Consider the following 43,489-nt stretch of genomic DNA (forward strand, 5'->3'; position numbering starts at 1 on the left):
GTCTTTCATTTTTTTATCTAATTGTTTATACTTCATATGGGAGCTCCTTTTAGTCGGGTGGGCTCCTTTTATTATACAAAAACAACCGCACCTTGGGTGGTGCGGTTGAGATTTGAATTTAGGAAATCCACTGAATCGTGGACTTTCGTTTTTTAATTTATCTTGAGTATTACTACTCCCACTCAATTGTTGCTGGTGGTTTTGAAGTACAATCATAGACGATGCGGTTAATTCCTTGAACCTCATTTACGATACGAACTGAGATTTTTTGGAGAATATCCCATGGGATACGTGCAAAGTCTGCACTCATTCCATCAATTGATGTTACGGCACGGATTGCAAGTGTGTAATCATAAGTACGTTGATCACCCATGACACCTACACTTCTTAAGTTTGTTAGTACGGTAAAGTATTGCCAGATTTCACGGTCAAGACCGGCTTTCGCAATTTCTTCACGGAGAATGTAATCACTCTCTTGTACAATTTTAATTTTTTCTTCATCGACAGCACCAAGAATACGGATTGCGATTCCAGGTCCTGGGAATGGTTGACGGTGAACGATATGTTCTGGTAAACCAAGAACAAGTCCTAATTTACGCACTTCATCTTTGAAGAGTGTATCAAGTGGCTCAATCAATTTGAAGTCCATATCTTCGGGTAATCCACCAACGTTATGGTGTGACTTAATTGTTTGAGCGGTCTTTGTTCCTGATTCAATAACATCAGTATATAAAGTTCCTTGTGCTAACCATTTCGCATCGCGAAGTTTTTTAGTTTCATCTTCGAATACGTAAATAAATTCGTTACCGATAATTTTACGTTTTTTCTCAGGGTCATCAACGCCTGCAAGTTTGTCTAAGAAACGACGTTGTGCATCAACTTTGATTAAATTCATCTTAAAGTGATCTTGGAATACTTCCACTACACTGTCAGCTTCCCCTTTACGGAGTAGACCATGGTCTACAAAGATACATGTGAGTTGATCGCCGATTGCATGGTGTAGAAGTGCTGCAACAACAGCAGAGTCAACACCACCTGAAAGCGCACAGATAACATGTTCTTTACCTACTTTTTCACGGATGATTGCAGTTTGTTCTTCAACAAAATGCTCCATATCCCATCCTGCTTCAGCTTTACATACGTTGAATACAAAGTTTTCTAACATTTCAATACCGTTTTCAGTATTGCGTACTTCAGTATGGAATTGGATTCCATATTGTTTCTTTTCATCATTCCCCATCATAACGATGTCTGTATTTTCTGATGAAGCATATACGTCAAATCCAGCAGGAACTGCTTTAACTTGATCGCCATGGCTCATCCAAACATTATATGATGCTGGTAATCCTTGAGTAATTGGGTTGTCTTGTTTTACTTCAATCGGTGCTAAGCCGTATTCACGTTTTGAATGTGATTCAACTTTACCACCATTTTGATGTGCCATAAGTTGCATACCATAGCATACACCTAAAATTGGTAATCCAAGTTCAAAAATTTCTTGATCAATGTGATATGCATTATCTGCATACACAGAGTTGGGTCCACCGGATAAAACGATACCTGCGATATCTTTATCTGCGCGGATTTCTTCAGCTGTAATCTCATTATCTAATAATTCACTGTATACGCCTAAATCACGAATACGACGAACAATTAACTGATTATACTGTGACCCAAAGTCTAAAACAATAATCTTATTTGCCATGATAATTTGGTGCCTCCTTCACGTTGTCAACATCGTGAGGGTGACTTTCACGAAGTCCTGCGCCTGTGATTTTCACAAACTGCGCTTTTTGGTGCATTTCTTCAATCGTTCCGCAACCACAGTAACCCATTCCAGAACGTAATCCACCAAGCATTTGATAAATAACATCACGAATTGATCCTTTAAAAGGAACCGTCGCTTCAATACCTTCTGGTACAAGCTTCTTCAATTCAGAAACGCCACCTTGGAAATAACGATCACTTGAACCACGTTGCATCGCACTTAATGATCCCATTCCAACATAACCTTTAACCTTTTTACCAAATACTTCCATTACTTCTCCAGGTGTTTCTTCAGTACCCGCAAGTAACCCACCTAGCATAACACAACTTCCACCGGCTGCAAGTGCCTTTGCAATATCTCCGGATAGTTTAATACCACCGTCGGCAATAACACCCACACCATATTGGCGTGCTACAGAGTAAACATCGTTTACAGCAGTTAATTGGGGAACCCCAACACCTGCTACAACACGTGTTGTACAGATTGATCCAGGACCAACACCAACTTTAATAACGTTAGCACCCGCATAGATTAGATCTGTTGCTCCCTGTGCAGTAACTATATTACCACCAACAATATCTAATTCTGGGAATTCGGCACGAATCATACGCACAGTGTCAATAACACCTTGTGAGTGTCCATGAGCACTATCAACCGCAACGATATCCACACCTGCTTCAACAAGTGCACGTACACGTTCTAATGATGATTCGCCAACGCCAACTGCAGCACCTACACGTAGGCGTCCTTGTGGGTCGATGTTTGCATCCTCGAATGATGATTCAACTTCAGTTTCTTTAACGGCTTTAATCATTGCCGCTTGCGCTTCAATTGGCATGTTTTTATGCACAAATCCCATACCGCCCAATTTCGCAAGCATGATTGCCATGGCATCTTCAGTAACAGTGTCCATTGCAGCTGAAACAATAGGGATGTTCAGTGTAATTTTATCCGTTAGACGCGTTTGTAATTTAACTTGAGCTGGCACAACTTCTGACTTTGCAGGAACTAAAAGCAAGTCATCGAATGTGTAAGCTTCTTTAATTACTTTACCATTCATCATATTCATCTACCTCCATAAACTTATGGTATATTATACATAAAAGAACGCTAATATGAAAGAGAAATGTGTTAAAATAATGAATATGGAAACTAAAAAAATAAAACTCGCGATTTTTGACATTGATGATACCCTCATCAAACGCGGAAAAGTCAAAATAGAATCAACAGCAGTTCAAGCAATTAACGATCTTAAAGCGAAAGGAATCGAAGTAATGATTGCAACCGGACGTGCTTTTTACTTCATTCATGATGATATCCACGAAACCATTAATCCGGATTACTATGTCACCATTAATGGTGCATGTGTTTATGATCATAATAAGGATGTAATTTTTAATGTGCCAATGGTGCGCAGTGAAGTCAATGCAATCATTGACTACTGCAATCACCACGATATTGGCCTTGCTATGAAAATGCAACATGATATGCGTGTCTACCGTAATCTTGAAATATTTCAAACGGTATATATGCAAGGCAGTGAAAAACAAGACATTCTTGTGGACTACACACACGCTCAGTCAATTGAAGAAGGTGATGAAGTCCCTATGGGTCTCTTTTTAATGGGTGATGAATCCCTTATTGAAGCTTCAAAAGCATTATGTCCGGATGGACATTATGCGAAAGCGTATGCTGATGCCTATGATATTTATTCAATCCGTGCGGGTAAAATCGCGGGAATTGGAATTGTTTTAGATCGTCTCGGTTTAACATGGGATGAGGTGATCGCATTTGGCGATGCCGCCAATGATCTAACCATGCTTGAAATGGCTGCAATTGGGGTTGCCATGGGTAATGCCCCTGAACATGTTAAAGAAGCAGCGGACTATGTCACAACCGATATTTTAGATAACGGTATTTATAACGCAATTCATACATTATTTTAAAACGCCGTACCAGGCGTTTTATTGCTTTCAAGGGGGATCTATGAAACCAACACTTTTTACACTTTGCTTACTCCTTTTATTAAGTGGTTGCCACAAAGAAACAAAACAGTATTCAAAAACCGAAGCATCGATTGGATCGGATGTCTTAGAAGTTGAGCACCTTGAAAACGTGGTCGTACCCGAACTTTTACGGCGCTACCAAAACATCAGTGTCGTTGACACTCGCTCTGTTGAAGAAGACGTCCTTGAGGAAACGGATTCGGGCGAAGATTCTGATTCAAATTCCAATCCAAATTTAGAGTACGAAGATATTTCATCCTATGGCATCAATTATAATTACCATGGCGACATGCCCGATTTATCTCATCCTATGATTGCGGGCATGCCAACCAAACTACGCCAATATTTCTATGCGTTTCGTCGTGGTTACCATGAAGTTCCAGAAGGGTCCTATGCTTATGTAATGCCACATGAACCTTATATATATTTGCTTCAAGATTGGATGATTATGGATACAGAAAGCATGTATCATGAGATGGCTCATTTATACGGATTTGCCACCGGGGCGCATGACACAACAGAATGGGAACAGATTTATTTGAATGAATGGCAAGATGGCACCTATGGCTCCACAAATACTTACGAAGCCTTTGCGGAATCGGTTGCCGGTTATTTTATCACCCCTGATCTTTTGGAGGGAAAACCACAGTCAAGAGCGTACGTGCATCAAATCTTTAAAGATTCTAAAAAACCAATCATCCCTCAAGGGGCTCATTAATACATTTTGAAAGACACAGTTGTTTTTAAATCAACGCGAGGACGCATAATAGCCTCATTGTTAAGTGATAACGAACATTGAAGGCGCGAACATGCTTTCGTATCTTTGAATGCATGGCAGTCCTTTATGGACACGAAAAGGAAAGTGAAATGATGGTTTGGGTAAAACAACTGTGTCCATTCATAAATGAACGCTAACCAAGATTCACCCTAAAAATACTTTTAAATCATACCTTAACTTTAAGTTGAAATAAATCAGGGGCCTACCAGAAATGAAAAACCCTTATCCAAGAAACATGGATAAGGGTTTTTCATTTGTATACATCGAAACGTACCGTAATTAAATTTCAGTACCAATTCCTAGTTCGCGTGCTTTTTCATAAATCTTATGTGCCACAACAACATCAAGAACTGCAGTCCCCACAGATTTAAAGAATGTAATTTGATCATCACGTTGACGTCCTTTTGAACCGTCAAGTGCTAAAGTCCCCATCTCCACAAAATCTTCTTTTGTTTTAAGATTTTGTTCCAAGGCACTCAAAACATCCCCAGCTTCTGCAAAGACACCATCAAAGGTATCAACCACAACAACATCTGCTTTCGCAATCGCTTCAACAGGAACTTCTTTCATTTCTGAAGTATACGCACCCACACCATTAACGTGAGCGCCTGGTTTCACAAGGGAACCATCAAATACAGGACGTTTTGATGTTGTAACTGCAGTAATAATATCCGCATTTGAAATGGCTGCATCAACATCTTCAACTAAATAAATTTCAGTATTGTATGACGCAAATTTTTCATTCATGCGTGCTACAAATTTTTCCGCAAATTCACGGTTAAGATCCACAACACCCACACGGTCTAAATCACGAACAACAAGCATTGCTTCAAGTTGAGATTCCGCTTGTCCACCTGCTCCAATTAAAACCGCTTCTTTCGCATCAGCACATGCAAGGTAATCCGTTGCAGCACCTTGAACAGCACCCGTTCTTAATTGTGTTAAATAAGTACCATCCAACATGGCACAAACTTCTCCCGTTTCCCCATCAAGTAGCACCATTTGTGCAGGTACTGCTGGTTTTCCAAGACTTGGATTATTTGGGAATACAGAAACAATTTTAATTCCTGTAGTATTCAACTCTGAAACATAAGCAGGCATAAATAAGTTTTGCCCATTTTTCGCATCAATATTTGTACGAAGGGGTACTGTGGTACCACCTTCTGTATACATGCGTAACGCTTCTTTATCCGCTTCAATGGCTTCTTTCATTGAAAATACATTTTCGATATCACTCTTACTAATAACTAACATCATAGCCTCCTAGTTTGCTTCTACCATTTTTTTTGATTTAAAGAACTCTTCATAAATCATGCTTGCTCCACTATAGAGAAGAATTCCCGCTACAAGCCATTGTAACATACTTACATCTAACGACTTCACAAGGAAAACTGCTATAAGAACCCCTAAAACACCAAGTGTTGACGTGAATAATGTAATCTTACGGCTGTATTCACCAAATTTAATAAATTGCATGCTTCCAACAGGAACTGAGAATGTCGCAGCACCCATCATAATTGGGAATGCAACCCCTGGGTTCAGACCCATTCCATAAACCGTAACCATTGTTAGTGCATAAGAACCAATACCAATATTATTTAAAGCGCCAAAGATAAAGATTAAAATTGCAGTCACAACAAGTTTCACGCCATAAAGTCCCGTAGCCGTTCCACCTGATGGAATAATATTCATTTTACCTGCAACAATTAAGGTTGATGCAATCACAAGACCAATACCGATAAATTTACGAATCAATTCAACGGGTAGTTTCACAACAAAGCGTGGTCCGACATAAGCACCTAAAATTTGTGCTCCAATACATACAAGTAATGTAGTAAGATCGACTTGAATTCCAGAGATGTATGATAATGCCATAACTGCTACGGGTAACACACATTGTGTATTTAATGTACCAGGTAAGCGTTTATCATCCACCCACTTTAATTTACGATACAAGACCGTTGAAATCGCAAAGTCTGAAATTCCAAATGTTGATAAAAAGAACATAATAAACGATGAAATAGCGAGACCAACAGTTGGTGCGGGTTCTGCTTTTGTTTCTTCACGGTGTGCTAATAAGTCCATAACAAATTTCACTAAGAAGGTCCCGTTAATTAAAACGATGGCTCCTAAAATTATTCCTAACATAATGTTTTCTCCCTTAGAATAGTGTTTTTATTTTGAGTAAGTCGGGTCCAAATTCTTTCTTCGCTTCTTCATCTAACGCATCAATCAATCTTAAGCAATACGCATCATGACGTACATTCTCTTTGGCTAAAAACACCATGCTGGGTGCTTTTGTCCACAAGACCTCTACATTTTGTGGCTCTATATGACCAAAGATGAGTGCTTCATCATCCACAACAAGATTAATCCATCGACAACCACGGTTTTCCGCTAACATCGCTTCCTCAAAACCATGAGCGTAAACGTGTTTTAAATCGACCTCATAGTTCTTATCCTTGCTGTAAAGAATCACAACAAGATTTCCAGATCGTGCCTCGAATTGTTTAAGTTCATCATAGATTAGCGGTAAATCCTCTTTCCAAACTTGTAACAAAACGGTTGATTTTGCTTCATGAATCAAACGACGACAGCGATTAAAGACATTTTCATAACCTTTTAAACTCCATAACTCCGTTGATTCAATTTTATGACTAAAACGTTGTAATTCATCCGAAACATCACCAAGACGATCATTCATTTGATATTTAAAATTATCAATGACCTCTTGAATATCCACAGCACTGTAATGCACCGGATCTGTTTGTTTAGAAACCAATACAGCACCCTTATCTCTAAGGCTCTCGAGTATGTTATACACCTTAGAACGGGCTACCCCTGATAATTTACTGGCTTCATATCCTGTCATTGGATTGTTTTGTAAAAGCGTCAAATAGACTTTTGACTCTGATTCTGAAAAGTTTAAACTCTTCAACAATGAAACAGCTTTTTCCATTGAATCACCTCATTTATTGTAGTAGCTACTTACAGGTACTATTATAATCATCATCCTATTTTCTTGACGAGTGTTTCAAAGTACAAAACCGCAGAATAATACAAATTAAAGCATAAAACAACCAAAAAGAACCTTACTTTGTGAAAATCATAGCAAAGTTCAACAATAAGCTTCATAATCCATTCACACAAAAAGCAAAAAAAAACTGGTCTCCCAGTTTTCCAATCGTCCTAAATTATGATTTGCGACGTTTTCCAAGATATTTAAGAACAAGCGATACCAAGACACAAGCCATCGCAATGTATAAATACCATTGTTGCTTCGTGAATACTCCAATAAACACAAAAATTAATGAAGCAATGCTTAATGCAAGCGAAGCAATTTCTGACTTTTCATTTGCTTGAGCTTCTTTAACACTTGCCTGTTTTAACTGTTTCTTACTCACATGTTCCCCCGGAACACGGTTTTTCTTCTCACGTGATTTACGACCCATGATCAGTCCTCCTTATTTTCCATAATCTGCACCATCGTTTGCATTGGTGATGTACACGATACATATTATACGTTAAATCGTTTCATTTCAATTCATGATGACATAAGAAAAACTACACAGGGTGTAGTTTAGTCAGTCATTGCCCATTCCGGTAACACATTGCCACGTCGAACTAAAATCCCTTTTTGATAATCCGTTTGGTTAATAAAACGAATGGTTTCAAGTTCTTCCGCTTCAGTACAACCCCATAAAAGTTTCACTTCTAAATCTCTCTTTAAAATATCCGCGACAATCATCACAGCGTCTGCACTTGAACGTTTTAAACTTCCTTTGAATACCTTGATTTGATCTGTGTCTTCAAGATACCCATAATCAACAGGATACACCATATTCATATACTTAGGATGGTGAGACCCTTTGACTTGAGAAATTACTACATTTGTTGATAAAACGAGTGAATCGATTTTCTGCCAAAAATAACCATTGTTTAATAATTCCTGCATGTACATCATCCTTATCTCTCTACTGGTGATATTATAACCTTTGTTTCATAAAATGTAAATATATGATATTTTTCATGAAAAATGCTTACAATTAATCACACCGCTACGCAAACGGTGATTTAAAATCCAAACTTTATCTTTATATTTTTCGTAAAAAAAACATGAATGCTTTGATTCATGTTTTTTGGTTTTGACTAACGTTTAACGTGCATAATGCGCATTGCATTCAGAACTGCAAGAATGCTTACACCCACATCCGCAATAACTGCCATCCACATTTTCGCAAGCCCTAAACTTCCAAGGACTAATACTAATATTTTGATAACCATAATGAGAATAATATTCATATACGTAATGCGTTGCGTTTTCTTTGCAATATCAATCGTTTCTAGAATTTGATGAGGGTTGTCATTGACCAACACAACATCAGAATATTCAATCGCAAGATCATTTCCAACCGCACCCATTGAAAATCCGACATCACTCAATCCCAACACCGCAGCATCATTCATACCATCACCTGCATACGCTAAAGTTGCATTGCGTTGTGCTTTTATTTTTGAAAATTGAGAAACTTTATCTTCTGGAAGTAATTCCCCATATGCAACATCAATCCCCATCTCTTTCGCAACGCGATCCACAACGCTTTGACGGTCTCCACTTAACATGACGCTGAAAATATGACGTTTGTGTAAATCTTCAATTAACTGCTTACTGTCATCACGAAGTGTATCATCCAATTCTATGCCACCAATTAATACATCATTTAAAACAACCAGAACGGATGTCATATCAGTTTCATAAAGACTGACATCATACCCTTCTTCTTTGACATTTTTAAGCGATCCTACAAAGACCGGATCACCATCCCAAAGGCCTCGAATCCCCTTACCAAAAACTTCCTTAACATCCGTAACACGATCTAAATTCACCGGTTTGTCGTATGCACCCACAATCGCTTTCCCAATCGGGTGGTTTGAATACGATTCTAAATGTGCTGCAATTTCTAAAACATCATCACGACCTTGAACGTCTGTAACTACAAGTTCCCCTTTTGTAAGAGTTCCGGTCTTATCAAAGACCACACCATCGACGGCTGCAAGAGCTTCAATCGATTCGCCACCTTTAATTAAGATACCTGATTTACTTGCTCGTCCGATACCCGCAAAATAACCAAGTGGAATGGACAAGACTAAGGCACAAGGACAACTAATGACTAAGAATACAAGACCCCGATAAATCCCATCATATGCAACGCCAGTTGTAATCCCCACATAAAGCATAATCACAAGGGCAAGTACAAATACAATTGGAGTATAAATACGCGAGAATTTCGTCATAAAGATTTCTGTTTTCGCTTTATTATCGGAAGATGCTTCAATCAGTGTCAACATCTTCGAGATTGTGGAATTTGAATATTCTTTCGTTACTTCCACTTCAATTGGAGATGAAAGGTTAATGGACCCCGAGAGAATCGTATCCCCTTCAAAAATATTTTCGGGCATCGATTCACCCGTGAGTGACGACATATCAAATGTTGTATTTCCTGCAACGACACGACCGTCTAGAGGAACCTGATCTGAAGGATTAATGCGAATGCGATCCCCAATCTGAACCATTTCACACGCGACGATTTCCTCAACACCATCTACAAGTTTACGTGCAAACTGAGGACGTTTATTCAATAATGCTTTAATGGAAGCACGGGAATCATCAACGGCTTTATGTTGGAAATATTCCCCAACACTATAGAAAACCATAACACCCAAGGCTTCTCCGTATTCCCCAATGGCCAATGCACCAAGTGTCGCTACCGACATTAAGACATTTTCATCAAAAAATTGTTTTCGTGATAAACCACTTACAAATGCTTTGAGTACTGGCCATCCAACGACAAAATACACCGCAATGGTTAAAACGTTTAACCAACTTGCATCGATAAAGAGACGTAAAAGAATTATGAGTCCTCCCAGCCAAATAAATGGTGACATGCCCGCATCCTCATGATCGTGATTATGGCCTTTATGGTCATCGTGGGGATGTTCTTGAAGGCCCCCTTCTAAGGTGACACCGATGTTCTCAATACTCTGGATGGAATTGGTTACATTCTTTACAAACGCATCATCCACGTCAATACCTTCTTTAATTTTGAGCTTTGCTTTTCCCAAAACTACATCAACACGAGCATCTTCGATATAGTCTTGCTTTTGAAGTTCGCGTTCAATTTTACCGGCACAATCCGCACAATGTAACCCTTCCAATTCAAATTTAACTTCTTTAATTGTTTTCATGATTTACTCCTTTACGTGATCCAGTGCTTGACTGAAGATTTGCATTACGTGACTATCCGCCAAGTGATAGTATGCATTTTTCCCAACTTTTGAACTTCTTACAAGATTCATCTTTCGAAGTGAAGCCAACTGATGTGATACTGCAGATTGGGTCATCCCCAAGATTGCCGCTAAGTCATCAACACAAACCGTTTCTTGAGACAAGATGGTAAAGATACGCAAACGTGTCGGGTCTGCAAACATTTTAAACAACATCGATAAATCTGTATATTCTTCTTCCGCTAAGAGTGTTTCTTGAAGTGCTTTAATTTCGTGGTGTTCCAATTCTTTTTGATCCATAAGTGTTATCCTTTCATATGAGCAGTTGTTCATGTATTCATATTATACGTTACGATTGATCAAACCACAACCCCAAAACGTCAAAAAGTGGCGATGCCATTCTTTTGCATCGCCACTTTTTGATTAAACTGTTTCTAAGTCACCTAAGCGCTTAATAATATCCAAATCATGAATGCGTTTCTTACGTGTCGCATAATGTTTGATTACGCCTAAATCTTTCCCATTTAATAATTGAACGTGATGCGTTTCCGCAAGATCTCGTGCTTCTGGAGTATAGTCCGCATTGGAAAGAATTACCCGGGCATCAACGCGATCCCAGTAGGGTGATGACAAGCCATCCATAATGGATTGTTGGTCCACTCGAGAGGTCATGTATAAAATGCGAACATAGTAGGTAAACCCATCCGCTCGGTAAAGAACCATCTCGGATGGATTCACTTCCTGGTCACGTCCCAATACGGTATAACAAAACTTACTTAACAAATCTTTGGTATACTGATAAAACTGTAAATCCGTTTTAATATGAGCACATGCAAGATTTAAAGATTGATCGCGTTCCTTTTCTTCTTCGAAGGCTTGAAACGTATCTGCATATTTTAATTGATAATCGTTAAAGTACGCTTCATAGTTTCCCAGTTGTCTTAAAATCCAAATAATATCTCTTGATTTAGTGCTTTCGATTCCTACCCCTCTTCGAATGCATGCATGCATAATCGGACGCGTAATGCTTTGGTGTGCCTGCTCAGGATGTTTTGCATAGTGTTCCAACCAATAACAAATGGTGTCGTGAAGGCTCTTATCTGGATCTACAACCACATCATTAAAAATTGAACGGCCGTCTTGATCATATTTACTATGGTAAAAATCATTCACGAGATACCGGTATTCAAATCGATCACGAATCCCAGGCAAGGGATCCAGTGCATACGTTTCAACCGTCTCCTGATACACCCCGACAACGGAATCCGTTTTAAAACATGCTTCTGAAAGCATTTTATACAATGGATGACGTGTGTCTAAGCTTACTGCAATGCGCTCAAAGAATAAAAGTTTTGAAATCGCAACGGCACTTGCAATTGTCACAAAGACAGTATTAACCCGTGTTGTACGGAAAAAATTCGGTGCTCCTTCTGGCAATTCAATCGTTTCATTGAGTAAATAATCACTTAAACGATGAATTTCTAAGAAACGGTTATCAAACATACTCTTTGGACCGTTAAAGTTATAACGATCATTTTCGATCTCCTTGTTTAATCGATTCCAATCTGAAGGATCTAACATCCATTGGGTCAAGGTAATTAAATAGCGAACATCCAACCCTTTTAAAAAATGTTCATACGAATCAAAGTTTAAACTGTGACCAAAAACATGTTGAATGCATGTATCCATACGCAAGGGCTTCACAAGCTTTGCTTGGTCCTCAACCCCCCGTTGCACATCAAGAATTTTTGAAATCTGACACATCGTTTGATATGACTGGGTTTCAAGGGCATTACGAAATGCTTGTTCTTCAGTAAAATGTGTTTGTTGTTTAACAGGTCGTTTAGGACGAACACACTTTCCTGGCCAACGCCACCAACTTAAAATCCCCAGTCCAATACTCCAGACAATAAGCAGTCCCATATAGATGTAATAGAGATCAAAAACACGCAAAACAGGATAGGATAAAATCCACATAATTACGGATAAAGACGCTAACGCAAGTAAAATTTGTCCTGGAATGCACATACAAATTTCATATTTTTGACCAAGTTTGGTTAATTCACCGCTGATCATAAATCCTAAGATCATCACCATCAGTCCCAATCCATGCATTTGAATTGATATTTCAAGTTTTCCTGGTGCGAGGAAATAAAAACATGCACCTAAAGCTAGAATTGCTCCGGCCAAAAACACAATAAAGCCAAGAAGCATCTGAAACCTCTTATAAATCTTCATAGAATTCCCCTCTTCGTCCTTTATAATAACAGTTTTTATCGCTTTAAACATAGAAAAAACAAGCAATCATGCTTGTTTCGCTATTTTTTATTAAAAAGTGTGGAGAGTGCGTCACCAACGCTAGAATAATGTGCTACACCCATTTCTTTTACCAAGGCTTCTCCCGTAGAAATTACAAACCCCTGAAATGCTTTAAGCATTGGAACATCATTATAACTATCCCCCATCGTGTAGATGGGCCCTTTGTAGTCATAGTAATCGATTATCTTTTGAAGTCCGGTTGCTTTTGAAATCCCGTGAGCTCCAATATCCACAGCACAAACATTCTGACTCGCCTCAACATGCAACGCACCATAATGTTGATTAATATGATTGGTAAGTGCTAAGGCTTGCCTTGGTGATGATGTCACAACATACAATGCCTGAACACCACGTTCTTGTTTTAAAACATCTAAATCGGTAAGCGGGATATTTGGGACCATAGAATGGGCGGATGCATCCAACACAACGCGACTTAACCGGTACCCATCATTGACACCATAGAAAGAAACCTCAAAGGCTTTCAAATCCTCAATCATGGCATCCACCACAGATTGATCTAAATCACTGATAAAAATTTCTTGGTGATCATGGGTTAACACGACACCCCCATTAATCCCGACAATAAAATCAACCGGAATATTATAGGCTTCAATCTCAGACTGAATGGAATGAATCGTACGGCCTGTGACAATTCCAAACTTATTTCCCAATGCTCGAAATGTCCTAATGGCCTCAAGGTCGTCGTGACTTACCGTTGAATTTCGAAAGAGGGTGCCGTCATAATCCGATGCGAAAATCTGAATCACGCCGTCAAACCCCGTTTAATCCCACGGATATAACTGATCATGTTCATCCCGGCAATACAACCATCCCCTACAGCTTTCGCAATTTGTTGGACCCCAAACGTACAATCTCCTGCGGCATACAACCCTGGCATATTCGTTTCCATATTCTCATTAACAAGAATCCGACCATTTTCAACACCTAGACCTAATTTATTTGCGAGATCGGTGCTGGTAGCAGAACCAATGGCAACAAAGATACCATCCAATTCTAAGATACCTGATTCCATTTCCACGCCCGAAACCTTTTCCTCACCAACCACGGTCTTTACTTTTTCTTCGAGGATAATACAACGGTCATCAAAAGTTCCTGTGATTGGCTCACCATTGGTCAATACATAGACTTTCGATGCTACCTCTACAAGTTCCGCTGCTTCATGAGCTGCATACTCAGCACTTCCAACCACGGCAACCGTTTTACCGCGATAGAAAAATGCATCGCATACTGCACAATATGAAACACCACGTCCATTATAATTACGGATCTTACGAATTCTTGGAATGTTTCGATGAGACCCCGTCGCTAACAACACACTGATGGCTTTATACGTCTCATGAATCGTTTCAACAACATAAGTTACTCCATCAAAACCAATGGACAACACTTCATCCGTCACAACTTCAATGCCCAACTCAATGGCTTGATCAATCCCACGTTGAACCAATTCAACACCACCAATTGAGGTGAATCCGTAGAAATTATCCACATCCCGTGCCGTTTCACTTGCGCCTAAATCTTTACCAATAACCGTTGTGTTTACATTCCCACGTTTAAGATATACGGCAGCTTGAATCCCCGCAGGTCCCTTGCCAATTATTAATGCATCCGTTTCTTTCATAGATATCTCCTTCAAACTCTTTCAATTATATGATATATGATTTTCGCATTCAAGTTTGATGTTTTTGAAAAAAATTAAAGTTTTTATTGAATTTAAAAATCATAGCGTTATAATATAAAGGCAAACGCTCCGTTAGCTCAGTCGGTAGAGCAACTGACTCTTAATCAGTGGGTCCACGGTTCGAGCCCGTGACGGAGCACCATTGAGTTTATTACACCACTTTCGAGTGGTTTTTTTATGTTCAAGCAAAAACAGTTGGCGGTTCCAAACGAAACACCAACTGTTTATTTTTTAAAGATTCAATTCAATTTCCAAGACGTCATCTTCATGAATTTCATGCTTTTGAATCGTACCATCAACATGCGTCAAAACATACGCTTTACAGTGATTATGTTCTTTAAGAATATGTGCTTTCGATCCTTCGTAAATCATCGCAACCCCATTCTCCAACGCAATCCCTGGTACAGATGGATACGCTTTATAAAATGCATCAAATGTCTCACGACCTGGTTCATTATAGTGTGGTACATGAACTGCTTGAATAAAACCAAGACCTGATGTCATGATGAATTTCCAATCTTCCTTATTATCAAAGGACTCTGAATCACTATGACTGTATTGGTACCAGCAATTGGACCCTGCACTAAGACCTGCGAGGATAATTCCACGGTGATACGCATCTTTTAACACATGATCAACACCCCGTTGACGCCATACTTTAATCATCATACGAGTATCCCCACCACCAACATAAATTAAATCGGTATTTAATAATTTATACTGAATGACAGCTTGAGATGGAGACTCCGACACAAGTTTTAAAACGTCTACAACACACCCAAGCGCTTCAAATCGTTGCGTGAGCGCCTCGATATATTCAACACGATCTGAGCTCGCAGTCGGTAACACAAGCACGCGTGGCTCCTTCTTTCCGGTCATTGCGATTAATTCCTTTTCGATCGCGGGTGCACTTCCAAATACATCGGTGCCCCCACCGATTGTTACGATTGTTCCCATAAAATCACCTCTTTGATATATGAGATTAACACAAGATTGCTTAAAACACAAGAAATTTAAAATGCCACTCAACCCACAACGCTATTTGTGATCTTTATCTTTTAGACCCAATAACCCATAAAGAAAGTGTTCATTCAACATTATAAATACAAATAAAATTACAACGATTCCCGTAATCTTTACTTCCAAGTCGAAAATCATAAAAAAGATTGCACATACGATAATTTCTACCGACCAAATCATGATTTTTTTTGAATCTTTCATAGCGATCACACTCCTCCATATATTATAACACTCGCATCTCAAAACCAAAAATAATAATTGAAGGTCTGCTTTATGTAGCGTATGATAATCTCAAGAGATTGGAGATGGAACGTATGTTGAAGGTTGTTGAGTTGGAAAATGAAATTGTACATCATTCCTTAAAATTAATTGGCAAACGCTATACAGAAGCAGATCAGGAAAATGGTATGTATCAAAATCAATGGAAGACATGGTTTGAAGCTGATTTATTTGAGGATGTTATGAAAGAGTGTGCACCACATTATGCCTCACCCATTGGTCTTATTGCGGAAGATGATGCATATTGGATTGGACAAATTTTTAAACGTGATGCACCGGTACCAAAATCTTATGAGTGTTATGATTTACCGAATGGCGTCCTTGTGAACGTCTTTATTGAGGGGTCAACACGCAATGGTGAACTCTTTGAAACACCACTTGTTGATTTCGCTTGGAATCATTTAAAACAAGCAAATGTCATTGAAGCAGAACGTCAACCTAAAGTTGTTTTGGAACGGTATGAATATTTTGATCCCAGTCAAGAAACAACAGTCATGATTATTGGATTTGTAATTTAGAGCGTAGTTTATGCTCTTTTTTTATGGATAACCTATGCTTAAAACATCATCTATGGCATAATACTTGTAATATAAAGGAGACACTTATGAAACATCTAATCCATGATTTAGAAACACTTTTAAACATTAAAAGTCCTACTGGAAATACTGAAGAAGCTGTATTATTCTGTGAGAAACGCTTCCAATCATTAGGCCTTAAAACTTATCGAACCGTTAAAGGTGCACTGATTGCCACATTAGAGGGTGACTGTACCGATAAAGAAGTTACGTTATCCGCACATGTAGATACCTTGGGATGTCTTGTTAAAGAGATTACATCCGATGGTAAACTTCGTCTTACCCAATTAGGTGGTTATGCATGGGCAACGATTGAAGGCGAACATGTCGCAATTGAAACGCTATCGGGCCGTTTTTATTCTGGAACAATTCTTACAAATGTCGCATCCTCTCATGTACACGGATCACTGACATCCACAACAGAGCGGACTCAAAAGAACTTAGATGTTCGTATCGATGAAAAAGTTAAAACATATGATGATGTTATTGCTTTAGGCATTAATGTTGGAGACTATGTTCATTTAGATCCACGTTGTCAAGTAACTGAGAGCGGCTTTATCAAATCCCGTCACCTGGATGATAAGGCGTGTGTCATTGCTTTATTTGGTATGGCTGAACATTTTGTATCCACAAAAACAAAACCAACCTACACAACCAATTTCTTTATCTCTACATTTGAAGAGGTTGGACATGGATCAAGTGCCGCAATTCCCGAAAAAACATTTGAATTCATCGCAGTCGATATGGCTGCACCTGGACAAGGTCAAACATCAGACGAATTTTCAGTGACAATCTGTGCGAAAGATAGTAGTGGTCCTTATGATTATGACCTTCGCAAACGTCTTGTTGCCCTTGCTTCACAAAACAAAATTCCTTATAAGATTGATATCTATCCTTACTATGGCTCCGATGCTTCGGCTGCATTACGTGCAGGATATGATTTTAAAGCAGGACTGATTGGTCCCGGCGTTGATGCATCACACAGCTTTGAACGGACACATGAAGAAGCCATTCAAGCGACCATCGACCTTGGAATTGCCTACCTCACCTCAACATTTTAACCAAATCGTTTGATTTGGTTTTTTTTAAGCAAGATTTCTATCTTTTTAAGAGATGTTTAATTTGTGAAATGAATCCAATAAAGGACAAAATAAGCCAATTTACCGCTAATATAGATAATATACTACGCATTTATTGTGAACACTCTGAAATTTGTAAGCGTTTACTTGACACTTAATAAAAGCAAGTCTATACTGAAAATATAAGATAATGATATATAAAGAATTGTTTAGGGGTGCTAGGGTATGAATAATCTTTATTTCGAACATTATAGTTTTAGTCGTGCAGATTCGCCATTAATTGTGGAACATTGCGAATTTGATCTTTCAACTGCAACCAATGCCTTTTATTGGCATAATGACTTTGAAATTATTTTAGTCAAAACCGGTCTGTGTGAGATTAATATTGAAGATGAGGTCTTTACCGCAATGAAAGACACGGTCGTCTTTATAAATCCTGGGCAAACACGACGAATTGTACCAAAAACAGAAGGCATAACACTTGATCGTTATATCATTGATCATCGTTATCCGGAAAATTTTAATCTGGATTTGGAACATAAACAGTTTGAAACACTCTCACTTAGGCAAGAACTTGTAGCCATTTTACATGTAATTTCGCTTGAGTACGATGCGAGTCTTAATGATGCAACATCATCTCTAAATCCTTTAACCTATTCCCTCTTTGACATGCTGGTTAAATATCAACCACGCGTTCCCGTTCATACTGATCGCAAACATTCAAAAATTGATATCGTAAAACAAGGCATTCAGTATATGCATAAAAATTATAAAGAGGAACTTACACTTGATCAAATTTGTCGTGATATTGGAATCAGTAAGTTTTATTACTGTCGTCTTTTTAAAGAAGAGACCGATACGACAATCAACAACTACCTCAATGAGGTACGATGTCATTATGCTTATGAACTCTTAAGCGAGTCAAACCTACGTGTGGGCGAGGTTGCTAAAGCCTGTGGCTATAATTCAACTTCTTATTTTACCAAAATATTTAAGCATTTATTTGGCTATCCTCCTTCACATGTGGAGAAAACTGTCGTCTAGTCCTTATTTAAAAAGCAGCTGAGTCCGTCGGCTGCTTTTTATGTGCACGTCTTTCTCATATTTTCTAAGATGATGTTACAATACTTGTGAAAGTAAGAGGAAATTGTAATGAAAATATTATTTGCAGGTGCGGGTGCCATGGGTGCGCGCTTTGGTGCCCTATTGCACCGTAGTGGTAATGAAATTGTTTTTGCGGATGGATGGCAAGCACATCGTGATGCAATCAATGAACACGGACTCAAGATGATTATTGATGGCGTCGATGAAGGCTTTGTTCAGATTCCAGCGGTTTCACCAAGTCAAGTCGAAGGAACCTTTGATCTTGTCTTTGTCTTTACCAAAGCGATGCATCTTGATGCTATGATGCAAGACATCAAACACGTTATTACCGACAACACACGCGTAATCTGTTTATTGAATGGATTGGGAAATGTTGAGGTTATTGAACGATATGTTCCTCAAGAAAATATCTTTTTAGGGGTAACCGTATGGACTTCAGGTCTTGGTGGCCCTGGAATTGTTGATGCAGTTGGGTCCGGTGCTATTGAACTCCAACAAGTTCATCAAACCCAATCACCCTTTAATAAAACACTCCTTGAGACCTTAAACCAAGCTGGACTTAATGTTGTTTACAGCGATGATGTGAAACAATCAATCTGGAATAAAGTTGCATTAAACTCCGTACTCAATACATATTGTACCTTAATCGATTGCAACGTAGCGGAATACGGTCATTATGAAAACAATCGTATTCTTACTGACTTAGTTGTGGATGAAGTCATTGCGGTTGCCAATGCTGAAGGGATTCTTTTGGATAAGGATGCTTTAGTCGCTAAAATTGAAGCCGTCTACGATCCACAAAAAGCCGGCAATCATTATCCTTCCCTCTACCAAGATATGGCAGCAGGGCGTAAAACAGAGATTGATTATCTGAATGGAGCAATTGCCCGTTTAGGTGCAAAACACGGAATTGCGACACCGGTATGTTTGGCGATTACACATATGATTCATGCTAAAGAAGGCGTAAAGAAAACACATCATTAGATGTGTTTTCTTTTTTTATACTCATTAATTAACGTGGTGATACGCTCAAGGATCACCTCACAATTGTAGGGCTCAACAATATAGTCTTGCGCCCCTTGGACTAAAAGTTCGAGCGTTCGCTTCGGACGGTACCGTGTTGTTACGATGACAATAGGTTTGTGATAATTTTCCTTAAGCCATGGGATGAGGGCTGCACCATCGTGATCACAATAATCTATATCCACGAGGAAGCAATCCGTATCCTCTGATTGAAGTGGAAACGTATGGATAGTCTTCACACACCATGTCGGATCAAAACAATCGAGTAGGTTGGGAATATCATGATGACTTATGATTGTGATTGTATACATTTCATTAACTCCTTGATTCATTGTGATGCGTCGTTTTAATTTGAAAGCGTTTATCGTTAATGTTGATCGTTTTAAACCCATCAAGGGCCCTATCGATCGTGGATTCAATAATAATATAAGGAATTTGATGGTATATTGCAATCTGTTCTGCGCAATCAATCATTATTTTTATCAATAAATCGTCACGCACACTTTCAAGGCTTTCGAAGCACTGTATCATCATTTGGGTCTCACACTCAAAATTGTAAGCTAAATAACCTAGGATTGATTGGGACGATGCGATTGTAATGAAACGCTGTGTTTCACTCAATGTATGCGTTGGAAAGCACGCTTGAATTTTTGTTATGCATTCAAGGCTTTGATGTGCGGGCCACACACATGTCTGATACCGTTCATGATGCCTTAACTTCCATTGTGATCGAGTTATTCCATAGGATACCGAATCATAGTAAACACCTTGATAATAGCGGGCTTTTTTTATCACTGCTTCGCGGTTCATACCCAATTTGTCACCAATACGCTGCATCCCGATATTTCCAGACCATGTCACAAATCCAATGCGTTCGATTTCATAAAATAAAAACGCTTCATGAATTAATAGTTTCATTACTACGGTCCCAATTCCTTTAGACCAAAAAGATTCATCAAAAAGATCAAAACCACTATTCATCCAACGCGTACGTTGATCTTGCCAGTACAAGGAAGTCCGACCAATAATCACATCATCATATAAGATTACCCGGGTGCGGGGATTGTTGAGGTAGAAAGGTGCTTCGTTCTCAAGAAATTCACGTAAAGACTTTTGTTGGTATTCCTCAAAATAAGGTGCATCCAAATCACACCACGCATAATGCGGCTCTTTCGCTGACAACTCCCAAATACGCGGTAAATCTGTATGGCGAAACGGTCTTAGCTGAAGTTTCGATTCAATAAAACTTTGTTTCGGTTTAAACTGTTTTCGTGTTAGGGCAAGCACCCATTGACTTGGACGATACCCTTCGGGTGGATCCACAGCAATAAACCCCAAAGACTGATAGAGGTGAATGGCACGATGATTTTGTGGACTTGGATCAACATATACATGGGTACATGATGTCTTTTTAAACACTTCATGAATGAGCCAACTTAATGCGTAACCACCCACATGAAAACGATTGTACAGTTTAATATCAAGTTGCGCATAAGTATCAACGACCCGATAGAAGAGTTCCCCGACATAGTCATGGTTTTGATATACACTAAAATGAACTGAATTGTGATTTAAATGAATCTGTTTGTACCATCGTTGCATGGCTTCATCATCTAGCAACAATCCCGACTCAAAGCCAACATGATGCATTATTTCAGGGTCAGCCCATAACTGCTGGAGGTTCTTTAAATCCTTTTCCTGTGTAGGTTCAATCGCTATATTTAGACTTTGTTTATGCCAATTCATCACTTCACCTCTTTTCTAAAGAAAATATACCATAATGATAGGTTTTTAGGTAGCATCTGTTATTAAAAGGGACTCAAAGGATACAAAAAAAAAGTCAGTGACTCTTTTAGGCAATCGGCGCAAGCAATACTTTACCTGTACCACGATACACATTCACAAATCCTTCGCCTGAAACGGCAGAACCCATTAAACTTTTGGTAGATTTTTCGACACGGAAATCCAAGGATCCAGACCATGCAATCGCAAAGTTTCCATCAATTCGAATTTCATCGTCTTGAAGTTCCACTACAATCAGTTCTTCACGAGGGACTGGGCTTTCCAAAACCGCAACACCATGACCTTCGAGTGCAAGGTTAAAAAGACCTTCTCCACCCATCATTGCGGATGATAAATTCCCACGAGAAACAACTTTTTGTTTGATATCTGAATCGCAGGCAAGGAATAAACCATCTTCAAGCACAATTTTTCCCCAATCTTCAACACGTTCAAGCAGAATGTGTTTATATGTCGGTTCTAACATCAAATATCCCGTTCCGGAGTATCGCGGTTTCGCAGCAGATTCTTTCGTTACAGAACCTTTGATTGCTTTTCCAATAAAATCCCCAACACCTTTCACATCTGCACCCATCTTCACATCACCGGCAGACCATTGCATCGCACCAGCACTAACCGTTACGGCTTGATTTTCCAGTTGAACATAGACTTGACGCTTACGAATATTCATCTCGGATGCATAATATGCAGCAATCGCATTTTCGGCACTCACACTTAAATCCTTTTGGTATTCCAATACTTTAAAACAACCCATGGAAGCAACTTCCACAATATTACTGTTATCCTGTAAATTTTTAATTTGAATCATTATCTTCTCCTTAGAATATAAGGCTATCCTACCAAATTTTATAGCGAGAAAGTGTTTAAACGACCTAAACCGCTCAATTTTTGTGCTCAATGAAAAAAAAGACTGATTATTCAGTCTTTTCGTTTCCAAATATTGCTTCCGCAAGGGCTCTTCCTTCAATTGTATCCGCAAGACCCCCTTCACCGGTTTCTCGGAATTTACGCGGAAGTTCTTTTCCTACTTTATACATTGCTTCTACCACCGTATCCGGTGTCAAGGCACTCTCTACACCGGCAAGCGCCATGTCGGCGGATACTAAAGCTTGTGACGCACCCAAAGCATTTCGTTTAACACACGGCACTTCCACAAGGCCTGCGACAGGATCACAAATTAGACCCAACATATTTTTGATTGTCATCGCAAAAGCATGGGCGCACATCTTTGGTGTTCCCCCTAATACATCCACAACCGCAGCACTTGCCATCGCACTGGCGCTGCCAATTTCAGCTTGACAACCCCCTGTAGCACCTGCAATGGACGCATTATTCGCGACCACCAAACCAAAACCTCCCGCTACAAACAAGAAATTAATTTCTTGTTCGCGTGTAAGATGATAACGTTCTGAAATTGCCGATAATACTCCCGGCACAACACCGGCACTCCCCGCCGTTGGCGTTGCGCAAATGATACCCATCGCAGCATTCACTTCGTTCGTTCCAACTGCATTTTGAACCGCAGTCATCACCGTCGGTCCACAAATCGTTTCACCATGACTTAAATATTTTGAAATCTTGGTTGCATCACCACCCGTTAGACCCGTGGTCGATTTTACACCGCGTTTCCCCTGCTCAATGGTTCGTTTCATAACATCCAGTTGTGAACCCATACGTTGAACGATGACATCGCGGGATTCTTCGGAACGCTTCATTTCAAATTCAATAATTGTTTCAGATAAACTTCCACGCTCTGTAGCAGTATCAACTAATTCTTGGATAGATTTAAACATAATATCTCCTATTTCGCAATGTAGAGAACTTCATAAATATTCTCCACACATCGTAAGCGATCCAGTGATGTTTCCAAATCATCTTGATCCAGTTCAATCACCATATACGCTTTTTTTCCTTTTTCCTCACGATCCACTTTCATGGAACCAATATTAATGTGCATCTCACTGAGAATGGTTGCGACCTTCGCAATCATCCCAGGACAATCCTCATGAAAAATAAGAATTGTTGGGACACCCCCATCGATTTCCACTTTCGTACCATTGATCTCGGTAATCTTTACATTTCCGCCACCAATCGATATTCCTACGACTGTACATTTACGCCCCGCTTTATGCATTACAATTTTTGTAGTATTGGGATGATCCACCTTATCCACTAAAGGAATAAAGGTCACCTTCATCCCTTCTTCTTGTGCAATGAGAAGGGATTCATGCAAGCGCGTATCATCGGGATCCATCCCCAAAAGACCGCCCGCTAACGCAACATTGGTCCCATGTCCCTTATACGTTTTCGCAAACGATTCATATAAATAAATATTGGCTCGCTCTGGACATTCTCCAAAAATACTGCGTGCTATCTTTCCAATCCGCGCTGCTCCAGCAGTATGAGAACTGCTGGGTCCGGCCATAACTGGTCCAATAATATCAAAAACAGACTTAAAATCTTGACTACTCATAATGGACCCTCCTTACGCACATTATAACGATTTTCACTACGTATCACAACATCTTAAAACATAAGAAAAACACTTTAGTTCAAAAGGGCAAACCAAAGTGTTTCTTTGTTTGTTGTTCTTAGAAATCGTAGTGATCGATTGGATACGTGAGGTAATGAATTTCCTCAAGTTTTTCGGCCGTGATAAATCCTGCCGGTGCATCGAGCACTTGTGGTATACGGTTTACAACCGTTGCACACGTATGTGCTACCGTATCCGGTTTTTCGACTGAGAATACTACATCTGGGTCTCCGACAATCTTCCATTCACAGAGATCCCCATCATTCTCACCGTAAACCTTCCCAATACATTGAACTTCCAGTTCTGGGCCTTGATGTGTAAGGATTGTGGTGACCGCAGACATACCAATCGCATCCCCCGCTGGAATTTCACGTCCTAATGTTTCTGAATAAATTGCATGATCTAAAACATACGGAACACTTTTTTGTGAAATGGCCTTAATGGTCCATCCCATTTTTGCGCAGATGCCCTCGCCTGCATTCCACATATAGCTTGGCAAACTTTCTGCTTGCGCAATTTCTTTTTCAAACGTCTCAAGATCATAACCAGCACCGTGTGCTTCCGCCAGTGCAAGTCCATAATCTTCTACATTATAGCTAGCCGTTCCATACATCTTCTCAATACGATTCACACCGCCTGCAACAAGACACGGCATGTTAATCCAATAGATATCTTGCATACCACTTCCCGTAATGGTAACATTGTAATCTTTCGCAAGACGATCAAGTCGATTAGTTTCTGATGGTGCGGTGGTCCATGGATAAATTGCTTCTTCACAAGTCGTAATGACGTTTACACCATGAATTGCGCATGTTTCAAAAATTGAGTACATATCGTTCATATAACTAAATACTGTCACGATCGCAACATCTGCATCACATTCTGATAATACCTTATCAGCATCATCGGAAATCAGTACACCGGTTTTACGTCCCAAATTCGCAAAGTCACCGACATCCACCCCTACTAATTTCGGATTCGCATCAATCGCTCCCACGATTTCTGCACCGTGATCAACTAAATTACGAACAATCACTTCGGCCATTTTACCACAGCCATATTGTATAACGCGTACCTTTTCGTGTTTCATATCCAAGCCTCCTATTTCTTGATATATATTTCACAACTATAGTATAATCTCTATAGTAAGGTGAGAGTCAAGGAGGGTTTATGCAAAAATTAAGAATCGGGGAAATTGCCCGTTTGAACGATGTTTCCATTCAAACATTACGGTATTATGATGAAATCGGTCTTCTCAAACCGGCTTCGATTGATCCAGAAACGCATTATCGCTACTATACGATTGAACAGTCTGCAACGTTGGATATGATTCAGTTTCTTAAACGATTAGACTTTAATCTCATGGAGATTCATGACATTCTAAAACAAAAAATCAGCCTTGAGTCTTTGAAGGCTTCCCTTAAATTAAAAGAAGAACAACTTCTCGATGAACATCGATCGATTATCCATCAAATTCAGTCAATCCATCGTTTTATGGAAACCACCAACTTGTATACACAAAATATGGATAAGCACTGGATGGAAATCAGCTCGTTTCATGCACGCCATATCTACCGTTATCCCATTACACAAAATATTTACGAAATGTCGATTGATGCCTATGAATATGCGTTGCGCGACTTTAAACATCACCTAAAATCGAAAACCCTTTTTAATCGAGTCGGTTCCATTATGTCCAAGGAAAACTTTATCCGGCAACACTTTGACTCAAAAGAACTTTTTGTCTTTGTCGATGATCCAGCTCAAGCTAACGACAGGCTCCCACAGGGGGATTATGCCGTCTTTTTCTGTCAATCTTTTGAGGATGAAATAGAAGCAATGCATACCTTTCATCAACTCATCAATGCGCAAAACCTTGTCATTAATGGGGATTATATTTGTGAAGTACTCTACGAAATGCCCAATACCAATTCCGGTCGTCGTGATATGTTTATTCGACTTCAAGTCCCTATATTACTTGATATCTAAAAATGTATGGGTACTTTGATCCCCTATCGTTACGCTCGAACGGTTTATGTTTTTTCAAATTCATAAAAAAAATTTCCGTTTTCATTATTAAGTGATAAACGGAAATTTTGGATTGTGATGAAACGTTGTGGTTTCATTAAACCAGTTCTTCGATATTAAGTACGTTAAATATTACTTAATTTCCCAACTCATGACAATGGATTGTGTCACGGCTAAGTCATTTGCAGTCATCGTGGAACCCATCATATCCGCACTGGCCATGCGATGCATTGGTCTTGCAGTAGCATGATTCACGTACTCCATATTACAAATATGACCCAATCGGATCCCTGAAGTATCCGCAATCAATTTCGCTTTATCGGTAGCTTGATTAATCGCGAGAATCAAGGCATCATTATCTGCTTTGGTTGAATCTTTTAAGAAATACGAAAGACTGAAATTAAAGTCATCACCGGTTCTTAAATGATCTAACAACTCCGACATCTTCGTAAGATTAATACTATCTTCAAAAACAAGGCGTTGCACACATCGGAATAATTTGGGTTGATTTTCGGTGGGTTGGAGGATGGAAACCTCGATCCCTGACGTTTTAATCAAACTGGTATTAAACTCTACGCGCTTAAAGGCCTTCACAATATTTTCATATTGTTTTTTTAATGCATCAAACGAACTTGCATACGACGAATCATCTTGTACTAATTCATAGCTAAAACGCATCATATCTGGTGTTACATAGATACTGCCCGATCCTTCAATCGTTAATTTACTACTCATATCAATCACCTCTCTCTAATGATACAGTATAATAGGTGAAATAAAAGTAAAATGTGTTATATTTTAATAAAGGAGTCAACCATGAAAAAATTTAATCTGAAACAAAAACTCATTGTGAGTCTTGTAATGCTTGCGATTACCCTAATTACCTTTGTTGTGATGACCTTTTTCGTTTTTAAAGTTCCATTCCAAATGGATCTCTTATTAAATGAAGTCGTTCTCGCACTTGTCGTATCCGTCTATGCATTTTTTATTATAAATATTGGATCTTGGGTAAGCATTGTATTTTTTATCCTTGGAATGCTTGCATCATTTTGGGCCCTTGCGTTCTCGGTAGCTCGTTCTGGTGGCAATGCAATTGCATTCAATGGTCTGTTTATATGGATTATTGTGATGTTTAGCTCGAATCTTATTGGATTAATCTTAGATTTAGTCTGGAAATCAAAACGAAAAGCAAAACGCGCAGAAAAAGCTAAAAATGATGCACTCAAACAAGAACAGTTTGAGGCAAAACAAGACGAAGCAATTGCTAATGAACCACAAACGGAAGAGCATCCCACCATTCATCTCAATGATATTACAGTGGATGAACCGCTTGATGAAAAAGAAAACAACGTTGATTAACGTTGTTTTTTTATGATTTAAAGGTAATCTTCCCTGAATCCACATCGATGGATTCGATTTGTGCCTGACAATATAGGTCGTGTCCTTCATCTACGAGCATTTGATAACCCGGTTGAAAATTCTTTGAAATACAAATACCGGTTGCGACAAGCGATGCATCCGCTTGGCTTAGAAGTTTATCTACATTATGAACAACACTTCCTTTCGCAAGGAAATCATCGAGAAGAATAACACGTTTTCCTTCAATAAGATGTTTCGGTACGGTTAAGTGATAACCGTTTTTCTTTGTGAATGAAAAACATGATTGCTGGATAAACTTAGGGTCATCTTTTTCAGTTAAACTTTTTTTGATAATGATTAGCGGTTTGTTTGCATACAACGCTGCGAAAACACTGGGAGCAATTCCTGATGTCTCAACTGTTACAAACAAATCAAAGTCATAATCTGCATAGAAATCTGCGAAGTCTTTTCCTAAAGCTTCCATAACTTTAGGATCTACTTGAGCATTCAAAAATGAACTCACATCCACAATTTCTTCAGATTTAACTTTACCTTTTTCTTGTATTATTTCTTCGAGTAATTTCATGGGTACCTTCTTTCAATTTTACTTAGTATTATACTACAACGTACAAATATATGCTATTGAAATCAGGGTAATAAAGTGCATAATCTTAGGAAGCTCTTTACCACGTCCCGCAAAAATCATACACATTTCATAGGAAATAAATCCTAAAGTTAACCCTAAAGCAATTGATCCCGTTAGAGGCATCATCACGATTGTTAAGAAGGCAGGTATAATGTTTTCAAATCCTGAGTGCCATTCGATATTTGTAATGTTTTGCATCATAAAGATCCCAATCACAACCATAGCTGGTGTTGTGACAGCTGGCGTTACAAGCGATAATAAAGGATAGAAGAACATAGATAACAAGAAGAGCACTGCCGTAACAACTGCCATAAGTCCTGTTCGTCCACCATTAATAATTCCCGATACTGATTCAATATACGTTGAAAGATTTGATGTTCCAAAAAGTGAACCTACAAATGTTCCAAGGGCATCGGCCATATAAATACGATTGTTGTTTTCAAATTCTTCTTGTGGAATATGTGGAATTTGTGATGCCGCAGCGGATAATGTTGTTGCAGTTCCAAAGAAGTCTAAGAATAAGAACGTTAAAACTACAATAATCGCTTGTGGATTCAATAAGTTCGGTAATTCTTTCACCGCTACAAACATGGTTTCATGAACCATTGTTTGAATTGGTTCTATAGGGAACACTATAGGGCTTCCTGCTGGCAATTGCGGTAACGTCGCAACTACATCTGGTGCCATTGATAATACGCCCATATTTACCCCTAAACGCATCAACAAGCCACAAACCGCTGCACCAACCATACCGAGAAATACAGCATATTGATTGCCACGAACCAAGAAAAACGCAGCCGTAATAATCCCTACAAATGCAATAATAACATTTGGATTATCAAAACCACCAAAAGTAATAAACATACCTGGATCGGGTACAATAATCCCTGAGTTTTTAAAACTTACAAAAGCAATAAAAATACCGAGGCCCACCGTTCCTGCATGCTTAATGGTTAGTGGAATCGATTTAATAATCTTCGATCGAACGCCTGAAGCAGCAAGAATAATGAATAAAATTGATGATGCAAGCACCGAAGCCAAAGCTGTTTGCCATGAAATCCCCATTTGCATGACAACACTAAAAGCAAAGAACGCATTCATCGACATACACGGTGCAAGGCCTAGTGGAAACTTCGCATAAAGCCCCATAATTAACATTGCAATTGCCGAGGAAATAATGGTTGCAATAAAGACCGCATCCTTCGGCATTCCTGCTTGCCCTAAAATAATTGGATTAACGAAAATAACGTATGACATTGAAAGAAATGCCGTTAACCCTCCCGCAAATTCACGTTTGATTGTCGAACCTGCTTCTTCAATCCCAAAATACTTATTGAGAATATTTTTCACGTAATGTCCTCCTCTTCCTCAATATATAAAAAAACTGCCATTATATGTGGCAGAAAGAGACGTGAAAATATCCTATCATGAAGATAAGGCTCTTTTGCCATAGTTTACATCTTTACGGGATGTAAGTAGAAACTTCCGGACCCTATTACCAGAAATATATGGAGTTTTTTCATACCTTAAGACTACCATGGTCCGGTGCAACATGCAAGCCTTGATAACTGCTATTGATTGTCTAAAAGTTATTGAAAACGATATCAAATCTTCATTATGAGATTATTGTGTAGCATCTTATCGTTTGGGATGATTCTGTCGCATAAAAAAACTCACTCTTTCGAGTGAGTTTGATCAACGTTTAATTATTTTTTGATGTTGAAGAATGTGTTAGCACCTGAATATTTAGCTGCTGAACCTAATTCATCTTCGATACGGATTAATTGGTTATATTTAGCTAAACGGTCTGTACGTGACATTGATCCAGTTTTGATTTGACCTGCGTTAAATGCTACTGCAATGTCAGCGATTGTTGCATCTTCTGTTTCTCCTGAACGGTGTGAAACTACTGATGTATATCCTGCACGTTTTGCCATTTCCATAGCGTCAAATGTTTCTGTTAAAGTACCGATTTGGTTAACTTTAATAAGGATTGAGTTTGCGATTCCTTTTTCGATACCTTCTGCAAGAATTGCAGGGTTTGTAACGAATAAGTCATCACCAACGATTTGGCAACGGTCACCAATACGATCTGTTAGACGTTTCCATCCATCCCAGTCGCGTTCTCCTAAACCGTCTTCGATTGATACGATTGGGTATTTGTTTAAGAATCCTTCGTACATATCGATCATTTGATCCGATGTTAATTCTTCGCCACCTGATTTACTTAATACATAAACACCTTTTTCTACATCGTAGAATTCTGAAGCAGCAACGTCCATTGCAAGAACGATATCTTCACCTGGTACGAAACCAGCGCGTTTGATTGCTTCAACAATAACTTCTAAAGGTTCTTCGTTTGATGCTAAGTTTGGAGCGAAACCACCTTCGTCCCCAACAGCTGTAACATGACCTTTTTCTTTTAATACTGATTTCAATGCGTGGAATGTTTCAGCACCCATACGGATTGCTTCTTTAACTGATTTTGCACTGATTGGCATAATCATAAATTCTTGGAAATCAACTGATGAGTCAGCGTGTGAACCACCATTGATAACGTTCATCATTGGAACAGGTAATTCTTTTCCGTTGAATCCACCTAAGTATTTGTAAAGTGGCATATCATAGAAATCAGCTGCGGCAATAGCACAAGCCATTGAAACACCTAAGATTGCGTTTGCACCGAATTTTGATTTATCGGATGTACCGTCTAATTCGATCATTGCTTGGTCAATTAAGTTTTGTTGTGTTACATCAAAGCCAATTAATTCTTCAGCAATAATATCGTTAACGTTAGCAACAGCTTTTAATACACCTTTACCGCCGAAACGTGATTTATCACCATCACGAAGTTCTAACGCTTCGCGTTCACCAGTTGAAGCACCTGATGGTACCATTGCGCGTCCGAATGCGCCTGATTCTGTCGTTACTTCTACTTCAATTGTTGGGTTACCGCGTGAGTCCATGACTTCGCGTGCATAAATATCAATAATACTTGGCATGTTATATCCTCCTGAGCCTCTATTTATTCTTTTATTAACTTGTTAATAAATTATTTAATTGCATCGATGATTGCTTTGAATGAATCCACTTGAAGTGAAGCTCCACCAATTAATGCACCATCAATGTCTTCTTGTGACATGTATTCCTCAATGTTTTCAGGTTTAACGGATCCACCGTATTGAATACGAACTTTATCTGCAACTTCTGCTCCAAATAAGTTTTTAACTTCGTCACGAACTAAAGCACATGTGTTTTGAGCAATCTCAACTGTTGCGCTCTTACCAGTTCCAATTGCCCAAACAGGTTCGTATGCGATCACGATGTTTTGAACATCGTCTGCATTTAAACCACTTAAGCAACCCGCAACTTGTTTACGAACAACTTTTTCTGTTTTATCTGCTTCAAATTCAAATAATGTCTCCCCAACACAAACGATTGGAGTCATACCATTTTCGATTAATACAGCTGCTTTTTTATTAATGTCTTCATCTGTTTCGTTGAAGTATTGACGACGTTCTGAGTGTCCGATAACAACCCATTTTGTGCCAATTTCTTTTAACATTTCAACTGAGATTTCACCTGTATAAGCACCGTTTGCTGCCCAGTGAACATTTTCAGCTGCAATATGTAAGTTTTTAGCATTTGCAATGGATGCTTGGAGTGCTGTGAAAGGCACTGCCACACCAAAGTCTGCTTTATCTGTAACAAATGCATCAACACCTTGAACGAATTCAGTTGCTTCTACAATCGTCTTATTCATTTTCCAGTTACCAAAGATAATCGGTTTTCTCATGTTTTATTTATCCTGAATTGCTGCAATACCTGGCAATTCTTTTCCTTCCATAAATTCTAAACTTGCTCCCCCACCGGTTGAGATGTGAGTAATTTTGTCTTTGAATCCTAATTGAATTGCTGCCGCTGCGGAATCTCCACCACCGATAACACTCAATACATCAGGAAGTTCTGTAATTGCTTTACAGATTGACAATGTTCCTTGAGCAAATGCGTCAAATTCAAACACACCCATTGGACCATTCCAAACAACAGTTTTCGCACCCTGTAATTCTTTTTCGAATAATTCGATTGTCTTAGGACCAATGTCAAGTCCCATCATATCTGCAGGAATTTCATTTGAAGGCACAACAACTGGTGTTGCATCTGGTGCAAATTCCTTAGCAACCACAGTATCAACTGGCAATACTAATTTATCGCCTGCTTTTTCCATAATTGCTTTCGCTACATCAATACGGTCCATTTCAACAAGTGAAGTTCCGATTTCGTAACCTTTTGCTTTGTAGAATGTATAAGCCATTCCACCACCAACAATAACTTTGTCAGCTACGTCTAATAAGTTTTCAATAACATTAATTTTGTCACTTACCTTAGCACCACCTAAAATCGCTACGAATGGTCTTTTTGGTGAATAGATTGCTTCTGTTAAGAACTTAACTTCTTTCTCAACAAGGAATCCAAGTGCTGAAGGAAGATGTTGTGCAATCCCTACTGTTGAAGCATGTGCACGGTGAACAGATCCAAATGCATCTGTTACGAATAAGTCTCCCAAACTTGCCCAGTATTGTGATAAGTTGTCGTCGCATTTGCTTTCGCCAACTTCATAACGTGTGTTTTGCATTAACACGATGTCGCCATCAGCCATAGCTGCAACAGCATCTTCTAACGCACTACCACGTGTAACTGGAACAAACTTAACATTTGTTTCAGGCATTAATTCTTGTAGTCTTACTGCAACAGGTGCCATATCATTTTTAGCTTTGTCTGCTTCAGTTTTTTCTGAATCCTTATGATTTACTTTCCCCAAGTGTGACATAAGAATAACTTTTGCATTGTTTTCTACCAAATATTTGATTGTTGGAAGTGCACCATTGATACGGTTATCATCTGTAATAACGCCATCTTTTAATGGAACGTTAAAGTCAACACGTACAATGACTTTCTTACCAGCAACATCCAAATCACTGACAGTTCTTTTTGTCATAATTGCCTCCTTATTTACCTTTCCCATTATAACAAATACAAATGGGTTTCTCAATGAAATCATGCGCAGTAGTTTACGCTTTCACACATGAAAACGGTTTAAAACCAATATTTTCACACTTATATGTTTGTTGCTTGTGCAAATCTGTCTTTGCTTCATATAGTTATTCCAATTTAATCCTACTAAATTGCTCTATTTTCACGTGAAAATAAGAAAAACAGGCTATTTTACAGAATAGCCTGCTGATTGAATTGCTTGTTTTGCTGCATGGACGGTATCGTTTGATCCTTCAACCGTTACGGATTTATTGACCAAACTGATCGTATAATCCACACGTGTGTTATCCAATTCTTCTGAAATACGTTTAACGCATCCCTCACACTTCATATTATCCACAAAAATTATATGCTTCATAGTTACCGCCTTTCTCTTATATTTTAATCTTAAAGCGACGTAAACGCAATGCATTTGAAACAACACTTACGGAACTTAGAGCCATTGCGGCACCGGCGATCATTGGATCAAGAAGTGGCCCTTGGAATAAGACTTTAAAAACTCCCGCCGCAAAAGGGATCCCCACGACATTATACGCAAATGCCCAGAATAAATTTTGTTTTATATTACGCATGGTTGCTTTACTGAGGGCTAATGCATTCACAACATCTTTCAAGTTATCTTTCATCAGCACAATTTTCGCGGATTCAATCGCTACATCCGTTCCAGTACCGACTGCAATCCCAACATCGGCTTGAACCAAAGCGACCGCATCATTAATCCCATCTCCTACCATTAAGACGTTTTTACCGTTACGTTGAAGTTCTTTTATTTTGGCTGCCTTTTCTTCAGGCATCACTTCTGCTAACACATGGTTAATGCCAATTTGATGGGCAATTGCGTGTGCTGTATCACGATGATCACCGGTAAGCATAATGACATCATAGTTCATATCTTGTAATGCTTTTACGGTTTCAATTGATTCAGTTTTAACAGTATCCGCAACTCCAACAATCCCCATTAATGCTGTTTGATCTGAAACATACATCGCCGTTTTACCTTCTTGAGATAAACGTTTCACATCTGCTTCATAACGATCTGTAGAGATATTTAACGAAGCCATCAACGCTTCATTTCCAATTGCAATGGATTTTCCACCAACACTTCCTTGAAGACCTTTTCCTGAGATTGATTTAAATGAATCAATGGCTAAGATTTCTAGATTTCGCTTTTCTAACTCTGAAACAAGCGCATGTGCTAAAGGATGTTCGGAAGCATTTTCAAGTGAACCTACAATACTTAAGAATTCATTTTCAGGCACGTTCGTGATGATATCCGTTACAACAGGTTTCCCATGTGTTAAGGTTCCTGTTTTATCGAAAACAACGGTATCAATATGCGCAGCAGCCTCAAGTGCTTCCGCTGATTTAATAAAAATACCATTTTGTGCACCCACTCCGGTTCCGACCATGATTGCCGTTGGGGTTGCAAGTCCAAGTGCACACGGACAAGCAATAACGAGTACCGTTACGAAAATTGTAAGGGCACGTTCAAGGTCTTTGGTAGCGATAAACCATAAAATTCCAGAAATAAGCGCAATGACCATAACCACAGGAACAAACACACCTGCGACTTTATCTGCTACTTTAGAGATGGGTGCCTTTTCGTTTTGCGCATCTTCAACCAAACGAATAATTTGGGCAAGTTTTGTATTTTGATCATCAACGGTCACTTCGATGACAAGACGACCATTAAGATTCATGGTCCCCATCACAACATCATCATTTCGCGTTTTATCAACTGGAATACTTTCTCCAGTCAACATCGACTCATCGACCGCACTTTCGCCTTCTAAAATTCGTCCATCCATTGGAATGGATGTACCCGGTTTTACCAGCAAATGATCACCAATTCGGATTTCATCCGCATCAATTTCCACAACACCATCCTCACGAATCAAAAGTGCCGTTTCTGGTTTAAGGTTTAATAATGCTTTAATGGCACTGGTGGTCTTCGCTTTACTGCGAGACTCCATGGTTTTTCCCAGACGAATCAACGCTAAAATTACCGCAGCAGACTCAAAGTAGAGATGATGTACGAAATGCGCTTCGCCATTTAAAATTTTGAAGAATCCGTAGAAACTGTAAAGCATTGCACTTCCAGTTCCAATAGCAACTAAAGAATCCATATTAGGATGTCCTTTGAATAATGTTTTAAAACCCCTTTTGAAGTAATCACGGTTTAACCAAACAATCGGTACCGTAATGATGATTTGTAAGAGGGCATTGTTTAATGCATTAAGATTTGGATCGATAAAGGATGGTAATGGGAGTTTATAGGCAAACATTTGACCCATTGTAATATAGAGCATGGCAGCCGCTAAGACTAAACTCATGTAAAGAGTACGATTCGCTTTGTGAGCTTGTTGTGTTTGGAGATCTGTTGATACTGTGTCAACTTCATCCAAACGACTTGCACCATAGCCTTGATGTTCAATCGCTTGAATCATATCCACCAGTTTTAGTTTATGAGGATCATAGGTCACTCGAGCACGTTCGGTCATTAAATTAACACTTGCGGACGAGACGCCTTCTAAGTGTTGGAGTGCACCTTCCACATTCGCAACACAGGATGCACAGGTCATATCGGTAAGTTTGAGATCAACTGTTTTTTCTTGGACTGGATTGGGGATTTCAAGGCCATAACCTTGATCTTCAACCGCTTGGATTAAATCAGCTTCAGGAATTGTGTTTTGTGATGTAATAACGGCTTGATTGGTAAGGAGATTAACCTCCACATGTTCAACCCCCTCAACACCTTGTAATGCTTTTTCAACTTGGCTTTGACAGGATGCACACATCATCCCTGTTACGTTATAGGTTTTTTTATTCATGATTTTCGTCCTCCTTTATCGTTTACATTTGTAGTTTATCATGGTATTTCTGCGATATCAAGCGGGATGACTACAAATGTAGTTTGATTAGAAATAAAAAAACTCACCGATTATCGATGAGTTTTATTTTTTTAGAATTTTAAAGAAATTGCTGCATCCAACGCAATCTTCATCATATTTGTGAATGAGAGTTGACGTTCCTCTGCTGAAGTCACTTCTTGAGTTACAAATGAATCTGAAATTGTTAGAAGACATGCTGCATGTTTGTTTAATTTCTTAGCATTTGCAAACAGTGCAAATGATTCCATCTCAACACATGTAACACCATGATTCTTTGCAAGTTCTTGCCATGTAACGCCCGAGTCACGATAGAAAACATCACTTGAATGAATACGTCCTTCTTGCATTGGAATTTCTAATTTTTGAGCTGAAGCGCGTAATTGATCATTTAACATCTTACTTGGTTCAAGAACATCTTCTTCATATCCAAATCCAACTTTCGCAAATGAAGATTCACTGTATGCACTGTCTGAAAGAATTACATCATAAACATCAAGTCCTTCAACATACGATCCTGCTGAACCAATACGAATAATTGCTTCAACATCAAATTGTGAATAAAGTTCATAAGAATAAATTCCAATACTTGGTTGTCCCATTCCTGAACCCATTACTGATACTTCAACGCCTTCATAGGTTCCTGTATATCCAAACATATTACGAACATCGTTAAATTGTTTCACATCTTTCAAAAATGTTTCCGCAATAAACTTTGCACGAAGTGGATCTCCAGGCATTAATACAACCTTAGCGATTTGCCCTTTTTCAGCATTAATATGTGGTGTAGCCATAAATATAAATTCCTCCCATTAATTTATTCAATTATAACATAGCCTTTAAAGAGATTCATTACCTTTGGTGTAAAGAACGAAAATGCCAAGAATTCACCAACTTAGCTCTAAATTCCCTAAATATCGATAAACATGATGAAAAAGCACCAAAAAAACCGGAAACCCCCTGTGATTTATTTGTATATGTTATATAATTCACATAGTAAGGAGGTTGTCATGACAATGAGCCATAAAAAATTAAAAAAGCAACGAACCATGCTCTATTTTATGCAGGCAGCCAAAGAAATTGTGAACACCGAAGGCATGCAAGCAATCACCATCCGAAAAGTCGCAGACATTGCCGGATACAACAGTGCTACCCTCTATAATTACTTTGAAAATCTTGACCAACTGATTGCTTTCGCCATGATCCATACCATCACCGATTACCTCAGTGATCTTGAAACCATTATTAACTTAGACCTTAATGCACTTGATAAGTATTTATTAATGTGGCGATGTTATTCCGATTGGTCTTTTAAAGATCCCGAAATCTATACTTACGTATTTGATTCTGAGAAGTCTGATGAAATTTTAAGTCATATGGATGCTTACAACGCAACGTTTCCAATGCATAAAACCAAACCCGCAAAACACATCAGTGATCTTGTTTTAGGGCAAGGAATGAAACGGCGTAACCAACTTTCAATAGACCCTTGTGTCGAGGCGGGATATTTTAGAGCCGATGATGTTTCAACGATCGTGAATTTTGCCTATATTATGCATCAAGGGATTATCCGTCGTATTCTAAAGGGGTCCTATACCTTCGATAAGAATCACGTTGAAGAATTTCTTGATTATTTTGTTTCCTTTCTTCGAGGGTACGATCAAACACAAAGTCTAACTGCTGACACAGTCACCAAAATCTTAGCCCTTGATATCCATAAAAAAACACATCAACCCTAATCGGTGATGTGTTTTTTGTTTTTAGAATATAATCATTGAAAGTACAAACATAAAGACCGTACCAACAATCATTGGAACCGATGTACGTTTCACAATATCAAACGGTTCTTCTTTTGTTGTTCCTGCAACAATCATCACAACGGCAGATACCGGTGAAACAGCACGTAGTAAGTTTCCTGCAAGCCCCATTGGCACAGTCACCGCAAATGGACTAATGCCCGCTGCTGCAGCAAGAGGAACCATAAGCGGTACCATTGCATAGAAGAGTGCCATTCCACTACCACTCAAGAGGACAATCAGTGCTGTAAAGAGTACAAGAATCAGTGGTAAGACAAAGCCTGAAGCTTGGGTTGTTTGCATTACCGTTTGAAGTTGGGTAATTAGACCAATCGCTTTAAGTCCATTCACAAAGGTTGAAGCAGCAACAAGTAAGACAACAATCCCCATTGCATTTCCCATCCCTTTAAAGAAGGATTCTGTAGCTGTTAAGACTTTATTTCCATCACGATGACGTATCAGTTCGCACGCAATCGCAATGATAAAGGACATCATCGATACCACTTCAACAGATAAGTTCAAGGTTGATCCTGTGATTGCATTAATTGCAAAGACAACAAGTAAAATTAAGATTGGTAACAAGGGAAGCAATGTGTAGACAAATTTATAAAGCCCACTGCCTTCAATTTGCTTGGGTGCTTCTACATTCAGAGCAACCTTTTCTTCACCACTTGCTACAAGTTTTTTATCGCAGTATTTTTGCCAGAATGTATGTGCGAGTGCCATCACAAGAAGTGTTGGTACGGAAACAATTGCATGATGTTGGAAGACATAATCTGCAACAGGCATTCCAAGTTCCGCAGCAATCGCAACGTTATCTGCACCTAATGGTGTTGGCATAACCGTTGCCGTTGTCGCAATAATTGCGGCTGCAGTTAATGTTGACATCCCTGATTCTTTTAAAACTGGATACAAGGTTGCAAGCAAAATAATGGATAAATTGGATGCACTTGGAATTACAAGGGATAACAAGTTCCCGAGTAAGAATACAATTGGAACCAAAACGTATGCTGATTTTATGCCTTTGAGGGGTTTTGTAAGGGTATTAACCGTTACCTCATTTGCACCAATCTTATTCATATAAGCCGTATAACCACCCAATACAAGAATCACAAACCCAGAACTTGGGAGTGTTTTCTTAAATTGATCGATAATCGCAAGAAGTGGATCAACTAAGATATGAACCGGTTCTTCAATAACCGCATTCCCCATCATAATTGCTACCATCATGAGTAAAATACCAACACCAAACAACGTAATCTTAATATCGAGTTTTTTAAGAAGCATGACAACTACGATTGCGACTGCAATCAAGCCTGCTCCATACATAACAAATGAACTCATAACCTTCATTCTCCTTTATATTAGTTTTTCGTTTGACACTTTTGAATTGATTCGAGGAACCATGTTTTAAACAGATCCGCATCGATATCAGTCGTAACTTTCGCATTTGCGGGCTGACCACAATATCCTTTTAGGTCTACCACGGTAGCCCCTGATGTATATTCCCCTTGGGTCTCAATACCTACAAATGTCTCCACCACTTCAAACATTTCTGGTTTAAGTAAGTATGCAATCGCACAACTGTCATACATCTTTAAACCAACCTTAAAGCTTCCACCACGATAGGTTTTAAATAAGTGATAAAACATATTTCCAACAGGATTCATGTCCTTAATCAATGCAGAATCTTCCGGATAAACAAGGGCTTTAAGACCTACATCAAGACCTGCCATCACAATATTTAGACCACTTTCAAAAACAATCTTCGCAGCTTCTGGGTCTACTTTAATATTAAATTCAGAATAGACACCCGCATTACCACGTCCGACACTACCACCCATTAATACCACTTCATCAATGCGTTCAATGACCTCCGGATATTCTCGAATTAATAAAGCAATATTGGTTAGTGGACCAATTGGAACAAGTGTAATTTTCTCCGCACTGTTCATAATGACCTCATACATTGCCTCTACCGCATTTTTATCGAGAAGCAAACTTCGATCTTCCTCAGGGAAATCATAACCATCCATCCCCGTTTTACCGTGTACACCGCTGGCATCAATCGGTTCTCTTAGTAAGGGACGGGATGCACCCATGGCCACTGGAATTTTTTTACCGTAGAAGGGCAACAGCTTTAAGGTGTTTTTCGTAACCTTCTCAATACTTACATTTCCTGCAACCGTTGTAATCAACTGAACATCCAGTTCTTCTGAAAATAAAGCGATTGCCAGTGCCACGGCATCATCAATGCCTGGATCTGTATCAATGATAATTTTTCGTTTACTCATCATTTCCTCCTTGGTTCATAAAATCTGTTAATGCTTCAAGTGTGGGAAGTGCTTCTTGAGCACCCTGTTTTGTACATGCAAGGGCACCTGCAGCACTTGCATAGGTTAATGCTTTTTGAAGATTCCATTGCTTACTAAGACCGTATAAGAACGTTCCAATATAAGCATCGCCTGCTCCCGTTGTATCTACTACATCTACTGCATAAGATGGGATGATATCAACGTGATCTTTAGAAATACAGATACTTCCCGAGCCACCTAAGGTAAAGACAACCGTCTTAACACCTCGTTCACATAAGGTTGTGGCCGCACGCTTACAATCCTCAAGATCATGAGGGAAGATCCCTGTCAAAATTTCACTCTCTGATTGATTTACCACAAGATAGTCTATTAATGGATAAAAATCTTCATTCATCACTACCGCAGGGGCTGGATTCACCACCGTTGTCATTCCCAAGGTTTTTGCTTGTTTGAGACCTTCATATACGGCATAGAGTGGAACTTCAAATTGAGTTAAAAAGAAATCCTGGTTAGATCCCTGTAGGGCTTCATGAATGCGTGGAACACTAATATTCGCATTCGCACCTTGGTTTATAATTATGCGATTATCGTGATCTGTTTTTAAAATCATCGCAACCCCGGTATGTTCATCATCACTGAGAAGAACATGATTTGTATTAACCCCAAAATTATTTAAAGCATTTAAGGCAAGTTGACCATGATAATCACGTCCAACACTTCCAATGAGAAATGTAGGGGCGCCCAGATTGGCACATGCCGCTGCTTGATTACCACCCTTACCCCCAATTGCTTCAAAATAATCATAGCCAGCAATCGTTTCACCCTGTTGAGGGACACGATTCGCGGAAATCATCAAATCCGCATTAATACTTCCAAGTACATAGATCTTACTGCTCATAAAATAACACCATCCCACTTCCTAGTTCTTCAGTCGGTCTTGTGATAAAACCATACTGAGCATAAAACGCTTCAACACCTGGCGTCGCCATGAGACCTACATAAGCACCTTGACAGGCAACCCGTGCAAGATACTTAAAGATTGATTGCATCAGTAAATCGCCACAGCCTTGATGTTGATATTGCGGATGTACGATGACATCCTTGAGAAAGAACACAATCCTTCCATCACCGACCAGTCGGGCAATGGCAACCGCTTGGTCACCATCAAACACCACAACATCGTATAAATCATGATCAAGCGCCATCTGAATATCCTCTAAGGCATATGCTTTAAAGTTACAGACTGAATGCATCGCTTGATAAAGCTCCGGAGTAAGCACGTTCTCTTTAATTTCAAATGCTTGTTTCTTCATGATTAAGCGCTTAACCTCCTTGTGATTCTAGTTTACACCGCTTTGTAACCGCTGTCAATAGTTTTAGATTAAGCGTTTAACCTAAAACTCAAAAAAAACATGAATCCGATGATTCATGCTTATTGAACAAGTTCCGGTTTTAACACAGTATCGACTTGATAGCTTTGATCTTCTATTTGTTTAAGCAGCTGTTTGCATGCATGCATCGCTAAAACGGAAAGATCTTGAGAAACAGAAGTTAACGGAATCCCAAACATCTCTGATTGTTTTAAATTATCATACCCCACAACTTTAAGGGTTTTCTGAGTCAGTCCAGCTTCATCCATCGCCTTAAGCAATCCGTAAGCCATGAGATCATTACATGCAAAGACCCCATCGATGTCTTTACGTGCTACGACATCCTTTCCAAAAACATACCCTGTCTCATACCGGTAATCCCCTTCATAACGGTTTTTCTTTGAAATCGAATATCCGGATTCTTTTAAGGCACGAAGATGACCCTCATAACGTTGACGCCCACCATAGGTAAGTAAAGAACCGGTAAAACATGCAATGTGTTTACAACCCTGTTCAATGAGGTATTGTGTCGCCAGATACCCACCATATTCATTATCGTAAGAAACTTGATTTGTTTGAATGTTTTCAAAAATGCGGTCTACCAACACAAAAGGAACCCCAATCGAATCCAACTCCTGCTGTACATCCGCATTCACACGGTATGCATCCAAAGCAGGACAGAGAATTAACCCATCAACTTGCCGATCTTTAAGTTCTTTAATAAGCGTGCGATCATTTTCAACATGATCATCACTGTTGACCATAAAAACGAGATATCCCTCTTTACGTAATAAATCTTCAACATGTTTAGAAAATGATGAAAAATAGGGGTTTTCAATATCTGGAATAATTAAGCCGATTGTTTGCGTTTTATTCGTAGAAAGACTGCGAGCAACATAATTTGGTCGATAATTTAACTCTTCCGCAATCCGTTTAATCTCTGATTTCTTAGCTTCTGAAATTCGTGAGGGCGCGTCATTTAATACTAAAGAAACGGATGCTTCTGAAACATGCGCTAACTTCGCAATATCTTTAAGTCTAACTTTTTTCATACTCCCCCTCCATTCTTACTACTATTGTAACTGATATTTTATTCATGTGAAGAACCTTTTACACAATCAGTCTTAGATTGTTTTATTTTTCATAAGTATATCAAATATCTGCAATTCAAAAAAAGTATGGATAAAACAATTGAAGATATTTCTTTTTGTGTTAGCATGGACATATACATACAGGAGGAACGATCATGGCACAATATGATGTTAGAGAAATGTATAAAGCTTTTACAGGTGGTTTAACTGAATTATCACGTACACAACGAGAAGGTGTTGGTGCGTTTATGAATCTTTTAGGAAAAAGTTATGCTCCTGGAGCATTAGATCCTAAAACGAAAGAATTAATCAGTGTTGGGATTGCGGTGTATAACCGTTGCGAATACTGCATTGTTTACCATACACATGAAGCATTAAAACATGGTGCAACACGTCCAGAAATTGAAGAAGCTGCACTTGTTTCAGTTGCATTTGGTGGTGGTCCAAGCATGGCTTATACGGTAACACTCCTTAAAGAAAGCCTTGATGAATTCGAGAAAGATTTTAAATAATTATAGAAAAGCCCACATCTGCTGATGTGGGCTTTTCTTTTATCAAATCTCAACCGCACCACTTTTACTTTTATTAAAGTCTATCTCATAGGCCGTTTTGAAGTCAAATATTTTTCGCGGCATTGAGTTAATTTTGAAGCAAATATCATCAAGATATT

General features: G+C 38.9%; 44 protein-coding genes, 1 tRNA gene, 1 pseudogene and 1 riboswitch. Of the genes and pseudogenes, 11 read left to right on the plus strand and 35 right to left on the minus strand.

All coding sequences use genetic code 11. The features are described 5' to 3' along the window. Positions 1–172: 172 nt before the first annotated feature. A complete protein-coding gene (gene guaA / locus EPJ90_RS07110) occupies positions 173–1,705 on the minus strand; it encodes a glutamine-hydrolyzing GMP synthase (RefSeq protein WP_200542864.1) in 1,533 nt (510 codons plus the stop codon). Continuing rightward, the gene (gene guaB / locus EPJ90_RS07115) at positions 1,695–2,831 is read right to left on the minus strand and encodes an IMP dehydrogenase (protein ID WP_200542865.1); all 1,137 of its coding nucleotides are present in this window, start codon (positions 2,829–2,831) and stop codon (positions 1,695–1,697) included. The genes guaA and guaB overlap by 11 nt, the downstream gene beginning before the upstream one ends. Before the next feature lie 82 nt (positions 2,832–2,913). Between guaB and EPJ90_RS07120 the strand changes: the two genes are divergently transcribed. Further along, on the plus strand, positions 2,914–3,714 hold the full coding sequence (locus EPJ90_RS07120; protein ID WP_244660397.1) for a Cof-type HAD-IIB family hydrolase: 801 nt from the start codon (positions 2,914–2,916) through the stop codon (positions 3,712–3,714). A gap of 40 nt (positions 3,715–3,754) precedes the next feature. Then, positions 3,755–4,492 carry a hypothetical protein gene (locus EPJ90_RS07125; protein WP_161637536.1) on the plus strand — a complete coding sequence of 246 codons (738 nt, stop codon included), beginning with the start codon at positions 3,755–3,757 and terminating at the stop codon, positions 4,490–4,492. A 339-nt stretch (positions 4,493–4,831) separates the two neighbouring features. Here EPJ90_RS07125 and EPJ90_RS07130 read toward each other — a convergent pair whose 3' ends face one another. The 10 genes from EPJ90_RS07130 to EPJ90_RS07175 all read right to left on the minus strand — a co-directional run bounded on the left by EPJ90_RS07130 (position 4,832) and on the right by EPJ90_RS07175 (position 14,798). Then, positions 4,832–5,806 (minus strand): ornithine cyclodeaminase family protein, encoded by a 975-nt coding sequence (locus EPJ90_RS07130; protein WP_161637537.1) that lies wholly within the window; start codon positions 5,804–5,806, stop codon positions 4,832–4,834. A gap of 9 nt (positions 5,807–5,815) precedes the next feature. Beyond that, positions 5,816–6,700: a sulfite exporter TauE/SafE family protein gene (locus EPJ90_RS07135; RefSeq protein ID WP_161637538.1), complete on the minus strand. Its 885-nt coding sequence runs from the start codon at positions 6,698–6,700 to the stop codon at positions 5,816–5,818. 13 nt (positions 6,701–6,713) lie between these two features. Then, on the minus strand, positions 6,714–7,511 hold the full coding sequence (locus EPJ90_RS07140; protein ID WP_161637539.1) for a TrmB family transcriptional regulator: 798 nt from the start codon (positions 7,509–7,511) through the stop codon (positions 6,714–6,716). A gap of 235 nt (positions 7,512–7,746) precedes the next feature. Then, positions 7,747–8,004, minus strand: a complete 258-nt coding sequence (locus tag EPJ90_RS07145) for a hypothetical protein (RefSeq protein ID WP_125163680.1) — start codon at positions 8,002–8,004, stop codon at positions 7,747–7,749. A gap of 128 nt (positions 8,005–8,132) precedes the next feature. Further along, the gene (locus EPJ90_RS07150; RefSeq protein ID WP_013853249.1) at positions 8,133–8,507 is read right to left on the minus strand and encodes a hypothetical protein; all 375 of its coding nucleotides are present in this window, start codon (positions 8,505–8,507) and stop codon (positions 8,133–8,135) included. Between the two features lie 194 nt (positions 8,508–8,701). After that, entirely contained in the window at positions 8,702–10,798 is a 2,097-nt protein-coding gene (locus tag EPJ90_RS07155; RefSeq protein ID WP_200542866.1) for a heavy metal translocating P-type ATPase, read from the minus strand. Positions 10,799–10,801: 3 nt separating this feature from the next. Continuing rightward, complete coding sequence (locus EPJ90_RS07160; protein ID WP_161637541.1) at positions 10,802–11,137, minus strand: ArsR/SmtB family transcription factor; 336 nt, start codon at positions 11,135–11,137, stop codon at positions 10,802–10,804. A gap of 123 nt (positions 11,138–11,260) precedes the next feature. Then, the gene (locus EPJ90_RS07165; RefSeq protein ID WP_200542867.1) at positions 11,261–13,075 is read right to left on the minus strand and encodes a restriction endonuclease; all 1,815 of its coding nucleotides are present in this window, start codon (positions 13,073–13,075) and stop codon (positions 11,261–11,263) included. An 80-nt stretch (positions 13,076–13,155) separates the two neighbouring features. Then, on the minus strand, positions 13,156–13,923 hold the full coding sequence (locus EPJ90_RS07170) for an HAD-IIB family hydrolase (RefSeq protein WP_200542868.1): 768 nt from the start codon (positions 13,921–13,923) through the stop codon (positions 13,156–13,158). Continuing rightward, positions 13,920–14,798, minus strand: a complete 879-nt coding sequence (locus EPJ90_RS07175) for an NAD(P)/FAD-dependent oxidoreductase (protein ID WP_161637544.1) — start codon at positions 14,796–14,798, stop codon at positions 13,920–13,922. Before EPJ90_RS07175 ends, EPJ90_RS07170 begins: the two co-directional genes overlap by 4 nt. Positions 14,799–14,924: 126 nt before the next feature. Between EPJ90_RS07175 and EPJ90_RS07180 the strand changes: the two genes are divergently transcribed. Next, positions 14,925–15,000: transfer RNA gene (locus tag EPJ90_RS07180), tRNA-Lys, on the plus strand. A gap of 89 nt (positions 15,001–15,089) precedes the next feature. On the opposite strand, the gene EPJ90_RS07185 is transcribed toward EPJ90_RS07180, so the two are convergent. Together EPJ90_RS07185 and EPJ90_RS07190 are read right to left on the minus strand one after the other, a co-directional pair. Further along, entirely contained in the window at positions 15,090–15,815 is a 726-nt protein-coding gene (locus EPJ90_RS07185; RefSeq protein WP_161637545.1) for a Type 1 glutamine amidotransferase-like domain-containing protein, read from the minus strand. Between the two features lie 81 nt (positions 15,816–15,896). Next, positions 15,897–16,079: a hypothetical protein gene (locus EPJ90_RS07190; protein ID WP_125163686.1), complete on the minus strand. Its 183-nt coding sequence runs from the start codon at positions 16,077–16,079 to the stop codon at positions 15,897–15,899. 104 nt (positions 16,080–16,183) lie between these two features. Between EPJ90_RS07190 and EPJ90_RS07195 the strand changes: the two genes are divergently transcribed. The 4 genes from EPJ90_RS07195 to EPJ90_RS07210 all read left to right on the plus strand — a co-directional run bounded on the left by EPJ90_RS07195 (position 16,184) and on the right by EPJ90_RS07210 (position 19,899). Then, positions 16,184–16,675: a hypothetical protein gene (locus EPJ90_RS07195; RefSeq protein WP_228410401.1), complete on the plus strand. Its 492-nt coding sequence runs from the start codon at positions 16,184–16,186 to the stop codon at positions 16,673–16,675. A gap of 86 nt (positions 16,676–16,761) precedes the next feature. Beyond that, positions 16,762–17,793: a M42 family metallopeptidase gene (locus EPJ90_RS07200; protein ID WP_200542869.1), complete on the plus strand. Its 1,032-nt coding sequence runs from the start codon at positions 16,762–16,764 to the stop codon at positions 17,791–17,793. Positions 17,794–18,036: 243 nt separating this feature from the next. Then, the gene (locus EPJ90_RS07205; protein ID WP_200542870.1) at positions 18,037–18,855 is read left to right on the plus strand and encodes an AraC family transcriptional regulator; all 819 of its coding nucleotides are present in this window, start codon (positions 18,037–18,039) and stop codon (positions 18,853–18,855) included. A 108-nt stretch (positions 18,856–18,963) separates the two neighbouring features. Then, positions 18,964–19,899 carry a ketopantoate reductase family protein gene (locus EPJ90_RS07210; protein WP_200542871.1) on the plus strand — a complete coding sequence of 312 codons (936 nt, stop codon included), beginning with the start codon at positions 18,964–18,966 and terminating at the stop codon, positions 19,897–19,899. Here EPJ90_RS07210 and EPJ90_RS07215 read toward each other — a convergent pair. The 6 genes from EPJ90_RS07215 to EPJ90_RS07240 form a co-directional block, all read right to left on the minus strand. Beyond that, complete coding sequence (locus tag EPJ90_RS07215) at positions 19,896–20,249, minus strand: response regulator (protein WP_161637549.1); 354 nt, start codon at positions 20,247–20,249, stop codon at positions 19,896–19,898. The genes EPJ90_RS07210 and EPJ90_RS07215 overlap by 4 nt on opposite strands. A 4-nt stretch (positions 20,250–20,253) precedes the next feature. After that, the gene (locus EPJ90_RS07220) at positions 20,254–21,684 is read right to left on the minus strand and encodes a GNAT family N-acetyltransferase (protein WP_200542872.1); all 1,431 of its coding nucleotides are present in this window, start codon (positions 21,682–21,684) and stop codon (positions 20,254–20,256) included. A gap of 106 nt (positions 21,685–21,790) precedes the next feature. Beyond that, on the minus strand, positions 21,791–22,546 hold the full coding sequence (locus EPJ90_RS07225; RefSeq protein WP_161637551.1) for an AIM24 family protein: 756 nt from the start codon (positions 22,544–22,546) through the stop codon (positions 21,791–21,793). A gap of 106 nt (positions 22,547–22,652) precedes the next feature. Then, positions 22,653–23,531, minus strand: coding sequence for an L-serine ammonia-lyase, iron-sulfur-dependent, subunit alpha (gene sdaAA / locus EPJ90_RS07230; protein ID WP_200542873.1), 879 nt, complete (start codon positions 23,529–23,531; stop codon positions 22,653–22,655). An 8-nt stretch (positions 23,532–23,539) separates the two neighbouring features. Further along, entirely contained in the window at positions 23,540–24,211 is a 672-nt protein-coding gene (sdaAB, locus tag EPJ90_RS07235; RefSeq protein WP_200542874.1) for an L-serine ammonia-lyase, iron-sulfur-dependent subunit beta, read from the minus strand. 118 nt (positions 24,212–24,329) lie between these two features. Further along, positions 24,330–25,361, minus strand: a complete 1,032-nt coding sequence (locus tag EPJ90_RS07240) for a dihydrodipicolinate reductase (protein WP_161637554.1) — start codon at positions 25,359–25,361, stop codon at positions 24,330–24,332. A gap of 80 nt (positions 25,362–25,441) precedes the next feature. On the opposite strand from EPJ90_RS07240, the gene EPJ90_RS07245 reads away from it, so the two are divergent. Next, positions 25,442–26,260: a MerR family transcriptional regulator gene (locus EPJ90_RS07245; RefSeq protein WP_200542875.1), complete on the plus strand. Its 819-nt coding sequence runs from the start codon at positions 25,442–25,444 to the stop codon at positions 26,258–26,260. Between the two features lie 171 nt (positions 26,261–26,431). On the opposite strand, the gene EPJ90_RS07250 is transcribed toward EPJ90_RS07245, so the two are convergent. Continuing rightward, positions 26,432–27,034 carry an SIMPL domain-containing protein gene (locus tag EPJ90_RS07250; protein WP_161637556.1) on the minus strand — a complete coding sequence of 201 codons (603 nt, stop codon included), beginning with the start codon at positions 27,032–27,034 and terminating at the stop codon, positions 26,432–26,434. Between the two features lie 81 nt (positions 27,035–27,115). On the opposite strand from EPJ90_RS07250, the gene EPJ90_RS07255 reads away from it, so the two are divergent. Next, on the plus strand, positions 27,116–27,658 hold the full coding sequence (locus EPJ90_RS07255; RefSeq protein ID WP_200542876.1) for a hypothetical protein: 543 nt from the start codon (positions 27,116–27,118) through the stop codon (positions 27,656–27,658). 10 nt (positions 27,659–27,668) lie between these two features. On the opposite strand, the gene EPJ90_RS07260 is transcribed toward EPJ90_RS07255, so the two are convergent. The 8 genes from EPJ90_RS07260 to deoD all read right to left on the minus strand — a co-directional run bounded on the left by EPJ90_RS07260 (position 27,669) and on the right by deoD (position 37,041). Then, entirely contained in the window at positions 27,669–28,244 is a 576-nt protein-coding gene (locus tag EPJ90_RS07260; protein WP_125163696.1) for a phosphoribosyltransferase family protein, read from the minus strand. A 33-nt stretch (positions 28,245–28,277) separates the two neighbouring features. Then, positions 28,278–29,654 (minus strand): solute carrier family 23 protein, encoded by a 1,377-nt coding sequence (locus tag EPJ90_RS07265; protein WP_200542877.1) that lies wholly within the window; start codon positions 29,652–29,654, stop codon positions 28,278–28,280. 80 nt (positions 29,655–29,734) lie between these two features. After that, positions 29,735–29,836: riboswitch (purine riboswitch) on the minus strand. 174 nt (positions 29,837–30,010) lie between these two features. Further along, the gene (gene eno, locus EPJ90_RS07270; protein WP_161637560.1) at positions 30,011–31,306 is read right to left on the minus strand and encodes a phosphopyruvate hydratase; all 1,296 of its coding nucleotides are present in this window, start codon (positions 31,304–31,306) and stop codon (positions 30,011–30,013) included. Between the two features lie 50 nt (positions 31,307–31,356). Beyond that, positions 31,357–32,100, minus strand: coding sequence for a triose-phosphate isomerase (tpiA, locus tag EPJ90_RS07275; RefSeq protein ID WP_161637561.1), 744 nt, complete (start codon positions 32,098–32,100; stop codon positions 31,357–31,359). A 3-nt stretch (positions 32,101–32,103) separates the two neighbouring features. Beyond that, positions 32,104–33,303 carry a phosphoglycerate kinase gene (locus EPJ90_RS07280; protein ID WP_161637562.1) on the minus strand — a complete coding sequence of 400 codons (1,200 nt, stop codon included), beginning with the start codon at positions 33,301–33,303 and terminating at the stop codon, positions 32,104–32,106. Between the two features lie 222 nt (positions 33,304–33,525). Continuing rightward, entirely contained in the window at positions 33,526–33,717 is a 192-nt protein-coding gene (locus EPJ90_RS07285) for a heavy-metal-associated domain-containing protein (RefSeq protein WP_125163700.1), read from the minus strand. A gap of 16 nt (positions 33,718–33,733) precedes the next feature. Beyond that, a complete protein-coding gene (locus EPJ90_RS07290) occupies positions 33,734–36,190 on the minus strand; it encodes a heavy metal translocating P-type ATPase (protein ID WP_161637563.1) in 2,457 nt (818 codons plus the stop codon). 131 nt (positions 36,191–36,321) lie between these two features. Continuing rightward, a complete protein-coding gene (gene deoD, locus EPJ90_RS07295; RefSeq protein ID WP_013853271.1) occupies positions 36,322–37,041 on the minus strand; it encodes a purine-nucleoside phosphorylase in 720 nt (239 codons plus the stop codon). Between the two features lie 222 nt (positions 37,042–37,263). Here deoD and EPJ90_RS07300 point away from each other — a divergent pair, with 222 nt between their 5' ends. Continuing rightward, positions 37,264–37,986: a TetR/AcrR family transcriptional regulator gene (locus tag EPJ90_RS07300; RefSeq protein ID WP_244660398.1), complete on the plus strand. Its 723-nt coding sequence runs from the start codon at positions 37,264–37,266 to the stop codon at positions 37,984–37,986. 21 nt (positions 37,987–38,007) lie between these two features. Here the strand turns inward: EPJ90_RS07300 and dcuC are convergent, their stop codons facing one another. The 5 genes from dcuC to EPJ90_RS07325 form a co-directional block, all read right to left on the minus strand. Beyond that, positions 38,008–39,387: a C4-dicarboxylate transporter DcuC gene (gene dcuC, locus EPJ90_RS07305; RefSeq protein ID WP_200542879.1), complete on the minus strand. Its 1,380-nt coding sequence runs from the start codon at positions 39,385–39,387 to the stop codon at positions 38,008–38,010. Between the two features lie 20 nt (positions 39,388–39,407). Then, entirely contained in the window at positions 39,408–40,337 is a 930-nt protein-coding gene (gene rihC / locus EPJ90_RS07310) for a ribonucleoside hydrolase RihC (RefSeq protein ID WP_161637409.1), read from the minus strand. Continuing rightward, on the minus strand, positions 40,330–41,256 hold the full coding sequence (locus tag EPJ90_RS07315) for a ribokinase (RefSeq protein WP_200542880.1): 927 nt from the start codon (positions 41,254–41,256) through the stop codon (positions 40,330–40,332). The genes rihC and EPJ90_RS07315 overlap by 8 nt, the downstream gene beginning before the upstream one ends. Further along, positions 41,246–41,671: a GNAT family N-acetyltransferase gene (locus tag EPJ90_RS07320; protein ID WP_161637410.1), complete on the minus strand. Its 426-nt coding sequence runs from the start codon at positions 41,669–41,671 to the stop codon at positions 41,246–41,248. The genes EPJ90_RS07315 and EPJ90_RS07320 overlap by 11 nt, the downstream gene beginning before the upstream one ends. Before the next feature lie 119 nt (positions 41,672–41,790). Continuing rightward, positions 41,791–42,780: a LacI family DNA-binding transcriptional regulator gene (locus tag EPJ90_RS07325; protein ID WP_161637411.1), complete on the minus strand. Its 990-nt coding sequence runs from the start codon at positions 42,778–42,780 to the stop codon at positions 41,791–41,793. Positions 42,781–42,974: 194 nt separating this feature from the next. Between EPJ90_RS07325 and EPJ90_RS07330 the strand changes: the two genes are divergently transcribed. Next, positions 42,975–43,331, plus strand: coding sequence for a carboxymuconolactone decarboxylase family protein (locus tag EPJ90_RS07330; protein WP_003774883.1), 357 nt, complete (start codon positions 42,975–42,977; stop codon positions 43,329–43,331). A gap of 42 nt (positions 43,332–43,373) precedes the next feature. On the opposite strand, the pseudogene EPJ90_RS07335 reads toward EPJ90_RS07330, so the two are convergent. After that, positions 43,374–43,489, minus strand: a pseudogene (locus tag EPJ90_RS07335) (IS30 family transposase); the annotation flags it as partial.

The organism is Erysipelothrix sp. strain 2 (EsS2-7-Brazil) (assembly GCF_016617655.1).
In the GTDB taxonomy this organism is placed as follows: Bacteria; Bacillota_I; Bacilli_A; order Erysipelotrichales; family Erysipelotrichaceae; genus Erysipelothrix; species Erysipelothrix piscisicarius.

Excerpts from the sequence above, each read along its gene's own strand:
- guaA (WP_200542864.1), bottom strand. The coding sequence starts at position 1,705 with ATGGCAAATAAGATTATTGTTTTAGACTTTGGGTCACAGTATAATCAG.
- EPJ90_RS07145 (WP_125163680.1), bottom strand. The coding sequence starts at position 8,004 with ATGGGTCGTAAATCACGTGAGAAGAAAAACCGTGTTCCGGGGGAACAT.
- EPJ90_RS07210 (WP_200542871.1), top strand. The coding sequence starts at position 18,964 with ATGAAAATATTATTTGCAGGTGCGGGTGCCATGGGTGCGCGCTTTGGT.
- EPJ90_RS07120 (WP_244660397.1), top strand. The coding sequence starts at position 2,914 with ATGGAAACTAAAAAAATAAAACTCGCGATTTTTGACATTGATGATACC.
- EPJ90_RS07175 (WP_161637544.1), bottom strand. The coding sequence starts at position 14,798 with ATGAAAGAAACGGATGCATTAATAATTGGCAAGGGACCTGCGGGGATT.
- EPJ90_RS07155 (WP_200542866.1), bottom strand. The coding sequence starts at position 10,798 with ATGAAAACAATTAAAGAAGTTAAATTTGAATTGGAAGGGTTACATTGT.
- EPJ90_RS07290 (WP_161637563.1), bottom strand. The coding sequence starts at position 36,190 with ATGAATAAAAAAACCTATAACGTAACAGGGATGATGTGTGCATCCTGT.
- EPJ90_RS07195 (WP_228410401.1), top strand. The coding sequence starts at position 16,184 with ATGGAACGTATGTTGAAGGTTGTTGAGTTGGAAAATGAAATTGTACAT.
- EPJ90_RS07140 (WP_161637539.1), bottom strand. The coding sequence starts at position 7,511 with ATGGAAAAAGCTGTTTCATTGTTGAAGAGTTTAAACTTTTCAGAATCA.
- EPJ90_RS07300 (WP_244660398.1), top strand. The coding sequence starts at position 37,264 with ATGAGCCATAAAAAATTAAAAAAGCAACGAACCATGCTCTATTTTATG.
- EPJ90_RS07330 (WP_003774883.1), top strand. The coding sequence starts at position 42,975 with ATGGCACAATATGATGTTAGAGAAATGTATAAAGCTTTTACAGGTGGT.
- dcuC (WP_200542879.1), bottom strand. The coding sequence starts at position 39,387 with ATGAGTTCATTTGTTATGTATGGAGCAGGCTTGATTGCAGTCGCAATC.
- EPJ90_RS07215 (WP_161637549.1), bottom strand. The coding sequence starts at position 20,249 with ATGTATACAATCACAATCATAAGTCATCATGATATTCCCAACCTACTC.
- EPJ90_RS07205 (WP_200542870.1), top strand. The coding sequence starts at position 18,037 with ATGAATAATCTTTATTTCGAACATTATAGTTTTAGTCGTGCAGATTCG.
- tpiA (WP_161637561.1), bottom strand. The coding sequence starts at position 32,100 with ATGAGAAAACCGATTATCTTTGGTAACTGGAAAATGAATAAGACGATT.
- EPJ90_RS07135 (WP_161637538.1), bottom strand. The coding sequence starts at position 6,700 with ATGTTAGGAATAATTTTAGGAGCCATCGTTTTAATTAACGGGACCTTC.
- EPJ90_RS07160 (WP_161637541.1), bottom strand. The coding sequence starts at position 11,137 with ATGGATCAAAAAGAATTGGAACACCACGAAATTAAAGCACTTCAAGAA.
- EPJ90_RS07245 (WP_200542875.1), top strand. The coding sequence starts at position 25,442 with ATGCAAAAATTAAGAATCGGGGAAATTGCCCGTTTGAACGATGTTTCC.
- EPJ90_RS07125 (WP_161637536.1), top strand. The coding sequence starts at position 3,755 with ATGAAACCAACACTTTTTACACTTTGCTTACTCCTTTTATTAAGTGGT.
- EPJ90_RS07130 (WP_161637537.1), bottom strand. The coding sequence starts at position 5,806 with ATGTTAGTTATTAGTAAGAGTGATATCGAAAATGTATTTTCAATGAAA.
- sdaAB (WP_200542874.1), bottom strand. The coding sequence starts at position 24,211 with ATGAGTAGTCAAGATTTTAAGTCTGTTTTTGATATTATTGGACCAGTT.
- guaB (WP_200542865.1), bottom strand. The coding sequence starts at position 2,831 with ATGATGAATGGTAAAGTAATTAAAGAAGCTTACACATTCGATGACTTG.
- EPJ90_RS07190 (WP_125163686.1), bottom strand. The coding sequence starts at position 16,079 with ATGAAAGATTCAAAAAAAATCATGATTTGGTCGGTAGAAATTATCGTA.
- EPJ90_RS07325 (WP_161637411.1), bottom strand. The coding sequence starts at position 42,780 with ATGAAAAAAGTTAGACTTAAAGATATTGCGAAGTTAGCGCATGTTTCA.
- EPJ90_RS07260 (WP_125163696.1), bottom strand. The coding sequence starts at position 28,244 with ATGAAATTACTCGAAGAAATAATACAAGAAAAAGGTAAAGTTAAATCT.
- EPJ90_RS07285 (WP_125163700.1), bottom strand. The coding sequence starts at position 33,717 with ATGAAGCATATAATTTTTGTGGATAATATGAAGTGTGAGGGATGCGTT.
- EPJ90_RS07240 (WP_161637554.1), bottom strand. The coding sequence starts at position 25,361 with ATGAAACACGAAAAGGTACGCGTTATACAATATGGCTGTGGTAAAATG.
- EPJ90_RS07315 (WP_200542880.1), bottom strand. The coding sequence starts at position 41,256 with ATGAGCAGTAAGATCTATGTACTTGGAAGTATTAATGCGGATTTGATG.
- EPJ90_RS07280 (WP_161637562.1), bottom strand. The coding sequence starts at position 33,303 with ATGACAAAAAGAACTGTCAGTGATTTGGATGTTGCTGGTAAGAAAGTC.
- EPJ90_RS07220 (WP_200542872.1), bottom strand. The coding sequence starts at position 21,684 with ATGAATTGGCATAAACAAAGTCTAAATATAGCGATTGAACCTACACAG.
- EPJ90_RS07225 (WP_161637551.1), bottom strand. The coding sequence starts at position 22,546 with ATGATTCAAATTAAAAATTTACAGGATAACAGTAATATTGTGGAAGTT.
- deoD (WP_013853271.1), bottom strand. The coding sequence starts at position 37,041 with ATGGCTACACCACATATTAATGCTGAAAAAGGGCAAATCGCTAAGGTT.
- EPJ90_RS07250 (WP_161637556.1), bottom strand. The coding sequence starts at position 27,034 with ATGAGTAGTAAATTAACGATTGAAGGATCGGGCAGTATCTATGTAACA.
- EPJ90_RS07150 (WP_013853249.1), bottom strand. The coding sequence starts at position 8,507 with ATGCAGGAATTATTAAACAATGGTTATTTTTGGCAGAAAATCGATTCA.
- rihC (WP_161637409.1), bottom strand. The coding sequence starts at position 40,337 with ATGAGTAAACGAAAAATTATCATTGATACAGATCCAGGCATTGATGAT.
- EPJ90_RS07255 (WP_200542876.1), top strand. The coding sequence starts at position 27,116 with ATGAAAAAATTTAATCTGAAACAAAAACTCATTGTGAGTCTTGTAATG.
- sdaAA (WP_200542873.1), bottom strand. The coding sequence starts at position 23,531 with ATGTTTAAATCTATCCAAGAATTAGTTGATACTGCTACAGAGCGTGGA.
- EPJ90_RS07320 (WP_161637410.1), bottom strand. The coding sequence starts at position 41,671 with ATGAAGAAACAAGCATTTGAAATTAAAGAGAACGTGCTTACTCCGGAG.
- EPJ90_RS07165 (WP_200542867.1), bottom strand. The coding sequence starts at position 13,075 with ATGAAGATTTATAAGAGGTTTCAGATGCTTCTTGGCTTTATTGTGTTT.
- EPJ90_RS07185 (WP_161637545.1), bottom strand. The coding sequence starts at position 15,815 with ATGGGAACAATCGTAACAATCGGTGGGGGCACCGATGTATTTGGAAGT.
- EPJ90_RS07200 (WP_200542869.1), top strand. The coding sequence starts at position 16,762 with ATGAAACATCTAATCCATGATTTAGAAACACTTTTAAACATTAAAAGT.
- eno (WP_161637560.1), bottom strand. The coding sequence starts at position 31,306 with ATGCCAAGTATTATTGATATTTATGCACGCGAAGTCATGGACTCACGC.